This window comes from Pauljensenia sp. C0254C2 (assembly GCF_056583835.1).
In genome coordinates this window covers 1-57,671 of the sequence record NZ_JBWPJO010000001.1, presented here as the reverse complement: position 1 = coordinate 57,671, position 57,671 = coordinate 1, and the positions used below count along the sequence as shown (strand labels likewise).

Annotated in this window: 50 protein-coding genes, 1 rRNA gene and 1 pseudogene (1 of these 52 running past the window's edge); 27 read left to right on the top strand and 25 right to left on the bottom strand. The window is 57.5% G+C overall.

Annotated elements, in window-relative coordinates; genetic code table 11:
• From AC1DA5_RS00260 to AC1DA5_RS00245, 4 genes are all read left to right on the top strand, one after another.
• On the top strand, window positions 1-138 hold the final stretch of the coding sequence (locus tag AC1DA5_RS00260; RefSeq protein ID WP_480289019.1) for a carbohydrate ABC transporter permease. The gene continues 813 nt to the left of window position 1, outside the view; the window shows 138 of its 951 coding nt (coding positions 814-951); the start codon falls outside the window, past its left edge; it ends in the stop codon at window positions 136-138.
• Window positions 139-1,221: 1,083 nt separating this feature from the next.
• Entirely contained in the window at window positions 1,222-1,452 is a 231-nt protein-coding gene (locus AC1DA5_RS00255; protein ID WP_092648350.1) for a hypothetical protein, read from the top strand.
• A gap of 39 nt (window positions 1,453-1,491) precedes the next feature.
• Window positions 1,492-2,025, top strand: a complete 534-nt coding sequence (locus AC1DA5_RS00250; RefSeq protein WP_092648349.1) for a hypothetical protein — start codon at window positions 1,492-1,494, stop codon at window positions 2,023-2,025.
• A 44-nt stretch (window positions 2,026-2,069) separates the two neighbouring features.
• Window positions 2,070-2,276 carry a hypothetical protein gene (locus tag AC1DA5_RS00245; RefSeq protein ID WP_157886325.1) on the top strand — a complete coding sequence of 69 codons (207 nt, stop codon included), beginning with the start codon at window positions 2,070-2,072 and terminating at the stop codon, window positions 2,274-2,276.
• 100 nt (window positions 2,277-2,376) lie between these two features.
• Here the strand turns inward: AC1DA5_RS00245 and AC1DA5_RS00240 are convergent, their stop codons facing one another.
• The 5 genes from AC1DA5_RS00240 to ilvD form a co-directional block, all read right to left on the bottom strand.
• Window positions 2,377-3,720 (bottom strand): alpha-L-fucosidase, encoded by a 1,344-nt coding sequence (locus AC1DA5_RS00240; RefSeq protein WP_257525393.1) that lies wholly within the window; start codon window positions 3,718-3,720, stop codon window positions 2,377-2,379.
• Between the two features lie 14 nt (window positions 3,721-3,734).
• Complete coding sequence (locus AC1DA5_RS00235; protein WP_058236281.1) at window positions 3,735-4,586, bottom strand: carbohydrate ABC transporter permease; 852 nt, start codon at window positions 4,584-4,586, stop codon at window positions 3,735-3,737.
• On the bottom strand, window positions 4,576-5,502 hold the full coding sequence (locus AC1DA5_RS00230) for a carbohydrate ABC transporter permease (RefSeq protein ID WP_227469057.1): 927 nt from the start codon (window positions 5,500-5,502) through the stop codon (window positions 4,576-4,578). The genes AC1DA5_RS00235 and AC1DA5_RS00230 overlap by 11 nt, the downstream gene beginning before the upstream one ends.
• A gap of 11 nt (window positions 5,503-5,513) precedes the next feature.
• On the bottom strand, window positions 5,514-6,734 hold the full coding sequence (locus AC1DA5_RS00225) for an ABC transporter substrate-binding protein (RefSeq protein WP_227469055.1): 1,221 nt from the start codon (window positions 6,732-6,734) through the stop codon (window positions 5,514-5,516).
• A gap of 538 nt (window positions 6,735-7,272) precedes the next feature.
• Window positions 7,273-9,147: a dihydroxy-acid dehydratase gene (gene ilvD, locus AC1DA5_RS00220; protein ID WP_092648347.1), complete on the bottom strand. Its 1,875-nt coding sequence runs from the start codon at window positions 9,145-9,147 to the stop codon at window positions 7,273-7,275.
• A gap of 205 nt (window positions 9,148-9,352) precedes the next feature.
• On the opposite strand from ilvD, the gene AC1DA5_RS00215 reads away from it, so the two are divergent.
• The 7 genes from AC1DA5_RS00215 to AC1DA5_RS00185 all read left to right on the top strand — a co-directional run bounded on the left by AC1DA5_RS00215 (window position 9,353) and on the right by AC1DA5_RS00185 (window position 14,613).
• Window positions 9,353-9,670, top strand: coding sequence for a hypothetical protein (locus tag AC1DA5_RS00215; RefSeq protein WP_070725059.1), 318 nt, complete (start codon window positions 9,353-9,355; stop codon window positions 9,668-9,670).
• Window positions 9,670-9,969, top strand: coding sequence for a hypothetical protein (locus AC1DA5_RS00210; RefSeq protein WP_070725057.1), 300 nt, complete (start codon window positions 9,670-9,672; stop codon window positions 9,967-9,969). Before AC1DA5_RS00215 ends, AC1DA5_RS00210 begins: the two co-directional genes overlap by 1 nt.
• Window positions 9,970-9,980: 11 nt before the next feature.
• Window positions 9,981-10,316 (top strand): hypothetical protein, encoded by a 336-nt coding sequence (locus tag AC1DA5_RS00205; RefSeq protein ID WP_058236276.1) that lies wholly within the window; start codon window positions 9,981-9,983, stop codon window positions 10,314-10,316.
• Between the two features lie 3 nt (window positions 10,317-10,319).
• Window positions 10,320-11,918, top strand: coding sequence for an HNH/ENDO VII family nuclease (locus AC1DA5_RS00200; RefSeq protein WP_070725055.1), 1,599 nt, complete (start codon window positions 10,320-10,322; stop codon window positions 11,916-11,918).
• Between the two features lie 17 nt (window positions 11,919-11,935).
• Entirely contained in the window at window positions 11,936-12,814 is an 879-nt protein-coding gene (locus AC1DA5_RS00195) for a DUF2185 domain-containing protein (protein WP_157886324.1), read from the top strand.
• Window positions 12,814-13,203: a DUF2185 domain-containing protein gene (locus AC1DA5_RS00190; protein ID WP_070725051.1), complete on the top strand. Its 390-nt coding sequence runs from the start codon at window positions 12,814-12,816 to the stop codon at window positions 13,201-13,203. The genes AC1DA5_RS00195 and AC1DA5_RS00190 overlap by 1 nt, the downstream gene beginning before the upstream one ends.
• 105 nt (window positions 13,204-13,308) lie before the next feature.
• Entirely contained in the window at window positions 13,309-14,613 is a 1,305-nt protein-coding gene (locus AC1DA5_RS00185; protein ID WP_070725050.1) for an alpha/beta hydrolase-fold protein, read from the top strand.
• Window positions 14,614-14,797: 184 nt separating this feature from the next.
• Here the strand turns inward: AC1DA5_RS00185 and AC1DA5_RS00180 are convergent, their stop codons facing one another.
• The gene (locus AC1DA5_RS00180) at window positions 14,798-15,982 is read right to left on the bottom strand and encodes a cobalamin-independent methionine synthase II family protein (protein ID WP_070725048.1); all 1,185 of its coding nucleotides are present in this window, start codon (window positions 15,980-15,982) and stop codon (window positions 14,798-14,800) included.
• A gap of 167 nt (window positions 15,983-16,149) precedes the next feature.
• Between AC1DA5_RS00180 and AC1DA5_RS00175 the strand changes: the two genes are divergently transcribed.
• Window positions 16,150-16,980 (top strand): type 1 glutamine amidotransferase, encoded by an 831-nt coding sequence (locus AC1DA5_RS00175; RefSeq protein WP_070725046.1) that lies wholly within the window; start codon window positions 16,150-16,152, stop codon window positions 16,978-16,980.
• 541 nt (window positions 16,981-17,521) lie between these two features.
• Here AC1DA5_RS00175 and AC1DA5_RS00170 read toward each other — a convergent pair.
• From AC1DA5_RS00170 to AC1DA5_RS00160, 3 genes are read right to left on the bottom strand one after another with little or no spacing between them, the layout of a single operon-like run.
• Window positions 17,522-17,992: a GtrA family protein gene (locus AC1DA5_RS00170; RefSeq protein ID WP_227469053.1), complete on the bottom strand. Its 471-nt coding sequence runs from the start codon at window positions 17,990-17,992 to the stop codon at window positions 17,522-17,524.
• A gap of 5 nt (window positions 17,993-17,997) precedes the next feature.
• Entirely contained in the window at window positions 17,998-19,593 is a 1,596-nt protein-coding gene (locus AC1DA5_RS00165; RefSeq protein WP_257525387.1) for a xylulokinase, read from the bottom strand.
• Window positions 19,590-20,249, bottom strand: a complete 660-nt coding sequence (locus AC1DA5_RS00160) for a TetR/AcrR family transcriptional regulator (protein ID WP_058236269.1) — start codon at window positions 20,247-20,249, stop codon at window positions 19,590-19,592. The genes AC1DA5_RS00165 and AC1DA5_RS00160 overlap by 4 nt, the downstream gene beginning before the upstream one ends.
• 136 nt (window positions 20,250-20,385) lie before the next feature.
• On the opposite strand from AC1DA5_RS00160, the gene AC1DA5_RS00155 reads away from it, so the two are divergent.
• From AC1DA5_RS00155 to AC1DA5_RS00125, 7 genes are all read left to right on the top strand, one after another.
• Window positions 20,386-21,837 carry an aspartate aminotransferase family protein gene (locus tag AC1DA5_RS00155; protein WP_070725118.1) on the top strand — a complete coding sequence of 484 codons (1,452 nt, stop codon included), beginning with the start codon at window positions 20,386-20,388 and terminating at the stop codon, window positions 21,835-21,837.
• Complete coding sequence (locus AC1DA5_RS00150) at window positions 21,834-23,000, top strand: class II aldolase/adducin family protein (RefSeq protein ID WP_480289018.1); 1,167 nt, start codon at window positions 21,834-21,836, stop codon at window positions 22,998-23,000. Before AC1DA5_RS00155 ends, AC1DA5_RS00150 begins: the two co-directional genes overlap by 4 nt.
• A 403-nt stretch (window positions 23,001-23,403) precedes the next feature.
• Complete coding sequence (locus AC1DA5_RS00145; RefSeq protein ID WP_070725038.1) at window positions 23,404-24,471, top strand: autoinducer 2 ABC transporter substrate-binding protein; 1,068 nt, start codon at window positions 23,404-23,406, stop codon at window positions 24,469-24,471.
• Window positions 24,472-24,615: 144 nt separating this feature from the next.
• Window positions 24,616-26,127: a sugar ABC transporter ATP-binding protein gene (locus AC1DA5_RS00140; RefSeq protein ID WP_480289017.1), complete on the top strand. Its 1,512-nt coding sequence runs from the start codon at window positions 24,616-24,618 to the stop codon at window positions 26,125-26,127.
• On the top strand, window positions 26,124-27,146 hold the full coding sequence (locus AC1DA5_RS00135) for an ABC transporter permease (protein ID WP_058236265.1): 1,023 nt from the start codon (window positions 26,124-26,126) through the stop codon (window positions 27,144-27,146). The genes AC1DA5_RS00140 and AC1DA5_RS00135 overlap by 4 nt, the downstream gene beginning before the upstream one ends.
• A gap of 1 nt (window position 27,147) precedes the next feature.
• Window positions 27,148-28,197 carry an ABC transporter permease gene (locus tag AC1DA5_RS00130; RefSeq protein WP_371935797.1) on the top strand — a complete coding sequence of 350 codons (1,050 nt, stop codon included), beginning with the start codon at window positions 27,148-27,150 and terminating at the stop codon, window positions 28,195-28,197.
• A gap of 3 nt (window positions 28,198-28,200) precedes the next feature.
• Window positions 28,201-28,758 (top strand): RpiB/LacA/LacB family sugar-phosphate isomerase, encoded by a 558-nt coding sequence (locus AC1DA5_RS00125; protein WP_092648341.1) that lies wholly within the window; start codon window positions 28,201-28,203, stop codon window positions 28,756-28,758.
• A 17-nt stretch (window positions 28,759-28,775) separates the two neighbouring features.
• Here the strand turns inward: AC1DA5_RS00125 and AC1DA5_RS00120 are convergent, their stop codons facing one another.
• From AC1DA5_RS00120 to AC1DA5_RS00065, 12 genes are all read right to left on the bottom strand, one after another.
• Entirely contained in the window at window positions 28,776-29,804 is a 1,029-nt protein-coding gene (locus AC1DA5_RS00120; protein ID WP_480289016.1) for a LacI family DNA-binding transcriptional regulator, read from the bottom strand.
• Window positions 29,805-30,178: 374 nt separating this feature from the next.
• A complete protein-coding gene (gene manA / locus AC1DA5_RS00115; RefSeq protein ID WP_092648339.1) occupies window positions 30,179-31,438 on the bottom strand; it encodes a mannose-6-phosphate isomerase, class I in 1,260 nt (419 codons plus the stop codon).
• A gap of 106 nt (window positions 31,439-31,544) precedes the next feature.
• Window positions 31,545-33,344, bottom strand: a complete 1,800-nt coding sequence (cydC, locus tag AC1DA5_RS00110; protein WP_058236261.1) for a thiol reductant ABC exporter subunit CydC — start codon at window positions 33,342-33,344, stop codon at window positions 31,545-31,547.
• Window positions 33,341-35,071: an ABC transporter ATP-binding protein/permease gene (locus tag AC1DA5_RS00105; protein ID WP_480289015.1), complete on the bottom strand. Its 1,731-nt coding sequence runs from the start codon at window positions 35,069-35,071 to the stop codon at window positions 33,341-33,343. Before AC1DA5_RS00105 ends, cydC begins: the two co-directional genes overlap by 4 nt.
• Before the next feature lie 36 nt (window positions 35,072-35,107).
• Window positions 35,108-35,950 (bottom strand): heme ABC transporter ATP-binding protein, encoded by an 843-nt coding sequence (locus AC1DA5_RS00100; protein ID WP_480289014.1) that lies wholly within the window; start codon window positions 35,948-35,950, stop codon window positions 35,108-35,110.
• The gene (locus AC1DA5_RS00095; protein WP_227469049.1) at window positions 35,947-36,990 is read right to left on the bottom strand and encodes a FecCD family ABC transporter permease; all 1,044 of its coding nucleotides are present in this window, start codon (window positions 36,988-36,990) and stop codon (window positions 35,947-35,949) included. The genes AC1DA5_RS00100 and AC1DA5_RS00095 overlap by 4 nt, the downstream gene beginning before the upstream one ends.
• Complete coding sequence (locus AC1DA5_RS00090; protein WP_480289013.1) at window positions 36,987-38,345, bottom strand: heme/hemin ABC transporter substrate-binding protein; 1,359 nt, start codon at window positions 38,343-38,345, stop codon at window positions 36,987-36,989. The genes AC1DA5_RS00095 and AC1DA5_RS00090 overlap by 4 nt, the downstream gene beginning before the upstream one ends.
• A gap of 64 nt (window positions 38,346-38,409) precedes the next feature.
• The gene (locus tag AC1DA5_RS00085) at window positions 38,410-39,555 is read right to left on the bottom strand and encodes a branched-chain amino acid aminotransferase (protein ID WP_058236258.1); all 1,146 of its coding nucleotides are present in this window, start codon (window positions 39,553-39,555) and stop codon (window positions 38,410-38,412) included.
• A 232-nt stretch (window positions 39,556-39,787) separates the two neighbouring features.
• Window positions 39,788-40,852, bottom strand: a complete 1,065-nt coding sequence (locus AC1DA5_RS00080) for a 3-isopropylmalate dehydrogenase (RefSeq protein ID WP_058236257.1) — start codon at window positions 40,850-40,852, stop codon at window positions 39,788-39,790.
• A gap of 172 nt (window positions 40,853-41,024) precedes the next feature.
• On the bottom strand, window positions 41,025-42,050 hold the full coding sequence (ilvC, locus tag AC1DA5_RS00075; protein WP_058236256.1) for a ketol-acid reductoisomerase: 1,026 nt from the start codon (window positions 42,048-42,050) through the stop codon (window positions 41,025-41,027).
• 4 nt (window positions 42,051-42,054) lie between these two features.
• Complete coding sequence (gene ilvN / locus AC1DA5_RS00070) at window positions 42,055-42,567, bottom strand: acetolactate synthase small subunit (RefSeq protein ID WP_480289012.1); 513 nt, start codon at window positions 42,565-42,567, stop codon at window positions 42,055-42,057.
• Between the two features lie 3 nt (window positions 42,568-42,570).
• Window positions 42,571-44,328 carry an acetolactate synthase large subunit gene (locus tag AC1DA5_RS00065; protein WP_480289011.1) on the bottom strand — a complete coding sequence of 586 codons (1,758 nt, stop codon included), beginning with the start codon at window positions 44,326-44,328 and terminating at the stop codon, window positions 42,571-42,573.
• A 503-nt stretch (window positions 44,329-44,831) separates the two neighbouring features.
• Here AC1DA5_RS00065 and AC1DA5_RS00060 point away from each other — a divergent pair.
• A complete protein-coding gene (locus AC1DA5_RS00060) occupies window positions 44,832-46,424 on the top strand; it encodes an aspartate:alanine exchanger family transporter (RefSeq protein WP_480289010.1) in 1,593 nt (530 codons plus the stop codon).
• A 102-nt stretch (window positions 46,425-46,526) separates the two neighbouring features.
• On the opposite strand, the gene AC1DA5_RS00055 is transcribed toward AC1DA5_RS00060, so the two are convergent.
• The 3 genes and pseudogenes from AC1DA5_RS00055 to AC1DA5_RS00045 all read right to left on the bottom strand — a co-directional run.
• Window positions 46,527-46,742 carry a hypothetical protein gene (locus tag AC1DA5_RS00055; protein WP_480289009.1) on the bottom strand — a complete coding sequence of 72 codons (216 nt, stop codon included), beginning with the start codon at window positions 46,740-46,742 and terminating at the stop codon, window positions 46,527-46,529.
• Entirely contained in the window at window positions 46,732-47,019 is a 288-nt protein-coding gene (locus AC1DA5_RS00050; RefSeq protein WP_480289008.1) for a hypothetical protein, read from the bottom strand. The genes AC1DA5_RS00055 and AC1DA5_RS00050 overlap by 11 nt, the downstream gene beginning before the upstream one ends.
• 590 nt (window positions 47,020-47,609) lie before the next feature.
• Window positions 47,610-48,884: pseudogene (locus AC1DA5_RS00045) on the bottom strand (threonine/serine exporter family protein); the annotation flags it as partial.
• 535 nt (window positions 48,885-49,419) lie between these two features.
• Here AC1DA5_RS00045 and AC1DA5_RS00040 point away from each other — a divergent pair.
• The 7 genes from AC1DA5_RS00040 to AC1DA5_RS00010 all read left to right on the top strand — a co-directional run bounded on the left by AC1DA5_RS00040 (window position 49,420) and on the right by AC1DA5_RS00010 (window position 57,167).
• Complete coding sequence (locus AC1DA5_RS00040) at window positions 49,420-50,940, top strand: ABC transporter substrate-binding protein (protein WP_480289007.1); 1,521 nt, start codon at window positions 49,420-49,422, stop codon at window positions 50,938-50,940.
• Window positions 50,937-51,902, top strand: coding sequence for an ABC transporter permease (locus AC1DA5_RS00035; protein ID WP_480289006.1), 966 nt, complete (start codon window positions 50,937-50,939; stop codon window positions 51,900-51,902). Before AC1DA5_RS00040 ends, AC1DA5_RS00035 begins: the two co-directional genes overlap by 4 nt.
• A complete protein-coding gene (locus AC1DA5_RS00030) occupies window positions 51,903-52,766 on the top strand; it encodes an ABC transporter permease (protein WP_285014334.1) in 864 nt (287 codons plus the stop codon).
• Entirely contained in the window at window positions 52,763-53,602 is an 840-nt protein-coding gene (locus tag AC1DA5_RS00025) for an ABC transporter ATP-binding protein (protein WP_480289005.1), read from the top strand. Before AC1DA5_RS00030 ends, AC1DA5_RS00025 begins: the two co-directional genes overlap by 4 nt.
• Complete coding sequence (locus AC1DA5_RS00020; RefSeq protein WP_480289004.1) at window positions 53,592-54,368, top strand: ABC transporter ATP-binding protein; 777 nt, start codon at window positions 53,592-53,594, stop codon at window positions 54,366-54,368. Before AC1DA5_RS00025 ends, AC1DA5_RS00020 begins: the two co-directional genes overlap by 11 nt.
• 138 nt (window positions 54,369-54,506) lie before the next feature.
• Entirely contained in the window at window positions 54,507-55,154 is a 648-nt protein-coding gene (locus tag AC1DA5_RS00015) for a sulfite exporter TauE/SafE family protein (RefSeq protein ID WP_480289003.1), read from the top strand.
• Window positions 55,155-55,415: 261 nt separating this feature from the next.
• Complete coding sequence (locus AC1DA5_RS00010) at window positions 55,416-57,167, top strand: histidine-type phosphatase (protein WP_480289002.1); 1,752 nt, start codon at window positions 55,416-55,418, stop codon at window positions 57,165-57,167.
• Window positions 57,168-57,400: 233 nt separating this feature from the next.
• Here AC1DA5_RS00010 and rrf read toward each other — a convergent pair.
• Window positions 57,401-57,519, bottom strand: a 5S ribosomal RNA gene (gene rrf / locus AC1DA5_RS00005).
• Window positions 57,520-57,671: the final 152 nt, after the last annotated feature.

Below are 57,671 nucleotides of genomic sequence, written 5' to 3'. Positions count from 1 at the left end.
AAGAACGCCTATGGCGTGCAATACGCTCAGGGGATGGCTAGTGCTGTCATAGGCGCCTTGCCTCTTGTCATCGTATTTATGATTTTCCAACGTCAGATTGTCAAAGGATTCGCAACAACAGGAATGGGCGGGCAATAGGAACGAAGCAAGCAAGATTGTCAAGTGTCGTGGGCCTGGTTCCACTTCTTGTTCTGAAGTCTCCAGCCGAGGGACTTAAGTTGTTCATTGCTGATCTTCCTGCCTAACTGACGATTTTGCGACTAAACGAATCAGTCCCAAACACGGCAAAGAACCACAGCAAGTGCGCGCCTAGGTAGTTGCCGGCTAACAGCCACAGTTCATTGTGCTGTGTCTGACTTAGACCGGCGCTGCACCTAGGTCGAAAGCACGTGTCGGATGTCTGCGCGTGGCCACGTCGTCGCAGGAGAGCAGCCTCTAGGAGCGTCGCAGATTTTCAGTACATCTCATCAGCCTGACAGCTTGGTTTTGGGCAACATTTCAGCCGGCACGCCAGGCAGCAGGCCCTATTTTTCGCACCCATCAGCCCCAGAAGCCTTCGTATAAATACTCCGTAGTTCTTAACAAACAATTTATCACGAACGCATCTCGCGCTAGTAGGGCGCAGCTTGGCATCCCCATCGCCGCAACAGATTGTAGATTGGCCACCAGCATGCCCGCCAAGTCTCCGGTAGCTCGACCGAACTGGAACGATCGCTATTCACATCACTAAGAGTAATGGCGATGAGGGCGGGCGGTCGGGCTGGCGCGAGAATGCTGAAGCAGGTTTCACAATTTCATTAGGTCGTGTGGGCTCGTTACCTTATGATTCCAAGCTCCTGGTGTTCTCATATATCCCTTGGTTCAGTCTTGGGCGTTGTCCTGTATCAACAGGTGTGCATTTCAACCAGCAACCGGTAAGAACACAACCAGAACACTTCAGTTCGAAGCTATCGCTGCCGTTCCGCTTGACATCACCGCGGATGAGTTGGATAGGGCGTCACTTTCCCGTCACGGTCCGATCACCTTACGACCGCGATCAGGTGCCATGGTGATTATTGAAGCCCGCCACGATGGTTGACCGCTGCGCAGCTTCACATTCAGCGCCAGCACTATTGCCCATCAGCACAGTACGCGACCTTATTCACGAATACGTTGCCGCTATCGAGCCGTGCGCAATTTTCCGGCAAGCTTCACGGCTATGTAAGAGGAAGAATCAAGAAGATGCTCCGAAATGCATCACGCGTGGCAACCATGTTGCTTGCGTCGATGTTGGCGATCGCAGGGATCGGGATCGGCTCCCATCCGATTTTCGCTGCGTATGCCGAATCTTCCGCAGATGCTGCGGCATCCGGATACCTTGACCTGACAATGAGCGGTCAAGCCAGCGTGATCCGACAGGAAGAAACACAGGTTGGACCGGGAATCATGCTGACTGAGTTCGAGCGCCTTTAACCACGAGGGTGGCAGCAGGGCGCAGTTCTCGACGTCGACTTGATCAATCCTGAGGTATCACTGGACTACCTCGATTCAGGTATTGCCGCCGACACGGCCACCCTGGTTGAAATGTCTCAAGTAACAGATGACATCAAGGCAGCAGTAAATGGCGATGCCTTTGACATCAACAACTCCGGATCTTCCCGTGGCATGGGTGTGGATCCTTCTGAAGGAATCGTCAAGAGCTCGCTTCCCGGTGCGCCTGCAATGTCCTTGGTGATGGATCACAACAAGCTAGCCTCCATCACCGACGTCACACTGAAGGGCAGTGTCTCTGCCTCGGACTGGACGGCACCGATTTCTTCAGTCAACACGCAGGCTCTTGCTTCCGATGCAATCACTGTCTACACCTCTCGATGGGGTGATTACCAACGCGGTTCAACATCGCTGCAAAACTATCCTGACGCGGTGGAAGTCTGGCTCGATTCTGATCATCGCGTGGTCAAAACTGCGCAGAGCCTCACTACGGAAGAGATTCTAGCTGGTCACACCGTTCTGGCTGCGGGTCAAGGGAAAACAGGGATCGTCTGAACGCATTGGCTTTGGGTGACGGCGTCAAAACGGAGAGCCGTGACGTGCCTGTGACTTTGACTGTCAACACCCCCGGCGCCGGCCAGACGTCAGCGTCTGATCCGACTGGTCGCATCACGTCGTCGCACGGCTCTGCTTCAGGGCTGGCACAAACGGGAGCGCACACTGCTTCCCTGCTGATGCTGAGCAGTCTCTTCGCTCTTCTTGTGATGGGAGTGTCGGCGAATCGCCGTCGCCATGCCGATCGGTAGAGCGTGATGTGAGTTCCTCACGCGTTGAGGGGGAAGGAACAGCTGTTCCTTCCCCCCTCAGTGCGCAGTGCAACTATTCGCTGCAGCGGAGCGGTAGGCGCTACTTGCTCAATTCAATAATCGCCGGCCCTGCCCAGCCCGCCTCGCACGAAATGTGCAGGCATGTGCCGTCCTGATCCACGCGTACTCCCTGGACCGGGACAACCGTTGCGACTGAAGCGTCAGTCAGCTCGACATCGAATTCGGCGCTGTCCACTGTCGGATCTTCCGGAGCAGCGAAGAGGAACTCGGTGGTTCCGTCTGATCCCACTTCTGCCCATGCACCATCAGACGCGGACGCAGTCGCCGATCCACGATGGTCAATTCCAGCCAGTATCGGATGTGCAACCTGCATCCATCGGCCGATCGCCCGCAGTGAATCTGCCTGCCACTCGGGAATGGTTCCGTCCGCCTTGGGGCCAACGCCAAGCAGGATTCGTCCGTCACGCACTGCTGCGTCAACGATCGTGTGCAGCAAGGTACGCGGATGCGGTCCGTTTTCAGGGCCTTCAACCTGGTTGTAACCGAATGACAATCCGAGTCCGCGGCAGTTTTCCCAGATACCCAGGTCCTCATTGTCAAGGTTCATCTGATACTCGCTGGTGACATAGTCGCAGTGCGGCACCTTCCACCTGTCATTGACGACGCCTTCAGGGCAGGCTTCGTAGTAGCGGGCAAAAAGCTGACCAAGTCCGTATGGTTCGGTCGTGTTCTTTGCCGCATCGGGATAGTTGATGTCGTTCCACAGCACGTCCGGATGGTAGCGCTCAACCAGCTCATCAATATGCGCGGCCGCGTACTTGGCGTATTCCTCATCACGAGGACGATCCCCTTCGTTGACTGATTCGTGTGTCGTATGAGGCGGGAATGGTCGCACATGCCAGTCAAGGCCACCGGAATAGTATGTGCCGAATCGCAATCCGGCCTTGCGTGCAGCGTCAGCGTAGGCTCCGACCAGATCCTGGTGCGGTCCGCGCTTAACCGTGTTGCGGTCTCCTGTCCCCACAGCGTCCCATAAGGTGATGCCGTCGTGATGTTTGGTCGTCAGTACGACGTAGTCAGCGCCTGATTCCTTGAACAGCTCCATTAGTTCGGAGGCGTCAAAAGAGTCCATGTGCCACTGATCCAGCAGGTCGTCATAGTCACAGCCGCCCCACTCCTTCCTGTGGTGTTCAGCTGCAGGCGAGCCGGGGATACGGATCGTGTTGTAGTACCACTCCGCGTAGGGATTGTGGGTGAACCACTCCAGTGGATCCTCGACAGTTCCCAGTTCTGCCGTGGGCTCCGCCCATGCGGGAAGTGAATACACCCCCCAGTGAACGAAAATGCCAAGCTTGGCGTTCTTGAACCACTGCGGTGTGGGCCGCTCCAGATCTGACCAGTCCATGTTGTCCTTTCCTGACATTATGAGTATCTCTCCTATCGGCCGCCGAAGCCGCCCAAGTTAATTCCGCGTGCCAGCTGCTTTTGCATCACGATGACGATCACCAGCGATGCGAGCACCGACACACTGGCCGCCGCCATGAGCGCACCCCAGTCCGTTCCGCGTTCGCCGCTGAACATCTGGAGGCCCAGTGGGATCGTGGCCTTGTCCGAACTGTTGATGACGATCAATGGCCACAGGAAGTTGTTCCAGTAGTCAATGAATGCGAAAGCGGCCACAATTGACAGTGGACCCCTCAACAGCGGCACAATCACCGACACGAGGATTCGCAGTTGTCCGGCTCCGTCGATCCTCGCAGCTTCCTCGTAGTCACGAGGAAGGGAGAGGAGAAACTGACGCAGCATGAAGGTTCCGAACGCTCCGAATGCGAACGGCATAATCAGCGCCACGTAAGTATCGACTAATCCCAGCTGATTGGCACCAATATACAGAGGGATAACCAGAACCTCCATAGGCAGTACCAGCGTCGCTAGGTATGCGGCGAACAACTGAAAGCGACCTTTGAATTCGATGCGTGAAAACGCGTAAGCGGACAGCACCGATACTGTGCATGCGATCAGAGCACCAATACCTGCAACAAAGAAGGTGTTCAGAATAATCCGCAGGAATGGCACTGCCGTGAAGACCAGCGAAAAGTTCTCCCATGCGATTCGTGAGCCGAACAGCGATCCTCCAGAGCTGAATATTTCAGCAGTAGGTTTGAGGGCGCTCGCGAACATCCAGATAAACGGGAAAACAAAGATTGCACCGACGATAAACAGACAGATGATCGAAACAATCCTGCTGATGCGTACCCTGCCGATAGTCATGCGCTTCTCACTGATCATAATTCACCCACTTTTTCTGTCCCGCAAACTGCACAGCGGTAATCAACATGACGATGACGAAGAGGACCCAGGCAATAGCTGAGGCGTATCCCAACTTGTCGTAGCTGAATCCCTGGTTGTACAGGTAAAGGACAATCGTTGTGGTTGAGTTTCCAGGCCCGCCCTTAGTCAGCATGTATGGCTGAGCGAAAATCTTGAACGCACCGATGAGCGTCATGACAGTACAGAAAAACAGTGCCGGCGACAGTAGCGGGAAGATCACTTTCGTGAAGCGTTGGACAGGCCCCGTACCGTCCACGCGAGCGGCCTCCAGCACCGAGGGGTTGATGTTGTTCAGCCCCGCACCGAGAACCACGATGTTGTATCCCACGACCTGCCACAACGACATCATGACAAGTGCAACCATTGCCCAGGTTTCGGACGCGAGCCATGCCGGTCCGGAGATTCCGAGAACCCCCAGGAAGGAGTTCACCACCCCATGTTCATCCAGCATCAGGCGCCACACCAGTGCGTTGGCCACCATCGGTGTCACAACGGGAATAAAGAAGATGACGCGGAAGAAACCTGCCAGACGGCCTCCCACACTCTGGAGCCATACGGCCACTAGTGTGGAGACAATCAGGTTAAGAGTCGTGTAGAAAATGGCGAAGATCGCCGTATTCAACAGGACCCGAAAGAATGCAGGATCTGACCCATTGAGCAGATTCACGTAGTTGCTGACACCAACGAAGGTGGGAGAACCGTAAAGCTGCCAGTCAAAAAGCGAGATAATCAGCGAGAACACCAAAGGCAGAACGATGAAGAGGAAGAACCCCGTCATTCCAGGCGCCAGATACGGAAACGCCTTTGGATCCCACCGTGATGTTCCCTTCGGGACCTTGGCAGGGACCCGAGTCTTTGTGAGTTGAGTAGCCATGAATCTACCCGTTACTTAATGGAGTTCTCTAATGAAGTGAGAATTTCCTGTGCAGATTTCTCGCCGGTGTAGCCGTTTGATACGTTTTGTGTGAACTCGACTTCAAGTTGCTGCCAGTTCTCCGTTGTTTCGTAGGTCTTGGCATTTTCGGTCATGTACTTGACGATCTCGACATCGTTCGGATCCTTGCCTTCTGCCCAACCGTCGAATGCTGCGTCAATGGCGGGAACGTTTCCGTGCGACCGAGCAACATAGCGCATCACATCCGGAGTGGTCATCTTCATGATGTTCTGGAAGGCTGTCTCTTTATCAGCGCATTTTTCAGAAATTCCGAACCCTGATCCCTGCACCATGCCAATCGACTCTCCACTGCGCGATGGAACGACTGCCATTCCTACTGACAGTCCCTCGGTGCTGACGAGCGAGTCATAAACCCATGGGCCATCAATAATCATTGCAGCTTTGCCGGCACGGAAGGTCTGTAGTTGGATATCTTCAGCATCTGCAGCCAGCGGCGCTTTCATCACTTTGTGTTTAGCGGCAAGGTCAAAAACGTCCTGAATAGAATCGACTGTGGTCTGCTCAGTAAGCTTGAGCTCTCCGTTTTCCACGACGGCCCCACCATTGGCGTAGACAATCGAAGCTGGCGTCTGGAAGATGGGCGGAATGGACACTCCATAGACATCACCATTCGTCAATGCCTTTGCATCCGCAACGAACTGATCCCACGTGTAGTTCTTTCCTGGATGTTCAAGACCGGCCTGGTCGAACAGGTCCTTGTTGTAGTACAGGATCAGCGGCGCTGCGTCATAAGGAATCGCGCGAAGCTTCCCATCAACGGTAAGTCCCTTGAGCATTGCTTCGTTGTAGGCGCTCATATCAACGTTATTGCTGGCGACCAACTCATCGAGGGGAGCGAGCAGTTCCTTCAGCTCCTGTGCGCGTGCGGCCTGAGTGGTCAAAATGCATGGTGCGTCTGAAGCACTCATTCGGGTTTTGACTTTTGTCCAGTAGTCTTGGAACGACGGGCCTTCCATTTCGAGGTTGAATTCGGGATCTGATTCTTTGACACCGTCGACGAACGCCTGCCACTGTGCACGGTCAGATTCGTTGGAGATCCACGTGTACATTGCATTCGCACTGTTGGAGGATGACCCTCCACCGCACCCGGTCAGGGCGAACACGCCGATCAATGCTGCCACACCGATTGCAGAGCCTATCCGCTTCATCATTACTCCTTTGTTAACACTGTCATCTTCGACCAATCCGAAAAGCAAAAGAAACTTTCCGTTAACGGTAACGGTATCAGCAATGAGCTAACAAACACAAGCCGAAAACGATTGTCCCTGTTAAACCCAAATTCTAAAGAAAGATCACCATCTCTAAAACTCGCATTGATGCAGGTCACAGTCACTTCATAAGCCCCCAACCCTCAGATGCTTCCACACATCCAAACACACCACCTCTTGCTGTGCAGTACCTCTAGCAAGAGACAAATGGAAACCATTCTCGAAAAACTGCGCGATTTGTCGCAACTTTTGGGAGGCTCAGACGATATTTTTTCCTCTCAAATGAAGCGTCAGGATTGGTGCCGGCAGACACTTGTGACGACGTTTCGAAAAAAAACGAATCTCAAAGTAAACAAAAAAACATAAAAACCATAACGAAAAAGCCACGGCTCTCCTTTCATTTGAGAGAAGAAACGTGACATTAACGTTCTCGACGGGGCAGAACACAGCACAGCACTCCCCCGCTTCGCAGGTACGTGAATTACTTGCGTCTGATCAGGGAAATATCGCGTGCCGCACCCGTCGATGCGGAGGTCGCAGTAGCGGCATACAGCTTCAGTGCGCCTGAGACCTGACGGTCACGATTGACAGGCGTCCACGGATTCTCGCGGCGTTCCTGCGTGGCGCGGCGACGCTCAATTTCCTCGTCGGGCACATCCAGTGACAGGACTCCCTCGTTGACGTCGATGATGATCCGGTCACCATCCTCAACCAAGCCGATCAAGCCGCCAGCAGCAGCCTCGGGGGAGATATGTCCCACCGAGATGCCGGACGTGCCACCGGAGAAACGGCCATCGGTTATCAGCGCACATTCCTTGCCCAGACCGCGCCCCTTGATAAACGAGGTGGGATAAAGCATCTCCTGCATTCCCGGCCCACCTGAGGGCCCCTCATAACGGATCACCACGACGTCACCGGCTCGCACCGTCTTGTCCAGGATCTTCTCGATCGCCTCTTCCTGCGACTCCATGACCCGCGCCGTTCCTTCAAAGTGGAACAGGGACGGATCGATACCTGCGGCCTTAATGATGGCACCCTCAGGAGCAAGGTTGCCCGTCAGCACCGTCAGTCCACCCGAGGCCGTGTAGGCATGCTCGACATCGCGAATGCAGCCTTCCACAGTATCTAGATCCAGTTCAGTCCACTGATTGGACGTTGAGAACGGTTCGGTGGTGCGCACGTTGCCGGGAGCTGCGTGCCACAGGGCGATTGCTTCATCAGTAGCGTGCCCGCCTCGAACATCCCAATCTGCCAGCCATTGCTCCAGGGACGGGGAGTGAATGGCGTGCACCGTGTGACGCAGGAAGCCCCCACGATCCAGCTCGCCTAGGATGGCCGGGATGCCGCCGGCGCGGTGGACATCTTCCATGTGGTAGTCGTTGTGGTTCGGCGCAACTTTTGACAGACACGGTACGGTGCGCCCCAGCTCAGCAATATCCGACAATGTGAAATTGACCTTTGCTTCAGCGGCAGTTGCCAGCAAGTGCAGCACAGTATTGGAAGATCCGCCCATCGCCATGTCCAGGCTCATGGCGTTCCAGAATGCATCCCTCGTCGCAATAGATCGCGGGAGAACAGAGTCGTCCTCGTCGTTGTAGTAGCGCTGGCACAAGTCAACGACGAGACGACCGGCACGCTCGAACAATCCGCGTCGCGCGACCTGAGTAGCCAGCGTGGAGCCGTTGCCGGGAAGGGACAGTCCGAGTGCCTCAGTCAGCGAGTTCATCGAGTTAGCAGTGAACATACCCGAGCATGAACCGCACGTCGGGCACGCGAGACGTTCGATCTGGCCAAGCTCATCGTCAGAGACTGCATCGTTGGCAGTTGCGTTCATGACGGTGATGAGGTTGCCGTGACCGCTGTGCGACGGTCCGACAATGGCGTCTTCAGGAATGTTCTTGCCTGCTTCCATCGGACCGCCGGATACAAAGACCGTCGGAATGTTGAGGCGCATCGCTGCGATCAGCATGCCGGGCGTGATCTTGTCACAGTTGGAAATGCACACCATTGCATCGGCACAGTGTGCGTTCACCATATACTCGACCGAATCCGCGATCACTTCGCGTGACGGCAGGGAGTACAGCATGCCGCCGTGTCCCATAGCGATGCCATCATCAACGGCGATCGTGTTGAATTCCTTGGCGACGCCACCGGATTTTTCAATCTCAGAAGCGACCAGCTGGCCGATGTCCTTGAGGTGGACGTGGCCGGGAACGAACTGGGTGAAGGAGTTGACGACGGCAATGATCGGCTTGCCAAAGTCAGAATCTCCCATTCCGGTTGCGCGCCACAGCGCGCGAGCGCCCGCCATGTTGCGTCCCTGAGTCGACGTTGCTGAACGAAGCTGTCGAGCCATCAGTACCCCTCCTCCTGGTGTTGTTCTTAGCCTAGAGAGTTCTTGGTGACAGTGCGTCAGGAGGGCCACAGCGTGGACAGTGAGGTGACCACCACGTTGCCGTCAGGTAAACAAGGTCGGTTTTTCCAGTGACGTGAGTCACAGAAAAGAGGAGGGTCTTGTCTCACATAGATTCACCCTTTACGTTCGTCAGGGGGTGAGACTTATGTCCCAGGGAATGGGAATGACTTTTGGCCAGCAAACGGCCGCTGCCGGGATCGTCAGCGAGTGTTTCGATACTACGCGCACAGCTTTCGCTGACTGCGCGAACACGATCCAGTGCAATTCGTCGCGCGTCACAGGCTCAGGAATGAAAGATTTTATGGCGGCAGTCAATTCCATCGGGGAATCGGCTGCCAGTCTTTCTGAAGCGCTCAGCAAGCACGCGCAGGCGCTGACCACCGTTGACCAGACGACTGCGGCGACTGAATCGCACACCACTGGAACCTTCAATCCGCGCATCTCCACACGTCTAGGATCGTAATGAGCACCACATCTTTAATTTTCCACGATGATGCCGCCCAGGCTATGCAGCAGGCGTGCAAAGCAGCTTCGCTCACTTTTGCGCAAGACTCCCGCGCAATGGCGGCAGATGTGCTCTCAACTGTCCACGATTGGGTTGAAGGCTCCGAATCCCGCGTCTCCCATGACCAACACCTCGACAAACTGACAGACCACGCCCGCACCATCAGTGACGTTCTGAAGGCCGCATCGTCATCGGTTGATCGCGTCCGCACCCTCGCCCATGAAACTGAAACGAAGAATGTCGCAATTTTGGATTAGGAGCATCCCCCATGCCCAGTCATGATTTTGAGGTCGATATCGAAGCCCTCATTACGGCCGCCCAGAAAACGAGCGAAGCAGTTCAGCTCAAAAAAGACAACGATATTTCCGACTACGTTCCTACCCAAGCTGATCTGGCCAATGACATCATGTGGTCGGCAGTTGATGAGTTTCAGTCACGGTGGGAACGCGGCATCAACAACATGACGGACGACATCACGGAAGTAGCAGGGCGTTTGGGCAAGGTCGCCTCGAACTACATTGATTACGACACGAAAGCGGCGCAGGAGATGTCACAACTCGCATCTGCAGCCGCCCAGCTGCCAGGGCTTGCAGGGAAGCAGTAAGCCATGGGAGTCGAGAATCAGGGTGCACCGGTTTTCACCATCGAAGGGAACGCGGGAGCCATCTCATCACGCGCCTCAACTGTACGTACGCGCAGCAGCGATTACTCAGAGATCGCCCGCGCGCTGGATTCGATTTCCACCGAGGGGTGGATAGGGCGTGCAGCTGATCGATTCCGGGAGCGTTTCAGCGTGGAGCCACAACGCTGGCAGGAAGCAAGTGGAGGATTCTCCTCAGCTGCTGGCGCGTTGGATTCGTACGCGGACAACCTGACTCATGCGCAGGACAGTGCTGCGGCATGCCGCGCGCTCTACGAAGAAGGCAACCGGGTCACCGAGCAGGCACGCGCAGCTTATGAAGCTGAGGTCGCCAGGGGAATGCAGGAGAAAGCTGCCTGGGAGGCAGTCAACGGGTTCGGCACCTTCGCAGTGACAATCGCGCCCTTTGTTGACCCTGGTGAACCCATGCGCCAAGATGCGATTAATACATTTAATCAGACTGTCGCCAGCCTGGACGAATGTGCGCAGGCATGCGCACAGACGATCCGTTCTGCCTGCGAGTTTGCACCCGCAAAACGCAACTGGCTGGAAAGTGGACTGGCGTTCGTCGGTGGCATCCTCGTCGGCGCCGGTGAGGCAGTCGGTGACCTCCTCAACCTCATCACAGGCCCTCAAGGTTTCATGCTGGACAGCCTCACGAAACTGGCGACCGGCGACCTCACACCCGACGAAGCGGTTGCCAAGCTCCAGCTTCCTCTGGATGACGTCTCCGCGATGCTAAGCGCGCTGAAGAAGGATCCGCTGGAGTTTGGCAAGCAAATCGGCAAGGGAGTCCTGGACTGGGACACGTGGGCCGACGATCCTGCCCGTGCAGTTGGACACCTCGTGCCTGACGTCGCGATCGCGCTCCTCACCGCCGGCAGCGGTACGGCTCTGACCAAAGGCACGTCAACTGCGGGACATGCACTGAACAGCCTGGACGATATCGAGGACGGGGCACGAGCTCTGCGCGGCCTGGATAGTGCGGGTGACGGTGCACGGGCGCTGGGCAAGCTGGACGATATTGGCGACGGTACTCGAGCGCTCAACGCGGCCGATGATATTTCCGACGCATCACGCACTGCTCGTCTGCTTGATCATGCAGATGACCTGTCGGATTCCTCAAGGGGAATCCGAGGTGCCGATGATCTGGCTGACGGCGCCCGGGCAGCTGATTCAACCCACGATGCCCTCAATGTGGCTGACGACGTCGTATCAACCGACCACATCGAGCCGGTATCCGTCGTCGAAGATCTCCCCTACCAGGATTCTCGCCCCTCCCTCCGTAAAGGCGTCCCAGAGCAAGTCTGGCAAAATGCGGTGGAGGATTCAGTGGACGGAAAGGTGCGTGACCCCCTGACGGACACGGTCATGGAGTGGGAGCCGGGACAACCCCGAAAGGGCGTCTGGGACATGGGACACCGGCCTGGACACAAGTACTCCGATATGCATGAGCTGTACTTGAAAGGTGAGATGACACCACAAGAATTCCGCGACTGGTATAACGATCCTGCAAACTATCGCCCTGAGTTACCATCATCAAACAGGAGCCATCGAGCTGAGTAGATTGCATGGGAGCGGGTATGAAAATCTCTCTAACAGCGCGCTTGAAAACCGCCGACGAGTTCTTCGGGCAATTCACTGACGGCGACGAACGCGAGGCGTTCGACGGTCAGGCACTGATCTTTTCGGCTCTGGCCAACACTAAAAGTCCCGATCGCTACGACATAGCTGATTTCCTCCTGGAGCGTGACTGCGCATTGACCCCGGCAGGCTCGGAAGCGAACTCGCCCCTGCATGTCCTGCTCTCATCCAGAAAACATGATCTGCACCGTGACCTCAAATTGGCGCGCATTTTTCTTGATCGCGGCGTCGACATCAATCACCGCAACGCAAACAACGAGGTCGCTTTCGCATGGCTCGTCGATCTGCCTTTCACGGACGACGAACTTGCCGACCTTTATGACCTGTGGTTTTCTTCGCCGCATCTGCTCGACTTCACCGCCAGCTCATCGCATTATCGCGCGTGCCCCCTCGACGCTCTGGCCCGCATTGAGTACCGCGCCACCCTCGCCCGACGTGTCCAGTCCTACATCCGCGAACGCTACTGCCCTGCGGCCGACTCCCTCGGCACGTGCCGGGTGGGAGCTGATGGTCAGGGACGCCCTGTTTCCCGCTGTATTCGCGAACAACCGTCGGCCGACGACGATTCGGGCTGGCTGTTTATTCATGAGGGCGACGACGCGCGACAACCGAAAAACGTCGCAACGGAGATCGTCCCACTGAGTACGATTGTTGCCAGCACCCCCGTGGTGATGTCAGTGCTGGGAATGCCGAGCGGCACGGACGTTCGCATCGTGAAAGGATCAGTAGGCACCACCATTGTGGAGACGACAACTGATCGGCTCGTTCCGGGCACGTGGCCTTTTGTTCACGAGACATCTGAAGGAGCATCAAGCTGATGGCTGATACGCAATCCCCCGAGATCCCCGAATTTATCCCCAAGTCCGGCGCCTGCCTGGTGACGAACACGATCCTGTCGGGTGAAGGTCGTCTGAAGTGGTGCGTGCGAGAGGAATCGGCCCGCCCCGAAGACAACGGGTGGCGTTTCTTCTCCCATATCGACACTGATGAGTACCTGGCTGATCCCTCGAACTTCACTGTTATCTCGTTCAATCACGCAATCAGAATTGAGCCTGCGGTGATGGGCCTGTACGACCTGCCTGTTGGCACGGACGTGCAGCTGGTGGTTGATGAGAAGGGGCGGCGTTTTATGGACAACGAAACAGGCGACGTCGTCATAGGGCCAAGCTCTGACGGTGATTCACCAGAAGATACCCACGAGGACTAAAGCCCCTGCACGTATTGACGCATCGACTCACCCTCGTTACTGTGGCACGTACATAGGAGCACGGCTGCCGAATGGCCTGCAGAACCGCCGACTCGAGGAGACATCGTGGACTCGACACGACACATCGCACGACACCGACTATTTGCTTCCGGAATTTTGGCACTCTCGCTCATCGCAGCGGGCAGCTCATCATTTGCCGCTGAACAAGACGAGCAGCTTCCCCTCGGCCCCACTGTCACCCGTACCGATACGGGACCAACCGGGTACGAGGTAACGTTCCGCTACGAGGCGCCCGCATATGTCGATTCCGTGCAGATCTATGGTGAATGGTTCTTTTCTCAACCTGATCGCATCACCACTCTGGGAGGCGGAGAACACCGCATTCCCGCATTGTGGCAGCCAGGGGACGTTCCCAACGCCCCATGGAAACTTCTGGAGATGAATCAGGGCGATGATGGTATCTGGGAACTGAAGGTGCCCCTTCCCTCAGGTACTTTCAGCTATTCATTCACCCATGAGTGCCCGCCGATCGCCGTCGATTCGTGCCAACGTCACGCAGATCCTGCGAACCCGGGGATGGCGGCAGAGCTGCCGGCGTATTCATCTCAGAGCCTGTCGCAGGTCTTCGTGCCGGAGAATCCCAATTATCCGACCTACGACAACGCCTATCAGGCGCCTCGCCCAGCCGATGAGATGGGGACGTTCGTCCATGAAACATACGACACGCATTATTCGCTGGCGCCTAAAGGCGCGCACCCGCTGTCCATCTATCTACCCCGCGGATATGATCCGGATCGTGCAGAACCTTACCCCGTGATGTACCTCAGCCACGGTTTCGGCGGAAATGACACCGACTGGTTCACTCAGGGGGCAGCACCCTACATCCTTGAAAACGCCATTGACGAGGGGGCAGCGGAGCCTTCCGTCATCGTGGCAACAAACTTTAACGGCCTGGGCGTTGACAGCCTGGTGCTGTCAACTTCCTATGGGCACGACATGGTGGAAAACGTCATCCCATTTGTGGAGGATCACTTCAATGTGTCGACTGAAGCCAAGGACCGGGCCTTTGCCGGCCTGTCACTGGGCGGTGCACGCGCCATTGAGCTGCTGACGAAGTATCCGGGCACATTCGAGTATTACGGTCTGTGGAGCGCAGGCAAACTCAGCTCGACATTTACCTGCGCTGAACGTGAGAACATTGCAGCGTTGCGTGGCACCATCCACGTGGGAACGGGCCTGCAGGACCACCTGTTCTTCATCTCCGAATCATCCCCTGCACGGGCCGAATCCTTGCGAAATATCGGTGTTGACGTCGCTGAGTTCAACCTGCCCGGCATCCATTCGTGGGATATCTGGCGCGCAGAGCTCAACGACTTCATCCGCAACGTCGCATTCAAGAAAGACCTGTAGGAAACGATCTCACGCTCACAGCACATGAAGTGACTGCACAAAGGGCGGGGAGCCTGTTTTTTCAGACTCCCCGCCCTCAGTGATAAGGCCACCCTCGTCCATTACCGTCGGTGGCAGCGCCGGTATTCAGCGCGGCACCACCTCGCCTATCGCGGTGAATAGCGGTGGAGGTGACCAGTCAGCGTTACTTCACCAGGCGGGCCCCTTCGACCAGTGCGGCAAGCTTGGCCCATGCGATCGACGGGTAGATGCGTCCACCCAGACCACAGTCCGTCGAGGCAATCACGCGATCAGAGCCCACGATGTCCACAAAACGCTGGATGCGTTGGGCCACCAGCTCGGGATGCTCGACCACGTTTGTGGAGTGGCCGACCACACCAGGCACAAGTACCTTGTCATCTGCCAGCTTCACGTCCTGCCACACGGTCCACTCATGTTCGTGGCGCGCGTTGGCAGCCTCGAATGAGAAGTAGCGTGCCTTCGCCGTCAGCACGTTATCAACGATCTCGCGCAGTGGGATGTCCGTAGTGTGAGGTCCGTGCCATGAGCCCCAGCACAGGTGCAGGCGCACCTGCTCTTCCGGGATACCTTCAAGCGCAAGGTTGAGCGCATCGACTCGAGTCTGAACGAACTCACGGTAATCCTCGTAGGTGGGAGCAGGGTTGACCTGGTCCCAGCCTTCGGCCAGTGAGGGGTCGTCGATCTGCACGATAAAGCCGGCATCAGTGATCGCCTTGTATTCCTCGTGCAGGGCGTGCGCGCAGGCTTCCAGTACTTCTTCTTCAGTGCTGTAGTACTCGTTGCCGATGCGGGCAGCCGACCCGGGTGCGACCGATGCAATGAAGCCGTTGCCGCGGTCGATCCCGTTCTTGTCCAGTGCGTGCGTCAGGCCTTCGACGTCATGACGGACGGCATCTGCACCGATGTAGGTCAGAGGACCGGTGATGACGGGGAACGCCTCGGGGCCCTGATCGGTGGCGATGTGAATGCCGGAAGCCGGATCTGAGTAGGCGTCGGAAAATGCCTGCCAGTCGCGACGTTCACCGAATGATGCCAGCTTGACTTTGCCACTGGAGGGCGCAGGCTCAACGCTGAATTGGGGATCTGTCCGCAGGTCAAGTCCACCCAGGCGGGTAAAGGAGTAAAACCACCATGCACCGTAATCGACTGTCTGGGTCATCATGTGGCCGTACTCGCCGTCGTTGACCACATCCAATCCAGTCTGGTATTGGCGGGTCACGACTTCGTCCACGCTTTCCTGCAGAAGCGCTATGAACGCTTCCTCGCCCATTCGCTCACGCTCTGCATTCGCCCGGAGCAGTTCCGGGGTCCGCGGAAGCGAGCCAACGTGCGTTGTACGAATAGTCATGTTTATCTCCTCGTTAACGAGTTCAGTGCGCCTCCCGATTGACGCGCACCCCCCTAAAGTACAGAACTTCAGATGAATAATCGACGAGCATCCCACCAGATGGGCGCCACTTCCTCATTTCGTCTAGACCACTTATCCTGTGGTGTTGCCGTTAAAGTCGCGCTAACGTGTCATCCGTGCCTGTGATCACGATTATTGAACATGAAGAAGACGTCGATGCGCGCCGTCTCGTCTCCGCGCTCGATGACCTTGGAGCCTCGATACAACTGGTGCGCCCGTGGAACGGTGAGGACGTTTCCAGCGCCCTGCCGCCCGACGGTTCCGACCTCCCCGCGCCTGATGCCATCGTCGTCCTCGGCGGGCGAATGAGCGCCTATGATGACGAGCGCGCCCCGTGGCTGCCTGATGTCCGCACTCTGCTGGTGCGTTGCATGAACGAGGGAGTGCGCACGCTCGGTATCTGTTTGGGACACCAACTGATCGCGCGAGCGGCCGGCGGCTCGGTCGCCTGCTCAGATCCACAGTTCCACGAGATGGGAATCGTGCCTGTCGAGTGGGAGGCGCCCTTCGAGTCTGACGCCGCCGTTCCGATGACCCCGGTCGCTTCGGCTACAGGTGCAGCCATCATGGTGCCAGCGGTAGCTGACCAACTCAGTAACGCGATGGACGAGGGTGGCCCGTGGATCCGTCTGGTCGATGATCTTTCACGTATACCCGTTGTCTTTGCTGACCATAATGATGCGATTGACGAGCTGCCTGCGCAGGCTCGCGTCCTTGCACGCTCTGAGCGGTGTATCCATGCGATCGCGGTAGGGTCGCACGCCCTCGGCGTGCAATTCCACCCGGAAGTGGATCGCGCGTGGGTGGAGCAGTCCCTGTCAACCAGTGGCCTCAGTCAAGACGATGCGAACCAGATATTGGATGATTTTGACAGGCATGAGCGCGATATCGTCGCGGGCTGTCGGCGCCTCGCACAGTGGTTGGTCAGCGGCCTGTAAGCGCGTGTCTTTCAGCGGCCGACAGCTCTCAATTCCCGTCGGCCCTCAATTCCCGAATGGCGAGGCGCCTGCTTGCGACCCGTCACCCCTGCGCCCCCGCGGAATGCTGCGGCGGGTTGGTTCTTGCCTGGCTGGTTGTGTCGTGGTCTTGTCGCGGGGTGGAGCAGTGATCGGATCATGGTCTGTGTGCTGCACGATGCCCTGGATTTTAGGCTCCATCGTGCACAAGCCCCTAGATCTGAGGGCTGTGTGTGCACGAACCCCTAGATCAACAGCGGGCGGGGCCACCCTCGAAAATGAGAATGCCCGGTGACCTGCATGTTCACAACCGCGGTGAAATGGGCGGGTGTGAGATCTAGGGGATTGTGCAAAAAGGAGCGAAAATCTAGGGGAATGTGCACCCGTGGAGGCTAGATCTAGGGGAATGTGCACTCGCGAGGGGGTAAACCCAGGGCATCGTGCGCGCAGGCACGCAGATATCAGGACGCGCCGCCTGCCCGGCTCACTCAACACAGATACCAGGACGCAATGCCTACCCTGCTCACTCAGTTTCGGCGTGACCTGCAGGTTCTGCGCTTCCCATGTTGTTGGCGGAGTCTGCGTGCTGGGCGAGGGAATTCGTATCCTCACTGCCACGGAAGACCACGAACTTCCACCACACAAATTCTCCTACCCCGTTGAGGACCATCGTCGCCGCTTTGATCAGGACTTCGCTCACCCCAGCATTGGCGACCACTTGGCCTAGCCACGCAGTGATCGGGATGAAAAAGACGTAGAACAGGGCCACCTTCGCCATGGCGATCGGAACATTGTTGGCTGATCGGAAGGTGTAGCGCCTGTTGAGCGTGAAGTTCCAGATCACTGACAAGATAATTGAGATGACGTGTTTCCAGTCATAAGGCAGCGGAGTCAACCAATCCAACAGCAGGTAAGACACTGCCTCGATCACGCCTGCGCTCAACGAGAGCAGCACGAACATAACGGCCTGGACTTTCGTCGATCGTTGTGCCATCATCATCACCCACGATTCAGAAGCGAAAAGATTTTTTTATTGGCTGGGTAGATCTTGCGGTACGCGTCGTACTGGCGTGCATAGGTCTGAGCCAGTTCGCGGCGCGGCTCGAAGCGAGCGTGCACTGTCACCAAGCGCCGCGCACTTTCCACGGTCGGAGTGATTCCCGCACCGACCGCGACAAGCAGCGCAGCCCCGACAGCGCCGGCATCCTGCGGATTCTCCGTCACTTCAACCGGACGGCCCACAATGTCAGCAAGAATCTGCGCAGTCACATCAGACAACGCTCCGCCACCGACAAAGCGCACAACCGATGAAGTCATGACCTTTTTTTCCTGAGTTTCGATGAACCAGCGCATGTGGTAACACACGCCTTCGACGACGGCACGCATCAGCTCCGTCTTGCCGGTATTCAATGAAATATTCATGAACATTGCGCGGGCGTTCGGATCCTCAAACGGACACCGGTTGCCATGCAGCCACGGAGTGAACAGCACTCCCCCCGCACCGGGTTCACTGCGGGAAATGACTTCCGACATGTAGTCATACAGGCTGCGGAAACGGGCCTCCATCCCCTCGCATACACTGTGCTTATCCAGGTAGACGTTAATTTCGTCGAGGGCCAGATGGTCCTTCACCCACTCCAGGCACTTACCTGCCGTCTCCAGCTCAGCAAAGTAGTGGTAGCGCGAGGGGTCCGCACCGACAACGGTTGCAATCATGGCACTCAAATCCACCGCGCGTTTATCCGTGACGGTACCGACCCACCCTGACGTGCCCATATACACGTGAGTATCGTGCAGCTCGGTCGCACCGGCTCCTACACCGATGAGCGAAGCATCGCCGCCACCGGCATACACCGGTGTCTCTTCAGGCAAACCGAGTTCGTCGGCAGCCTCGGCAAGGAGCGGACCGACCACATCGGTGCTGGCCACAATCTCGGGCATATGGGCGGGATTGACGTGAAGAGCCCGCATCACTTCGGGACTGAACCGTCCCTTCCGAGCGCGCACGTCATATAGAAGCGTGGCGAAAGCCGAATCGTGACTCATGACGAACTTGCCGGTCATCCGTGCAATGATCGCTTCCTTAGCGTCCAGCCACTTATAGGCACGCGCGAACGCTTCGGGCTTGTTGCGGCGCACCCAGTGGTATTTCCACACAGGATCTTTCACGGAAGCCGGTGCCGCACCCGTATGGTACAAGGCTTTGGCCAATATCCCCGCGTTCACACCTGAAATGCGCGGCGCCTTCCCACCGATCAGTCGCATCTCAACGCTGGCACGCTGATCCATGTAACTCATCGCCGGGCAGACCGGGCGCCCTCGTCGGTCAACCATGACGAGGCACTGCATCTGCGCGCAAAAACTGATGCCGGTCAGTGTTGCGCACTGCTCAGGATGGTCGCGGGCAATCTGTCGGGTGGTCTGAACGATTGCCTGCCACCATTCGTCAGGATCCTGCTCAGCTCCCCCATCAGGCAGAACATGCAGTGAGTACGATGCCGAAACTGAGTCGATGATACGAATTCGGTCATCAATCTCGAACAGGCATGTCTTGACTCCCGACGTCCCAACATCGTATGCCAGCACGGTTATCACTTGTGGTTTCCTCCTTCAGGCACTTGCAAGGCGGAAATGAGGAATTCACGTGCGCCCGAGGCAAGCTCGGCATCACTCATCCCGGGGACATACAGCAACGCGCGCTGAATGTGATAGTCACTGGCTCGGGCATACTGCAACGACATCATGATGTTGTCAATGAAGAACGCCAGCGTGCTCGAATCGATATCGGTGCGAATCTCACCTGTTTCCTGCCCTTCGGCAATGAGTTCGCGGTACATCCTGAACGTTTCGCCTTCAAGCTGATCCACGCTTTCTGCCACGATCTCAGCGCTTCCGGTGGCTGTCAGTTCGCAGTACAGGCGTACCAGGTCACGATGCGTCGACGCCGAGGTTACCGCCAGTTCTGCGAGGGCACCGATGCGAGTCAGTGCGGAGTCTCCCTCGTCTGTGATTGCGAGCAGGGCGGTGCGCAATTCGTCCTGGGCGCGTCCGACGACATACATGAAAATGTCGCGTTTGGTGTCAAAGTAGCGGAACAGCGCTCCCACGGAGATGCCTGCACGCTCGGCAATAGTGTTCGTGTTGGCCGTGGCGTAGCCGTGTGCGGCGAATTCGGCAATGGCTGCTCGCTCAATCCGTTCGCGTTTTTCCGGTGCAAGCGCCTGGAACCGCTTCATTGCGGCGTTAACCATGACTCCTCCATGAGTGCTGTAACAGCTCACCTTTGCCAAGAGATTACCACGCGGAAAGCTGCGTGATATGATTTTGGACGAAAACATGAGTGCGTACTCACTGCACGTAGAAACCGGCGAGGAGGCCGCTGTGGATATGAATCGACCTGGAATTGACCAGGTGATACATGAGCTCGACTCATTGATCGCACAACCTATCTATTCCATTAAACCGTCGGCACTGGCCGCTTACGAGCGCGATTACTTTGATGCGAAGTGCCAGAAATCCAAGGAGATGATCGGGGAAGCCCAGCAGTACATCCCCGGCGGCGTTCAGCACAATCTGGCGTTCAACTATCCGTTCCCGCTGGTGTTCACGAGCGCAAAGGACGCAACACTGACTGACCTGGACGGCAACACGTATTACGACTTCCTGCAGGCAGGCGGACCAACGGTGCTGGGGTCGAATCCAGAGTCCGTGCGTGAAAAAGTCATTGACCTGCTCAACACGTGCGGCCCATCCACCGGCCTGTTCCATGAATACGAATACCGGCTGGCTAAACTGATTTCCGAGTTGTTCGACAGCGTCGATATGTTCCGCATGTTCAACTCCGGATCCGAGGCATGTGCGGCTGCGTCACGTATCGCACGCCTGGCTACGAAGAACAAATTCATCATGAAGATGGGTGGCGGCTACCACGGTTGGAGCGATCAACTGGCATACGGTATTCGCGTGCCTGGCTCGAAGTGGACACAGGCCAAAGGCATCCCGCTGGCTTCGATGAAGTACACGCAGGAATATTTTCCCGGTGATCTCAAGGATGTCGAGCGCACCCTGATGGCCAACAAGCTGCGCGGCGGAACCGCTGCCATTTTCGTTGAGCCGGTCGGCCCTGAAAGCGGTACGCGCCCCGTGTCGATGGACTTCCTGCACGGCCTGCGCCGCCTGGCAACCAAGTTCGGCGCACTGTTGATTTTTGACGAGGTTGTCACCGCCTTCCGCCTGTCCGAACACGGCGCGCAAGGTCTGATGGGGATCCGCCCGGATCTGACTGTGTTTGGCAAGGTCGTCGCAGGCGGCTACCCCGGAGCCGGCGGTGTCGGTGGTCCCACCAAGTACATGCGCTACCTGTCGGCTGGTATCCAAAGTGGCGACAAGGTCAAGAAGGCGCTCGTTGGCGGTACTCTCGCGGCCACACCGCTGAGCGCCCTGGCCGGCTACTACACCGTCAAGGAGATCGCTGAAACTGGTGCCTGCGAGAAGGCGACGCGGGCTGGCAACCGCTTGACCGATGGTCTGCGTGCCCTCATCAAAAAACATCGTCTGCCGTTCGTCGCCTTCAACCAGGGGTCGATCTGTCACCTGGAGACAGTGGGGACGATGCACTTCTCGATCAACTGGACGAAACCGTGGACGATCCCTCACGTCCTGAAGGAGACATCGGCTCGGAAGAAGGAGATGGAGCATATGGGCGCCGCCTACATGGCTGAAGGCATCGTCACGTTAGCCGGCTCGCGCCTGTACACCTCGGCTGCGTACTCCGATGAGATGATCGACGACGCGCTCACCCGTTTCGACCGTGTCTTTGACCAGGTCACGAAGCTATGAGCGCGCCGGATTTCGGACCGGGCCACGTGGTGCCCGAGCAGGTTCCCCTGACCGCGAGTCCACGCGAGGACGTCATTGCTTTGTCTCACGACCTGCTCGATCATGGCCTGGTAGTGCGCACCTGGGGCAATGTCAGTGCTCGCGTTCGCGGTAATGCGTTCGTCATCACGCCCTCGGGCCGTTCATATTCCACCATGCAGCCCGAGGACCTGAGCGAAGTGGATGACGACGGTCAGGCTAGCGGCCCGTTCAAGCCGTCCTCGGAATACCCGATGCACGCCTTGTGCTACCGACTGCGAGCGGATGCTGCGATGGTGATTCACACGCATCAGCCCTACGCGTCGTCCTTGTCCGTCAGCCCCGAGAGCTTCAAGTTGTCCGATGAGCATGCTCGTCTGCTGGGTCAGGGTATCCTGCCGATCGCCAGCTACGGCCTGCCGGGTACGCACACACTCCACCACGGTGTTGAACAGGTTCTGTTTGATCACCCCGATGTGAATGTCGTGTTGATGCGTGCTCACGGCGCGCTGGTGTGCGGCACCAGTAAGTCCGACGCTCTGGCCCGCGCGACCCGCCTGGAGCAGGTGTGTCGTGAGATTTACGAGGGCCTCGTGCCCCAATCTCTGACCGAAGCGGAGCTCGCGCCCGATGCTGACGGCGTGGTCATGTCGCGCCGTACCTGCACCCCACCGGATTCGGCAGGGCAGATCGAGTATTTCACGCGCGATCTTGAGGGCCAGTTCGTGCCCTGCTCCCCGTCAACTCTGACTGTCAGGCTGCATGAACAGTGCTATGCGAAACGTGAGGATGTGACCGCGATCCGCGTGTGCACGGATTCGCAGGTCAGCACGTTCTTCGGACGTACGTTGACACCGCAGCTGGACGATTTTGCCCAGATCGTCGGCCTGCGCGCTGACAACAGGCTCGGCTCGAATGTCGTCCTCTTGTCGCGTGCCGCATTGTGTCTGGGAATTGACGAGGGCGACGCTGCCGCCATCGAATACGTGTTGGAAAAGAATGCGCGTGCTGCTCGAATCGCTGAGATCACTGGCGAGGCGGGGTTGTCAACGTTTGATTCCCTCTTGATGAACGTGGTGTACCGGCTGAAGTACTCCAAGCGGGCCAGTCTCCCAAGTACTGCTCATCGCTCTCATACTCAGTAAAATTCATTACCCACTCACCCAACTCCATGTTGGCTACTAACAGCCAGACGCTAAATCGTCTTCGACATTTGCGGCCGCTTATTTCAGATCACTGTTGGGAATCAGTGAAAAACAGAGATAGCCAGCAAACAAACCGAAATTCCACGCTAACATCCTCTTGCACATCTTGAGCTAAACGCGCGATCCGCAAGCGGCTTTAATTGTCCATCCGAATAATTGCGAGACTATTACGATCACCCCATCTTTAGTGGAACAGATCTCACTCTCGCCGCAAGCGAGTACAATCAGTCATGCTTGCGCAAGAAGTCATTACACGAGGCCATAAGGGAGTGGCCGCCGAGATTTTCAACGCAAGCCTCACCCTTTCAAATATTCATTACGACGAAGTAGATTGAGGTTGATCATGAGAAGGTCTACGCGGTGGATTAATGCAATCGTTGCCATTGCGAGTATGAGTTTCCTCGTAACCGCATGCAGCGGCGGAGGAACAGCCAACCAGGCTGAGTCCTCAGCTTCGAGCGGTTCAGACAATGCAACAAAGTCCGACAAGGACTACTCCATTGCAATCGTCCCCAAGGACGCAACGAATCCGTGGTTTGTGCGAATGGAACAAGGCGTCAAGAAGTATGCCGAAGATACAGGACTCAATGTCTATCAGAAAGGCCCTGCAGAAACTGATGCGACCATGCAGGCTCAGGTTATTCAAGACCTTATCGCTCAAGGTGTAGACGCAATTGGTGTGGTTCCCGTCGACCCAGGCGCAATCGAGCCGGTTCTCAAGGAAGCAATGGATGCAGGAATTGTCGTTGTGACCCACGAGGGCGCATCACAAGAAAACACAATGTACGACATCGAGGCATTCGACAACGACGCATATGGCGCATTCATTATGGATAACTTGGCCAAGGCAATGGGCGAAGAAGGATTGTACACCACCATGGTTGGCCATGTGACAAACGCATCTCACAACGAATGGGCGGATGGCGGAGTCAAGCATGCCCAAGAAGCCTACCCAAAGATGAAATTGCTTGAAGCCGAGCCACGAGTCGAATCAACCGACAATGCAGAAGGAGCATATCAGGCGGCAAAAGAGCTACTGAAGAAATACCCAGACCTCAAAGGCATTATGGGAACATCCTCTTTCGACGCACCCGGAGTTGCGCGCGCGATTGATGAGCTTGGACTAAAAGGCAAGGTATTTACCTCTGGTACTGGAATGCCCGCCACAAACAAAGACATCCTTGACAGAGATCTTGTCTCAGCTTTGACACTTTGGGATCCCGCAGATGCTGGATACGCAATGGCCTCCCTTGCCACCAAGATTCTGAACGGAGAAGAAATCAAGGACGGCGTCGATCTTGGGGTACCCGGCTACGAAGAAATGCACTTCGCAGCGGGGTCAGACAAAGTTCTCCAAGGAAAGTCTTGGGTGACCATCACGAAAGATAACGTCGACGACTTCGGCTTCTAATCCGCGAACTCAACGAGCAAATCGTGGCAGGCGGAATCGACTGCTTCTTATTCAGCCGATTCCGCCCTGTCCGGAACCCAATCTGACTAGCAGTCCTATAAGACGCGAAAAAGTGTTGTTCACACTACATCTAGGGGGCAAGTAATGGATGAATATCCAATAGTTGCACTACACAAATTATGCAAATCCTTTGAGGGCGTACAGGCCCTTAAAAATATCGACTTTTCTATATACCCTGGTGAAATACACTGCCTTGCCGGAGAAAATGGTTCAGGAAAGTCAACTCTGATCAAAGTCATTTCAGGCGTTCACTCCCCCGACAGTGGTACTATCGAATTTGGCACCGAAAAAGTCCGTAAGATTTCTCCGCGCGAAGCAATCGCGCACGGAATACAAGTCATTTACCAAGACTTCTCGATATTTCCAAACTTAACAGTTGCTGAAAATTTAGCCCTAAACGCTCAAATTGCATCTGGTAAGAAAATCGTGAAACCTCGTGAGATCCGCCAGGTTGCAAGAGAAGCTCTCGAGAGAATTGGAATTACACTCGACATAGACGCTCGAGTATCAGAACTATCAGTAGCAGACAAACAACTGATAGCGATCGCCAGAGCTCTTGTGTCTGACGCCAAGCTCATCATCATGGATGAGGCTACTACTGCGCTCACACGAAACGAAGTCAAGACACTATTCAAGCTTATTCTCGATTTGAAGCACCGGGGAATAGCGATTCTGTTTGTCTCCCACAAGCTAGAAGAGGTTTTCGAAATCGCAGAGAAGTTCACGATTCTTCGAAGCGGTGAGAAAATAATCACCTGCCAAAGCAAAGAACTTGACAGACGGTCTTTTTCAAAGTACATGACTGGCCGTGACTTTGATGAACAGAAGTTTCACTCGGACAACGTCAGCGAAAAGATTTCACTCAAAGTATCCAATTTATCTAGTCAAGGCAGCTTTCGCGACATATCTTTTGACCTACACCAGGGAGAGATTCTCGGCGTAGCGGGCTTACTTGGATCAGGTCGAACCGAGCTTGCAAGAGCATTGTTTGGTCTCGACCCAGTAACAGGTGGATCTCTTGAAGTATCAGGGAAGAACCTGAAAATCAAGTCGGTAAGCGACGCAGTCGAAGCCGGAATTGCATACGTTCCAGAAGACCGACTTTCTGAAGGGCTCTTTCTCACACGTTCAATTGGAGAGAACATCGTTGTCAGCGTCCTTGAGAAGTTCTCGACTCACTTCGGTTTCCTTAACAAGACAAAAATGGCACGAGAAGAAAAAGAGTGGGTTAAGGAACTTTCTATTGCGACCCCTGACCCGAGCTTCGCAGTTAATACTCTTTCAGGCGGAAACCAACAAAAAGTAGTGCTAGCCAAGTGGCTCGCTATCCACCCTGAGATTCTAATTTTAAACGGACCCACCGTGGGCGTCGACATTGGATCGAAGTACACCATCCACGCCTTCATCAAGCGTTTAGCAGATTCTGGAATTTCAATTCTGATGATTTCTGACGATTTGCCAGAGCTCTTGGAAACATGTAACAGAATTCTTGTCATGAAAAAGGGGCGTATCGTCGCGTCCTGTGACACACATTCCACAACTCAGATCGAATTAAATTCTATGATTTCTGACGAGATTTCGGAGATCGAATCATGACAACGAAACTATTCAACAAACTTAAACGCTCTAACGAGTTTTATGTTTTTCTAGTATTATGCGTGATTGCGGTGATTATTCAGGCTCGAAGTGGTCAGTTCTTCACGCTAAATAACATCGTAGACCTCATTAATGCCGCAATCGTTCCTTGCCTTTTTGGAGTCGGTGCACACCTAGTGCTCATCTCAGGTGGCATTGACGTTTCTTTTCCGGCTTTAGCGTCTCTTGCAGTATACGCAAGCACTCGCCTTCTGGTGGATCACTCATTCAATGGCGGCATTGCAATTCCTTTTCTACTTGCCATTGTCTTTGGGGCTCTACTCGGAGCTTTCAACGGAGTGTTTTGCTCACGATTGACTGTTCCAGTGCTTATTGTCACCTTAGGAACGGCAAACGTCTTTTCGGGCTTCATGCAGGGCGCTCTCAATTCTGTGCAAATTCCTAATATTCCGTCATCAATGAAGGAATTTGGAAGTGAACCACTATTTATTGTGGAAAATAAGAGTAGCGGTCTTACTTCCGCAATGCCTAAGAGCATCTTGATTTTAATTGCTGTGCTTTTTGTAGCATTTGTGATTACCCGATACACAACATTTGGCCGCTCTCTCTACGCTATCGGAGGAGATGAGGCCGCTGCCGTGCGAGCAGGTGTCACTGTCCGGCGCGTCAAGTTTGTCTTATACATATTGGTCGGCGTGATTGCGGCATTGGCTGGTATGGCTCGTACGTGCGGTATGGGCCAGATGCATCCAACGAACTTGCTTGGAATGGAAATGATGGTTATTGCTGCGGTCGTGTTGGGCGGCACGTCAATTACCGGCGGCACGGGTTCACTGACGGGGGTTGTTCTGGGAACGTCTCTCATCGTTGTCGTACAAAACTCAATGATTCTTACCGGTATTCCTACCTTCTGGCAGCGCTTTGCTCTTGGACTGCTCATCGTAATTGGTACCGGTGTTTCCGCTGTCCAGGTGATGAGAGAACATCGTCGGAAAGCAAGCATAGTGGAGGGAGAGTGAGATGTTGAAGCAGGTTGAAATGAAGTCTCCAAGCATACTCACCAAGGTTCAGGACTTCTTCAAGAAGGATCCGTACATCGCCCGGCTTTTTGTAGTCTTCCTCGCCGTGAGTCTTTTCTTCGCGATTATTAGAACCGACTCGTTTCTGAGCCTTCGCACGTGGACATCCATGGCAGTCCAATTTCCTGAATATGGTCTAATGGCTCTGGGCGTACTAGCTACAATGTTGACAGCAGGAATCGATTTGTCTGTTGTTGGAATCGCCAACGTGACAGCGATCAGCACCGCTTTGATCCTGCGTTCGGTCATGCCAACTTCGGATTCTGGCGGCAGCGCCACACTATCGATTCTCCTAGCATTTGGTTGTGCACTTGTAATTGGAACGCTGTGTGGACTTCTAAACGGCATTCTCGTCGCTTACGTAAGAATTCCTGCAATTCTTGCAACTCTTGGGACCTTGGAACTGTTCAGCGGCATCGGGATCATCCTCACCGCAGGAAAGCCAATCTCCGGGCTGCCTAAGGCGTTTGGCCAAGTCTTTTCTTTCAAGTTATTCGGTGTTATTCCTGTTTCCTTGTTGATATTCGTGGTATGTGCACTCATTATGGGCTTTTTGTTGGGATTAACCGGATTCGGCAAGAAAATACTAATGATCGGGACAAATGAGACTGCTGCCGTATTCTCGGCGCTAGAGGTGAAGAGTCTGCTTCTGAGAACCTATGTCATATCGGGACTGATGGCAGCAGTCGCCGGCATCGTGATGCTGGCCAATTACAACTCAGCCAAGGCTGACTATGGAGCCACCTACACACTATTGACCGTGCTCATAGTCGTGCTGGGGGGTGTCGATCCGAATGGCGGGAAAGGCCGTTTACTAGGCGTAATTGTTGCGATCGGCATCCTGCAGATGCTCTCATCAGGTCTGAACATGTTCTCAGGTATTTCCAACTTCTACAGACCGCTCATCTGGGGAGCTGTTTTGCTTGCCGTCATTTCTCTGAACAGTACAAAGCTTCGCAAGATACGTAAACCAATGAAGAAAGAAGAATAGACCATGTCCGCTGAAAAACAAGTCGTAGTCGGAGCCGATTTCGCAGGATTCCCGCTCAAAAGCGCTGTTGCAGATCACTTGCGCGAGCGCGGCTGGGAAGTCGTCGACATCACTCCTAGTGACGAAAATCTTCCTATGTATCACAGAGTAGGGTTCCGCCTTGGTGCAGAACTGGCCGAAGGAAACTTTGCCAAAGCCCTAGCCTTTTGCGGAACGGGGATGGGCATCCATATCGCAGCATCAAAAGTACCGCATGTCCACGCCGCGGTTGCCGAAAGCGTTCCAGCTGCCTTGAGAGCGGCTGCAGCTAACAATGCAAACTTGCTTGCAATGGGCGCTTTTTACATCGGTGCCCCACTGGGTATGGCGATGGCCGACGCCTTCCTTGAAGCTGAGCTGGGATCCGGCTACGAAAACTGGCCTGGATTTTACGAATATCACCACATAGGGTATCTCGAGTGCGAGAACTTCGACTATGAAGCCTATAAAGCGAACAACTTCGAAGTTGTCGATCCGATGGAAGCTACGTTGGGAGACCAGCCGATAGGTCTAGCCTACTAGCTCACATTTTCTTGGCATCAATCCTGATACGAAGCTTCTAGCAGCGTTGATTCACGTCTTATCAGCCGTCCAGGCAATCGATAGTGACTCACACTGCTAGAAGCTTCCAGGAGCATCGATACGACCGTGCGCGCCATCTGCTCAACAGGCTGGCGAACCGTTGTTAAGGACGGTCTAAATAACTCAGCAAAAGGCGTATCATCAAAACCAGTGACAAGGACGTCCTCGGGAACGCCAATTCCCTGATCCTTCAATTGTTTTATCGCGCCTACTGACAGCAGATCGCTGAAACAAACCAACGCATCTGGAAACAAATTCGATGCAAGCAAAGTCTCAACAGCTTCCGCTCCGCCACTAATTGAATGTTCTCCCTCAACAATAAGTTTCCTAGGCAGACAAACGTCATAAAAGCGACAGGCTTCTTCAGTCTCTTTCAGCCTCAGCATTGATGTAAGCTCAGTTTCCTTGCTGGTGACAACGCCGATCGTCTTAGCACCTGAGTCTTTGAGGTGCTTGATGACAGAGAACATAGATTGGCGTTCATCAATACCAACACCCGAAAACTTCGTGCATGTCGTGGGACGATCTAGCTGAATCAGAGGGATACCGGATGTGAAATCAGCAATTGATGGAGCAGACTTTACTTCATGACAAGGAACGATCAGTACACCGTCAACTGATCCAGACTCAAAAGCTCTTAATAGGCGCGCCTCTGTATCCAAGTTTCGACGGGAATCCGACAGATATAGGTAGTAGTTATTCTCGTATAAGACGTGTTCAACTTCCTCAACTAACCTTGTGAAAAATGGATTTGAGATGGATGGAACAATCATTCCAATCACCGAAGTCTTTGATAGGCGTAACGATCTAGCAATCGGATTCGTCTGGTATCCAAGCTCTTTCGCAGCTTTTTTCACTCGCTGCTGCGTGGCTGTCGAGATTAATGAAGCCTTAGCGCTCAGCGCGCGTGACGCAGTGGACTGCGAAACACCAGCTCGGCGCGCGACATCTGCCAAAACGGGGCGGCGCCGACCTTTCTGATCCATGTCACCAGTATAACGAGGAGGTCGTTGCTCATTCTGTTCTTCACTACATCTAATAGCTAATAAACACCACGAAAGTAAGTAAACGACAATTATTCGAATTCCTGTGCTACAGCTACCCCTAGCGCAACAACAAAACCTCCCGCTCTTGATTTTCCGATTTACTGGCGACCAAAATCTACGACTTATACACCACACTTTGGCTTTGTTCGCTTCGCTTCCAATTAAGAGCCTTCAGAAACCCGTTTACTTGGAGCGCAGAAAATTGTAGATATGGCTGTGCCCGGCAGCTGAAATACTCACCAAAATGCGAAATTGACAACTAACGTTGCCTACATCGAGCGGCCGTCTCCCCCTCTACTTTCTTCGGAAGATGTTTACGGCGTGGCGCACTGGATGAGCTGGCCGTGTCCGCTGGCGTAAATGTCCTTCTCGCATGCACCGACGAAGACGCTTTGACCACACGTCATGGTCACGTGAGCAGCTGAGTGGGCGCGCGGAGCAGTGGTCATGACATCAACGCTGCCGTCCAAGCACATCAAGATGCGCGGTCCCTCCCCTGGGATCAGAACTGGACCTGGCGCAGTGGCCTGTACGGGCTCGCCTGCAACGTCGCGCGTGCCGGGCGTTGTGCCGGGAAGAGTGGTGACAGAAAGGGAGAATTCCTGGGCCGGTGCCAGGAATGTGTCGGTCGTTTCACTGGGGTGCTCGGCGGCAACGCGAATGGGCGGCAACGCAGAAAACTCGGCAATTTCCACCAGTTGAGCGCTATCGACATACTTGCGGGTCAGGCCCGCGCGCACCACATTGTCAGAGGACGCCATGACCTCTATCCCCAATCCCGACTGGTAGGAGTGGATCTGGCGAGGTGGAATATAGACGGCCTCACCGGGACGCAACGACACTGGATTCATCAGGAATGCGACGATGATACCGGGGTCACCCACGTACTTGGCGGCCAACCGCGTGACCATCTCATCGGTGCGTCGGGACGGAGACGTGCCGCGCTCCAGGCGCTGCGCGCATGATGCGGCAAATTCTGACACTCCCTCGGCCGTCGCCGGAGAGTCCTCATCAAAAAGCCAGCCGATCAGCATCTTGAGCCCAGATCGCACGGTAGCGAGTCTGAGACGCTTGCGCAGAGAATCGGCAACCATGCCTTCCAGACCATCCAGCAACCGGCGCGCCTTACGTGGGACTCGAAAGCCCACAAGCGCCTCAAAGTCGGTGAGAGCATAAATCATTTCCGGCTTGTGGTTCATGTCGCGGTAGGTGCGATCTGCGGCTGTGCGCTCAATGCCTAGAACATCTTCGCGAATATACCCTTCGCGTGCGAGTTCCTTCGTTGGGTGCACCTGCAGTGACAGGGCTTCTGCCGGCGCGATGAGTTTCATCAGGAAAGGCAGACGCGGTCCGAATGAGTACAGCAACCCGTCGCCCAGCATGGCAGTGGGATCCTGATCGATGAGGTCGCGAAGGATTATGTCGCTCTCATTCAGCGACGTCGGACCGTCGATATGATCACCGAACCACACTTCTGACACAGGCGACTCAGAGCGTTCCGAGCCCAGGAAATTCGGGATCGCGTCGGTTGACCCCCACGCGTCGTTTTTCTTCCAGCCTGTAAGACGCTCCATAAAACGTGGCTCCTCGCATGTGCGCATCGCTGTGCGCACCACAATCCTGGTCGCGCATGCCGCACGACCCGCTCTCGACGATTCAGTCGTGTACTTCTAACCGATCTTAATCACTTTCCCGCACTGTGGCCGACTCGCCCTCGCGTTCGCGTTGCAGAAGGCGGGCAAATGGCCCGTCCTGAACTGCAAGCTCATCGTATGTGCCGATCTGCGCCACATGCCCATCGTCGACCACGATGATTCGGTCGGCGCCGCGAATTGTGGAGATCCGGTGAGCAATGATGATCAGTGTGCGCCCAGCTGTTGCTTCGCGAATGCCATCGAGCACCACGGCTTCGGTAGCGCTGTCGAGTTGTGAGGTCGCCTCGTCAAGGATAGTAATCGGTGCGCCAGCCAGAAGTGCGCGGGCGAGGGCGACGCGTTGACGCTGACCACCAGAAATGCGCTGGCCCATCTCTCCGATCCGGGTGTTCATACCATCCGGTTCGCTGGCCAGCCACTGATCCAAGCCCACCTGGCGGCACACACGCTGCAGATCCTCATCACTGGCATCGGGACAGGCGAGCAGCAGGTTCTCACGCACACTCATATTGAACACATACGGGGTCTGCGGGGCGAACACGACAATGGAACGTAGATGGTGGCGCGTCACGGTGCGCACATCCGCCCCACCAATGCTGACTACGCCCTGATCGGGGTCCCACATGCGGTCAATGAGCCGTGCGATCGTTGACTTCCCAGATCCGCTCGACCCGACGATTGCGGTGACTCTTCCGGCCGGAATCGACACCGTGACATTGTGGAGAACCTGCGGGGATGGTCCTGCTGCGCTCGGGCGCGGCGGGTAGGCAAATGAGACACCATCCAGTGCGATCATGTCTTTTCCGCTCACGTCACCGTCTCGCACCTGGCTGCTGTCAGGTTCTCGCACCAACGGGGCACGCTCGGTGATAGCGAAGATGCGGCGCGCCGATGCGAAGGCCTGGTCCAGATCAGCCATGAAGTCTTCGACTGCCAGTGCCGGAGCAAAGGATGCCAAGGTGACGCCCAGCGCCATGCACATCTGAGCCATGCTCACTGCGCCCGCCCTCGCCAATGACGCGAGGACAGCCAGTTGGACGATCAAGGCGAGCGCGACGAGAGTCTGATTCAACCCGCGTCGCAGCGCCACCACCGACGTTGTGCGCCGCTGAGCCTCATCGATCGTATCTTCGAGCTGTCGCATCGTGCGGTGCCGCTCGGCCTCGTTCGCGAAGGTCAGGATCTCGCGCACGCCCTGGACGGTGTCCGTGACGTGCTGGGACAGGTCGCCTCGGGTCGCTCGAATGGTGCGTGCAGCGTCACTGGTGGTACGCACCCCCAGCTGCGGGACGACTATGCTGACGGCCACCAGGAACGGAGCGAGCGCCAAGACTGCCCACCATGAAACCGCACATCCCAGATAGGCCAGGACGATCACGGGGCAGATAATGGCGCTCAAGCCGGGAGCGAGGGTGTGCGCAAAGAACACTTCGATCCGGTCAATGTCCTTGGTGACTCGTGAAAGAAGGTCGCCTGAGTCTTCGCTTTCGGTGCGCGCAGGAGCTTGCGGTTCGAGGCGATCGTAAAAGTAGCCTCGAAGCAATGCGAGGGAGCGGAATGCGACCCAGTGCCCGCTGAATTGCTCGAGGTAGCGCATCAGCGCTTTGCTCAGCGACAGGACAACGAGCACCACTGCCACGGTCAGCAGCGGCATCGTGGAGATATCGGAGGCAATCTTGCCAATCACCCACCCTGCTGTTGCGTACTGCGCCACGTGCAGCACCATTCCGATCACGCGCGCCGTGATCGAGATGCCCAACGGTGCCATGACAGGGCGTGCCACGTTGATCAGTCTGGCAGAGGTCTTCCAGCGTGATTCGTTCATCGGGATGCCGCCTTCCCGTCGGTCAGCTGTCCGTCGCACATCGTGATGCGTCGTCCTGACTGGTCGATCGTGTTGCGTCTGTGCGAAATGGTCAGCGTTGTGCGCCCCTGGGTGAGGTGGGCGAGCGCCTGCAGGATCTCGTGCTCACTGTTCAGGTCCACGTGAGCGGTCGGCTCATCCAAGATCAGGATCGGAGCATCCTTGAGCAGTGCGCGCGCAATCGCGACGCGTTGCGCTTCCCCACCCGATAGGGCCAGGCCACGCTCTCCCACTTCCGTGTCCAGGCCGTAGGGCAGGCGCTCCAGTGTCTGCGTGAGGCGGGCCGCGTCGAGTGCGCGGCGGAGGTCCTGGTCGGTGGCGTGTGGGTTTGCGATCAGCAGGTTGTCGCGCAGCGTGCCGGTAAACAGGTAGGTTTCCTGCTCGACGGTGGTGATGTGGCGTCGAATCCACTGCAGTGTCACGTCGGTCAGGTCGTGTCCGTTGATGCGAATCGATCCGCTGTCGGGCCGACGGTTGGCGCATATGAGGGTGGCGAGTGTGGTTTTTCCTGCTCCTGATGGCCCGGTCAGTACGACATGCTGACCGGCTCCGATGTGCAGTGAAGCATCCGTGAGGACGTTGACACCTTTCTGGTAGGCGAAGTTTACGCGGTCGATGTCGATGGTGGCGCCGCTCGTGCCGCCCGTGCTTCCGGAAATTTCTTCGCTATCCGAACCGCGAGTCACGTCACCCGCACCTCGCCGCACCGCATCACCCGCACCTCGCTGCGCCACGCCGTGCGCATCCGGGTCGATCGCATCTGCCGCGTCGCTGACCGCCACAGGCTCACTGGTCAGGCGCTTGATCTCGCGTTGTGAGGCCATTCCGCCCATGCCGACATAGAAGAACTGACCGACCCGATCCAACGGATCTAACATGATGGTGGACAGCAGGACCAGCGCTATAGCCTGGCCCACGCTGATTGCTCCGCTGCCAGCCCGCCACGTTCCCAGCAAGGCTGCTCCCGTGATGATCCCCAACGAAAAGACGGCGTCCATTACGAACAGGACCAGCTGATTTGCTGCCAGGTATCGCATGACCCTGCGGCGCACTTTCTCTGATTGGTCAGCCAGGTGGCGGCCCATTGCCGCGCCGGCATTCATCAGTGTCAGCGCTGACAGGCCTTGAATAGCATCGAGTTCAGCTGCTGCGAGCGAACGCGCTGCCGAACGGTAACGAGACGAGACGGGTTTGAATGCGGCTCGAAATGCGCCGATGGCAAGCGGCACGATCGGGATGGCCAGTGCCAAAATCAGCGCCGCCACCCAGTCGATGGCAATCGCGATGACGACGACGATCAGAATCGGCGTCGCAAGAGAAGCAATCATCGGACCGATAAACGTGCCGCGATAGTTAGCCACGCGTTCCACGCCGTCGGTTGCTGAGTTGACGATTCGGCCTGTGCGCTCGCGTGAGCGTTCAGCCGGACCGCGCGCGAAGACATGATCCACGATGCGGTGACGGTATTCCTTTTCAATAGCGCCGACGCTGTGCCCCGCAAGACGCGATGCCGCCCACGCGCTCACGCCGGTGACGACAGCGCAAATAGCCGCAACGGCCCACAGCCCCCAGCTCAGCGGCCTTGACTCGATGACAGCATCGATGACGTACCCGCTGCAGATGTACACGCCCGCGAGCGCAAGCGCCGACATCCACGACACCGCAATAACTACGTGTTTTCTGTTCATCTCTTCTACTACCTCTCCTCACAACTGAGGTATGCCTTATTCAGCATAGTGTCGTCGTGGCGTGATCACCGGAGTGTGCGTGTGAGGGTGGTCAAATACGTCGATGGGGTGCTGGTACACGCGTGTCAGACGCTCAGACGTGAGTACGTCAGCGGGCGGCCCTGAGCAGTCCACTGTGCCGTCGTGCAGCAGGATCACTCGGTCCGCATATGCGGCTGCAGCATCCAATGCATGCAGCACAATGACAACACCGCAGCCCGTCTGCGCATAGTCGCGTGCCAGCCTGAGGACGAGTTCCTGATGTCGGATGTCCATCGCCGCCGTTGGCTCGTCGAGCAGCATGAGAGGACTGGCCTGCGCCATAATGCGGGCAAATGCTGCTCTGGCTCGTTCACCACCTGACAGTGAAGGGTAGGTGCGCTCGCGCAGCGCCTCGATATCAACTTTCCTCAGAACCGCGCTAACTGTTGCCTCGTCCTCGTTTTCCTTGGAGGTGCCGGCCCACGATGCCCGCCCCATGCGCACAACGTCCACGACAGTAAAGGGGAACGCGATGTCGATACGTTGCAGGAGCACTGAGCGTCGCTGTGCCAGTTCCACCGCGTTCCATTCCCTGATGGGGCGTTGCGCGACGCGAATTGTCCCTGACTGTGGAGCGCGATCTCCGCTCAGCACAGACAGCAGGGTTGATTTTCCCGCTCCGTTGGGACCGACGAGGGCGACCACCTCGCCGGGGAATACGCGCACACTGACGTGATCGAGGATGGTGTGCTCATCGATTGTCACCGTGACGTCCTGCGCGTCGATGAGCGGTGTGTGGGGATCTGGCTGATCGGGCAGGTCAGAGTCGCGTGAAAGCAGGGATCGCCAGGTTCTCATGCCCAGCCTCCTGATCGCGAACGTGAGCGCCTGAGCAGGTAGAAAAAGAAGGGCCCTCCGACCAGTGACGTGAGCATGCCGATCGGCAGGTCGGCGTAGGCGATGAGTGTGCGGGCACAAAAGTCCGCGCTGACCATCAGGAGTGCGCCGCCCAGCGCGCTTGCGGGCAGCAGGAGCCCATGAGAGGGGCCGATAAGCATGCGGATGAAGTGCGGCACGACCAGCCCGACGAAGGCGATGATGCCGTTGAATGCGACGGCGCACGAAACCAGCAGTGCTACCAGTGTCATCGCGATCATGCGCAGACGCTCGACGTTGACACCGACATGCCGGGCCGCCCGCTCCCCCAGTGAAAGAATGTCGAGCTGACGAGACAAAGCGAATGCGATGAGCGTGCCGATCACGCACAGGGGTGCGACGAGGGTGACTTGCTGCCAGCACGCACCGGCGATGGACCCCATCTGCCAGAACACGATCTGTTCACGGGCGGATGTGGGCGCGCGAAAAACGATGAATGAGATGATCGCTCCGGCGACCGCGTTGACGGCGACGCCCATCAAAATCAACGTCACGACTTCGGTGCGTCCTTCGTGTCGAGACATGACATAGACGATGAATGTGGTGATCAGCCCGCCGACGAATGCCAGCGTCGGTGTGGTGAGAGGCCCCAGGAATGTCCATCCGGCGATGACCGACAGTGCGGCACCAACCGCTGCTCCAGAGGAGACACCCACTGTTCCAGGCTCGGCCAACGGGTTGCCAAATATGCCCTGCATCAACGCGCCAGCGACCGCCAGCGAGATTCCCACCAGGATGCTCATCGCGATGCGAGGAAAGCGCACGTTCCACAGGGCTTCATCACCGAATGGGTGGGTGGGTGCAGGAAACCACGGCAAGCCGATTTTATGAGTAACGGATCCGAGGACTTGGTCGAAGGGAATGACGAGTTGGCCGAGCGCCGCAGACACGAGCACCGTGATGACCAGTAGAGCGGTCATCACGGTGAAGACGATGAGGGTGCGGGGTCGGGCAGTTGTCACTGACGCGCACCGCTTTGTCCGCCGTGACCGCGCCCTGTTCCAGCGCCGCCGTGTTGCCCTGTGCGCGCCGCCATCTCATCGAGGCGTTTTTGAACAATGGCTGGCTTATGGTCAGGAAGGTACGCGCGCTCCGGATCATACAGTGCCTGCCCTAACGCCACGATCACATCAGCCGTTCGCGGCCCCCACGTCATGACCTCGTAGTCAGACATGTCGATGATGCGGCGATTCTGCCCGGCAGGTGTCTGTGCAATGCCGGGCAATTCCAACATCGCATCTAGCCCGCCAACCGACGCAATGGACAGTGTCATCGTCACGATCACGTCTGGAGCCGCCTGCACCAGCGCTTCAGCATTGGTAGGTTGGGATCCTTCGAACCCCACTTCCGTTGCCACGTCGGTCGCTCCCAATGCTTCAATCAGCGCGTCGGCTCCTGAATTCTGGCCGAACCAGTCGTAGATTTTGGGACCGCGCATATACAGGAATGCGGCGCGTGGCCGTGCCGACGAATCAGTAGGAGCAATGGAAGCAACTGCTTGGCGTGCGTTCGCAATTTCCTGGTCGGTGCGCGTAGCCAGCTGAGCACCCAGCTCGTGGACACCCAGAGCATCGGCCACCGCTTTGATTTGAGTACCGACAGCGTCAAGGCCGCCCTCGTGCACGTCAGGTATGAACACGACGGGGATGCCCGTGTCGCGTAGCTGCTCGTGGACCTGTCGCGGTCCGATATTGTCGTCGGTAATGATGACCGAGGGGTGCAGCGCCAGGATGGATTCGGCGTTGAGTTCGTGCCCGTTTCGCGTGACTTGTGGCAGATTGTCGAGGCCGGGGATCGCCGTGGCCGTGTCCCTGCCGACCAGCTGGCATCCAAATCCGAGCGCGTACACGATGGACGCGAGTCCGCCGTTATTGTTCAGGGCAAGAATGCGCGTGGTGTCCGTAACCGTCTGGCGCGCACCGTCATCACTGGTCACGGTGGCAGGCAATGTCTGTGAGCTGGTTGGATCGTCGGAAATTGGGATGATCTGGTCGCTTCGCGTGTACGCGGTTGTTGGCCCCTTGAGCTGTAGCGGGTCGGGCAGATTGGCCTGAACTGATTCCGACAAGTCAAAGTCGCGGGCTTGGGTGGAGGCTGGCGGCATGTCGCATGCGCTGGCATCGGATTCGGGTACTGTCGCAATGTTGGCGCACCCGGTGACCGTCATGACGAGGGCACACGTGAGTGTGCTCAGGCATGCAGCTGGTGTCCACGAAGCCGCTTTCACTGTTGAAACTCCATCTGTCGCAGTCGGTTTGGCCAGTTGGTAAACCTCGTGCTTATATGACGCTGTTTCACATAAAAACGGCTTACCCACGTAAGAGTACGATGTTCCTACGTGGTCGGCAAATTAACACCGCCGATGGACTATCACACCTGTTTCAGCAGATCCTGTACGTCCAGTTGAACGGGTCGTCTGCACGTCCCATCTGAATGTCGGTGAGCTGGTGGTAGATCTTTTCCGTCACCGGGCCAACAGGGATCGTCACGTCGAAATCATCATTGGCCAGGCGGCCGATGGGTGTGACGACAGCGGCAGTTCCACATGCGAAGACCTCGCTGACGGCGCCCGACTGAATGCCGCTGACCAGGTCGTCCAGGGCGATCGGCTTTTCTTCAACATCCACGCCCTGTGAGCGCAGGAGCTGGCAGATCGCGGAGCGCGTGCCGCCTTCCAGAATGACGCCAGTCAGTTCAGGTGTGCACACTCGTCCGTCGCTCATCACGACGAACATGTTCATGCCGCCGAGTTCTTCCAGGTAGCGTTCCTCGTAGCTGTCGAGGAAGCAGACTTGTGAAAAGCCCTTTTCTCCTGCGAGTTGCTGCGGGAGCAGTGAAGCAGCGTAGTTGCCGCCCGCCTTGGCGCTTCCTGTTCCGCCCGGGCCTGCGCGGTGGAAACCTCGGGAGACCCAAATCGACACTGGTTGGAATCCGCCCACGAAATACGGGCCCGAGGGGGATCCAATCACGTAGTAGTCAATGCGCGAAGCCGAGTGGACGCCTAAGAACGCCTCAGATGCGAACATGAAGGGTCTCAAATACAGGCTGGACCCTTCCACGTCAGGCACCCATTTTTCGTCGGCGCGAACATAGTCTACGAGCGAGCCCACGAAGTCTTCGCGGTCCATCTGTGGAAGTGCAAGACGGTGAGCGGAATGGTTGATGCGCGCAGCGTTGTATCCGGGGCGGAATGTCCACACGGAGCCGTCCTCATGGCGGTACGCCTTGAGTCCTTCGAAGACGGACTGGCTGTAGTGGAACACGGCAGCAGCCGGCGACACGGTCAGATCCCGGAATGGAATGATTTCGCGGTCATGCCATCCCTGCTGCGGTGTCCACGCCATGTGTGCCATGTGGTCAGTGAAGCGGTGACCGAAGGTGAGGTCCTTCATGATGCCGTCGTAAGTTGCCTGATCAGCGGGCGACGTGTTCTTTTCGAGCGGGAAGCGCCCAGCAATACGGTCGGCGTCCGGAAGCGGCTGGCTACCTGCTTGTTCCAATTGCGTGGGCTGATGCTCAATAGTCATCGTTACTCCTCATCGTCACTGACTTTCGCATTCGCTACCTGCAGCCTATCCCTCTGCACCGCAGAACAATATGACAGTCCATATGTCGACCTGTTTCGCACGAGCGGACGTCTCGGGCGCGCAATGCGCAGCTGCGCATGGTCGAGCCACTGCACGTGGTCGGCGTGAACGCGCGCACTCTGGCTGCGCGAGGGCTACGCTCACCTCAGTCCCACGGCAACTGGCACACCTCCTAGTCGCGTGCCAGTTGCGCTGCGATATCGCTGCCAATCTGTTCTGTTGAACGCACCAGCTGCTCACCGCTTGCCTGCGCGTCAGCGCGACGCTGCATGTCGCGTTCGATGGCATCGTGGACTGCGCCTGCTTCCTCGCGATATCCCAAGTGTTCCAACAGCATTCCGACCGATGCGATCGCAGCTGTCGGGTCTGCCTTTCCTGTCCCGGCGATGTCGGGGCCAGATCCGTGGACCGGTTCGAACATGGAGGGGTGAGTACCCTCGGGATTGATATTGCCCGACGCTGCCAAGCCGATTCCACCGGTTACCGCGCCGGCAAGGTCGGTCAGGATATCTCCGAAGAGATTGTCGGTGACGATGACATCGAATCGGCCCGGGTCGTTCACCATGTAGATCGTGGCGGCATCGATGTGGGCATAGTCGACAGTGACGTTCGGGTAGTGTGCGCCGATTTCTTCCACCGTGCGCTGCCACAGTCCCCCGGCATTGACGAGGACGTTGTGCTTGTGCACCAGCGTCAGGTGGTGCGCTGGACGGACGGCCGCCTGTTCGAAGGCGTATTTCACTACGCGTTGCACGCCAAAGGCGGTGTTCACGGACACCTCGGTGGCAATTTCCTGGTCGGTGCCGGTACGTATGGCGCCACCATTTCCGCAGTACAGGCCTTCTGTCCCCTCGCGCACGACAGTGAAATCAACGGTGCCGGGATCGGCCAGGGGGGTTGCAACTCCTGGGTAGTACAGCGAGGGACGCAAGTTGACGTAGTGATCCAGGCTGAAGCGCAGCTTCAACAGTAAACCGCGTTCCAGCACGCCTGAGGGCACTGACGGGTCGCCCACTGCGCCCAAAACGATCGCATCGGAATCATCGATCCGGGCAAGGTCCTCGTCGGTGAGAATCTCACCAGTGGAGTGGTAGCGATGGGCACCCAGATCAAAGTCGGTGGTGTCAATGTGTGTACCTGAGCCAGCAAGTGCGGCCTCCAGTGCGCGCAGTGCTTCCGGCACAACTTCGCGCCCGATGCCATCTCCGGGAATTACAGCTAATTTCAACCGTGTCATGGCTTCATTGTGTCGCTTCCATCTGCGCTCACGGTTCCTCGTCCACCATGCGAATGAGCGGCCCACATGGCGGACACTGCGCGCCGTACATGGTGCTCATGAAGGCCTGCGCATAGACCGGGGGTGGCACCTGTTCGGCGCCACCCCCGGCTCACGGTCATCAACTGAAAGATCAGCGAGCTGCTGAGCCGTCCGTGTAGTCCTCGTCAACGGACGCCCATCCGAACTTGCGGCGCAGTTCCTGACCGGTCTTTTCAATCGGGTGGCTTTCTTCCTCGGCACGCAGTGCTTTGAACTCCTGGCCGCCCGCTTCCTGGTCAGCAATGAATCGGTGCGCGAAGGAGTCGTTTTGAATGTCCGCCAGCACCTCTTTCATCGCTTCTTTGACCTGCGGGCCGATCACACGCGGACCGGACACGTAGTCACCGTACTCAGCTGTGTCAGAGCACGACCAACGCTGCTTTGTGATGCCGCCCTCGTTAATGAGGTCAACGATCAGCTTCATCTCATGGCACACCTCGAAGTAGGCGATTTCAGGCTGGTAGCCAGCCTCAACGAGGGTCTCGAAGCCGGCCTGGATCAGGTGCGAGACGCCACCGCACAGCACGCTCTGCTCACCGAACAGGTCGGTTTCGGTTTCTTCGGTGAAGGTCGTCTTGATGACGCCGGCGCGGGTGGCACCCAGGCCCTTGGCGTAGGCCAGAGTCAGATCCCATGCGTTGCCCGACGCGTCGTTTTCCACGGCGACAACAGCTGGAACGCCCTTGCCGTCAACGAACTGGCGGCGAACAGTGTGGCCAGGGCCCTTGGGCGCAACCATACACACGTCATGGTTCTTGCCCGGGTCGATGTAGCCGAAGCGGATGTTGAAGCCGTGTGCGAAGAACAGTGCCGCATCTTCCTTCAGGTTCGGCTCGATCTGTTCTGCGTAGACGGTGCGCTGGACCTGGTCAGGGACCAGAATCATGACGACGTCCGCCTCCTTGACAGCTTCGGGAACGTCCTCTACTTTCAGGCCTGCCTTTTCGGCCTTGTCCCACGAGGATGAGCCAGGGCGAAGTCCCACCACCACGTCAACGCCGGAATCTTTCAGGTTCAGGGCGTGAGCATGTCCTTGAGAGCCGTATCCGATGATGGCGACCTTCCTGGACTGGATCAGCGACAAATCTGCTCCGTCGTCATAGATGATTTCAGCCATTGTTCTAAATCTCCTTGAGTTGATCTGTGATTGAGCGTTGACCGCGGCCAATGGCGACAGCGCCTGATTGAACGATTTCTGTGATGCCAAATGGCTCAAGTGCGCGCACGAGGGCGTCGAGCTTCTGACCAGATCCAATGGATTCGATCACCACCGATTCCGGCTGGACGCCAACAACGTGAGCACGGAACAAATCGACCACTTCGAGCACAGGGGTGCGGTGTGCACCATGCGTGCGCACCTTAATCAGCATGAGTCGGCGCTCCACGCTGGAATCTGGCTCAAGTTCAACGACTTTGATGACGTTGATCAGCTTGTTGAGCTGCTTGGTGATCTGTTCAAACGGCAGACCATCGGCTTCAACGATGATCGTCATGCGGGAAATCTTCGGGTGTTCGGTTTCCCCCACTGCCAGGGATTGAATGTTGAATGCGCGGCGAGCAAAAAGTGCCGCCACTCGGGTGAGGACGCCCGGCTTGTTTTCCACCAGCACTGACAAGGTTCGCAAGTGTCCCATCGGTCAGTCCTCCGTTTCCCAGTTCGGGGCCATGTCCTTGGCGTACATGATGTCGTCGTTTGAAACTCCGGCTGCGACCATCGGCCACACCATCGAATCTCGCGACACCCTGAAGTCCAGTAAGACAGGTCGATCATTGAATGACATTGCCCAGTCGATCGCTTCGTCCACCTCGTCCTCAGTTCGCACGGTCCGTGCTTCGAGGCCGTAGGCTTTCGCCAGTGCCACGAAGTTCGGAACCTGGTCACCCTCGTCGGGGTTGAGGTCGGTATTCGAATAGCGTTTCGAATAGAACAGTGACTGCCACTGCCGCACCATGCCCAGCACCGAGTTGTTGATCAGGGCAATCTTGATCGGGATCCGGTTCACCACGCAGGTGGCGAGCTCCTGGTTGGTCATCTGGAATGATCCGTCGCCGTCAATTGCCCACACCACCGTGTCGGGTTGTCCGACCTGCGCTCCCATCGCGGCTGGAATGCAGTAGCCCATTGTTCCCAGTCCGCTGGAGGAAATGAAGTGGTGAGGCTTGTCGAGTGTGAGGAACTGCGCCGCCCACATCTGGTGTTGCCCCACGCCGGTAGTGAAGATGGCATCAGGTGCGTGAGCTGACAGGCGCGAGATCACGCCCTGCGGGGCAAGGCGCCCGTCTTCCGGTTCAGTCCACCCCATCGGGTAAGTGTCGCGCAGCCTGTTGAGGTAGCGCCACCACCCGCCCAGGTCGGCAGGTTTACTGGCGTCCTGTACAGCCTTGACGGCAGCCGTCAGGCGAGGCAGGGTCGCTGCCAGATCGCCCACGATGGGAATGTCTGCCACTCGGTTCTTGGAGATCTCCGCAGCATCGATGTCTACGTGGATCACACGTGCGCGACGCGCGAAGGAGTCGAGGTTTCCTGTCACGCGGTCATCGAACCGTGCACCCAGAGAAACAACGAGGTCGGCACGCTGCAAGGCTCCCACCGCTGCGACCGTTCCGTGCATTCCCGGCATTCCCAGGCAGTGCTGATCCGAGTCGGGGAATGCGCCGCGCGCGGTCAGTGTGGTCACCACTGGCGCGTTGGTCGCTTCCACCAGTTCTGCCAGCGCCTCGGAACTGCGGGAGCGGATCACGCCACCGCCGACGTACAGAACTGGAGCTTGAGCTGTCGCAATGGCAGCCGCTGCTGCGCGCACCTGCTTCTTGTGCGGCTTAGCGGCAGGCCTGTAGCCCGGCAGGTCGAATGCCGGTGGCCACGAAAATTTCATCTGTGCGTTTTGGGCAGATTTTGTCACGTCGACGAGGACGGGGCCTGGCCGCCCGGTCGATGCGATGTGGAATGCTTCAGCGATCAGCGAGGGGATTTCCTGCGCGTCCGTCACCAGGAATGAGTGCTTGGTGAGCGGCATGGATGCGCCCACGATGTCTGCTTCCTGGAATGCGTCAGTGCCGATCATGGAGGCACCGACCTGGCCTGTAATGACGACGATCGGAACAGAGTCCATATTGGCATCAGCCAGTGCAGTCAATGTGTTGGTTGCTGCCGGCCCGGACGTCACGATCGCAACGCCCACTTTTCCAGTCGCCAGGGCGTACCCCTCGGCGGCGTGTCCTGCTCCTTGTTCGTGTCGAACCAGAATGTGACGCATGGATGAATCCATGAGCGGGTCGTAGGTCGGCAAGATCGCGCCACCTGGCATACCGAAAATGTCGGTCACGCCCAGTGCTTCCAGGCTCGCGACGATGGCCTGCGCCCCGGTCATTGTCTGTGTTGGAGTATCGCCCATGTTCATGGTGTCCTCTCAATGGTTTGTGTGGTGGTACAAAAAAATCCCCTTCGCTCCAAGCGTGGGGATTAGGCGTGCGTTCCACCTGACATTTACGCAGCAGGATACGCACGCCAACCTACGAGGAGGAGGACGTCCGTCACTGCGATAATGTTCTGCACGTCTCATACGTTACGGCTCCGTCGGGCCGCGAGTCCCGGAATCTCATATTGTGAGAACCCGGCGTCATTAGCCAGATTGTCTGCGCTTCACAGGCAGCCCTCCGCACCCTTTCTTCGCGCCTTTTCGGCACGCATCCGGCATCGGTGCAGTATCAAACCTGCAGCACGCCCTCGTCATCCCCACACCACGCCAGCAGGCCCCATGCGAGCCGGGCCAGAAAGCCAGTCGCGTCGCATTCGCCAAATGTGACGACAATTGGGACGATAGACTGTCGCACCCTGAGAAATACCTGAGATAATGCCAGAGCATGTAGACCTTTGGAACTTAATGGGAGTGTGCCTGTGGCCTCTGTATTCTCATTTTTGGCTGAACAGCCCGTGCTGTTCCTGTTCATCCTGATCGGCATCGGGATGGCGTTTGGCCGCGTCAAAGTTCGTGGAATCGGACTGGGTGCCGCCGCGGTGTTGTTCTTCGCGATCATCCTGGCTGCGTGGGCGGAAACATACGGTGTTGAGCTGCGCGTCACCCGTGAACTCGGCACGCTTGGCCTGGCCCTGTTCGCCTTTGCTATCGGTATTACTTCCGGCGCATCCTTCTTCCACAATCTGCGCAAGGCCATCGGACCAATCCTTATCATGGTCGTGCTGTACATCGTGGCCGCTTCGGTCGGCCTGCTGGTCGGACGCGGATTCGGCATGAGCACCGCGATGATCACGGGCACATTTGCCGGTGCTACGACGAACACGCCCGCTCTGGCTGCCGCCGGAGAAGCGTCCGGCGACCCAGGTGCTGCCACTGTTGGCTACTCCATTTCCTACATTTTTGGTGTCATCGGCATGCTCGGTGCTGCGGCTGCTGCCCTGTCATACGGCAAGCACGACAAAGATGCGCCCAGCCCGCTGGCTAACCGCACCATCCGCGTCGAGCGCGAAGACCATCCCTTCATTGGTGACATCTACGAAAAGCTCGGCAGCCGCGTGACGTTCTCGCGTCTGCGCCGCGGTGAGGCTGGCCCGATCACGCGCCCATCCATGTCGGACACACTCGATCCTGGTGACCTGCTGACAGTTGTTGGCCCACGTGAACTTGTGGCGCGTGTTGCCACCGAGCTTGGGCACTCCTCCTCGCACTCACTGTTGCAGGACCGCTCCTACCTGGACTTCCGCCGCATGACAGTGTCTGACCCGAAGGTCGCTGGGCGAACAGTGGGAGACCTTGATTTCGCCACTCGTTTTTCCGCCACGATTTCTCGTGTACGTCGCGGTGACGTGGATATGGTCGCAGAACCAGGATTGGTGCTCCAGCAAGGTGACCGCGTGCGTGTGGTTGCTCCGACCTCCAAGATGAAGAAGATTACCGAGTTCTTCGGTGACTCGGCACGCGGCCTGTCTGACGTGAACCCGGTCGCTCTGGGCATCGGCATGGCGCTGGGCATTTTGCTGGGCGAGCTGAAGTTCTTCACCCCCACCGGTGAGTATTTCTCGATCGGTTCCGCTGCCGGCACGCTGATCATAGGCCTGATCTTTGGCAAGATCGGCCGCGTCGGCCCGATCGTCACCGCGATCCCCTACACCGCATGCCAGGTGCTCTCGGAGTTCGGTTTGCTGGTCTTCCTCGCTCAGGCCGGAGCCGTCGCAGGCGGTCAGATCATCGAAGCGTTCACATCAGGCGCATGGTGGAAGATCTTCCTGCTCGGCGTCATTATCACGTTGATCATGGCGATCGGCATGTACTGTACGATGCGCTGGATCTTCAAGATGGGCGGCACGCGCCTGGCCGGTGTACTTGCAGGTTCGCAGACCCAGCCTGCGGTATTGGCATTTGCGAATGGCCGCACGAACATGGATCCTCGTGTGGCGCTCGGCTACGCACTGGTCTACCCGGTCGCCATGATCGGCAAGATCATGGTGGCGCAGGTCTTCGGCGCCATGTAGCTGCTCGGTTTCACGCCTGCTCTACGCAGCTAATCAGCAATTGGCGGGTCGTCCTCGTTCCTCCTTTATGGACGAGGGCGACCCGCTTTTTGTGCGAGCTGGCTACTGATCTTTGTCGATACCCCTGCGGGTCTTGTCCGAATGGAGCGACTGACGTTTGCGCCGCTCATCAATCAGATTCAATGCGGCAGCAATAAACAGGACCAGCATCCCGATCCCCAAAGCAGGCCCAGGAACTGCGCCGCGGGTCACAAGCGCATAAATCACCCCGCCACCCAACAGCACAGTGGCAATAACATACAAAGCATCACTGGTCACCTTCACAGTCATTGTGAATTACCGACCCATTCTTGCAATAGTCATGTTTCATGCATTCCTGCGTAAAGCCGTTCTTCCACCCTTCATAGGCCACCACGCCAACCGGGCCGAGCGCAACTGCACCTGCGTAAATCCCCCAGCCAATAGAGCCTTTCCATTGGCTCCAGGTAATCTGCCCCGAAGCTGCTCGAGATACACCATCATCGCGAGCAACCGTATAGCCAAGAGTAAGTGCCGCAACAACAGCACCCACAACCGCAGGCACATTATTCCACACCTGCTAATAATGAGGGTATTAGAGTGCTGCCGGCTCAACAAGGTTCGGCGACAAACTGCCGCGCACAGCAGCTGTCTGACGGAAAAGGTATGCGGCGCGAACTATGGGCTTGAGTGAAGGGCGTGCCAAGGCCAGCACGTCAGATGCAATCACGTCAGATGCAGTCAACCGGTCAAGGTAAGAGAGCTGAAAAACTGGCCGGCACGCTTCGGCAACAGCGACTTTTCCGCACTATTCCGCGGTTCTCACATGGTGAGATCGCGCGGTGACGGCGTGCTACCTTGACCGGTTGATCTTCGCAACGTCGGCTACCTTGACCGGCTGATTAATACCTTGAACAGTTGACCGTCACTGTGGCGAGGTGCCCAGCAGCGCACTGACAGACCTTGACCCCTTGACAGTACCCGCATGACGTTGATGCGCAGCGATTCCTGCGCGCCCTCTCGCGGGGTGCCGCACGCCGTGCCGGCGCTGCAGCGGTATACCACCGGCTACCGCCCGTCGGCTCCTTCAGGGAAAGGATCGACCTCATCGCCCAGGCTGTCACCCAGCTCATCAACGTCACCCTCGTCGATTGCCCCAGCCAGGCCGAGCGAAGGCACAGACACTGGACGCTCCATCAGCCAGTTGCGGTCAGTGAGCATGCGCGCAACCGCCAGACCCACGCCGATTGAAATAACCGTGAAGAACACGGAGAAAAGTGCGGCAGACGCGTCATTGATGTTCCCGTTGTTCAGGTAGGCCAGCGAACGGTACAACGGCACACCCGGGATCATGATGACAACGGCGGGCACCGACAGACTCACGCGTGAGTAACGATGGCTCGAACGCGCCACCAGCGACGCCAGCAGACCCGCGCACAGTGCCGCAATCCCCACAGCAGCCTGAACGGGCACATGCAACTCATCCACCATCGCCAGACGACCCGTGTTGATCATTGCACCGATCAGCGCAGCGTAGGCACTGACCTTGGGCGGCGTATTAAACAACATAGCGAACCCGTAAGACGCGATATACGAGGTCAGGAACCGCAGCAGGTACAGCACCCACGGCATTAGGTGATAGTCATACTGAGGGGTGACCGACCAGTGGAAAATCAACGACACGCTCCACACGGCCACACCCGCCGACACCATCAGCATCGTGACATAGACCAGACGCGGAATCCCCGCCTGGAAATCGTGACGCACCAGGTCAATGATGCCGGTGACCAACGGGAATCCTGGCACCAGGAAGAGCACTGCTGAAATGAAGCCGGCCTGGTGGGTTGGTTCGACGTTCATGAAGTGCTGCGCGGCTGCCACCAGTGAAATGTAGATCGTGGAGGCCAATGCACCGCACGCCATCCACACGCCGAAGTGATTCATGCGACGGTGAAGCATCTGGCGGCGCAGATACTGACCGAAGAAGGCCGCGATGGCAACAACGGAGCACTCCACCCAGCCGCCGTGATTGAGAAATGAGAACGCCGCGCATGCGATACCCGATGCCAACGCGTTCGGCAGCGTCGAATACAACGGCGGCACGTGCTCGATCTCATCAAGTGTGGAGTCGACTTCCTCGATGCTGATCGATCCGGGCCCGCCCAGGCCATTGACGAAACTCGCAAGCCGGTCGATGCGGTCAGCGTTGACACCCATCGCGCGCTGCTCGGCAAGCTCGGTGCGGAAGGTGCCCGACGCGTACGCCGTGGAGATAATCTCGGTGTATGTCACCTGCGCGTGGTGCTGCTCAATGCCGACTGCCTGCGCCAGACGAGCCATGCCGTGTTTGACGCGAAATGCACTCGCACCGCTGGACAACAGCATCTGTCCCAGACGCAACACGATACGCGACGCGTGAGCAAGGCGATCGTGAGCCACCATACGGTGCAGCGTCAGTGAGGTGCGTTCACGCTCGGTGTGAGCGTACCGGTTGTGGTCTGTGCCCGTGACTGCATCCTCACGCGCCGCAGCAGTGCGTTCAGGAGCGCCTCGCCCGGCATCGCCCCGCCTGGTATCGCCGCCACCAGGCTCATTGTGGCCTGGCCTGCCGTGACGGGAACCGTCGCGACCGGGTTCGTCGTGCCTGGGATCGTCGTACGCGGCTGTGCTCGACGAGGGCAACTCGTTGGACGCAGGTGCCGAAAAGTTCGACGCAGAGCTAGCAGTCGAATCATCTGAGGCAGAGTTTTTCACAGTAATAAATGGTGCCACCATCGACACCTCCTTGCCTAGGACAGGTGACCCGCTTCCCATCTCACACGGTGAATATCACAACGCACAGGTCTTCATCTCGCATTAACGTGTGACTAGTGTGGGCTGCGTATATAGTGACCGCCCGCCCACACACCGATTAAACAGTCGCGATGCGTCCGCAGTGACACACAGCGCACTGACCGCATCTGGGATAGGAGCTTTTGTGAAACGTTCACGAGTCATCGCCGCGTTGGCCACCCTCGTCATGGGAATGACTGCGTGTGCGGGCCCGGATGCTTTCAACTCGAGCCAGTCCGGTCAAAGCGCCGGCGGCCAGGCGAACACAGCGGCCACCATCGACATTGGCTCCCTGTACGAGCCGACGAACCTATCAAACTCAGGTAGCGGTGGGCAGGGCGCGACCGAAGCGCTGACAGGCAACGTGTATGAAACACTGTTCCGCCTGACTGATTCGGGTGACGTGGAACCATGGCTGGCCACTGAAGACGTCGTCTCCGAAGATGGACTGACCCATACGCTCACCATTCGTGAGGGCGTGACGTTCTCCTCGGGAAAGGAGATGACCGTCAACGACGTTGTCGCCTCCATCAAGCACCTGCTGTCTGACGAATCGCAGTCCGCGCGCAAGAAGGAAGTATCCGTTATCTCTGACGTGCAGGCACCTGACAGCACGACCGTCGTCCTGACGCTGTCAGAGCCTTCCGTTTCACTGGACTATGACCTGTCCGGCATGTGGGTTGTTCCCGAAGGGCTCGACACCACGACGCAAACTGACGGCACCGGACCCTACACGGTGGAGGGGTGGACGAAAGGTTCGACCCTCACGCTGAAGGTTCGCGAGGACTACTGGGGTGACAAGCCTGCCAATGCCGGTGCCATCTTCCACTACTTCACCGATGCGACGTCCATGACGAACGCTCTGCAGGCCGGTGACATCGACATTGTGACGAATGTGCAGTCACCGGATGCGATCCCCACTTTCGATTCGAACGCGAACTTCACCGTCTCTGACGGCATGTCCACGACGAAGGAACTGCTCGCTTTCAATGACCGAGTCAAGCCGTTCGATGATGCGCGCGTGCGCAAAGCTGTCTACTCAGCCATTGACCGCGACAAGCTCCTGGAGTCCGTGTGGGCGGACAAGGGACAGGTCATCGGCTCAATGGTGCCGCCCTCGGACCCGTGGTATGAGGACCTGACTGACCTGAACCATTACGATCCGGAGTTGTCGCGCTCACTGCTGGCCGAAGCCGGACTGGCTGACGGCTTCTCCTTCACGCTGGACACTCCGACCTACGATCCGCATCCACTGGTCGCTGAGTTCGTCAAGAGCGAGCTGGCCAAGATCGGTGTAACCGTGACGATCAATCCGATCACCGCTGACGAATGGTATTCCAAGGTCTTCACAAACAAGGATTTCGAAGCCACGTTGCAGGAGCACGTCAACACTCGCGACGTCGTGTGGTACGCCAACCCGGATTTCTACTGGGGCTACGACAATCCTGAAGTGTCCGACCTTGTCGAGCGTTCTCAGCACGCGCATTCCACCGATGAACAAGCCGACCTGCTGCGCCAGGCCAACAGGATCATTGCCGAGGAAGCCGCAAGCGCCTGGCTCTACCTGTACCCTCAAGTTGTGATCGCACGGTCTCATCTGAGCGGATACGGGGTCAACGGGCTGAACTCACAGTTCTTCGTGGCGGGGATTAGCGAGTCCGAGTGATCCGGTACCTGGTTCGTCGCAGCGCATTGCTGGTTGCCACTGGGGTGGCGGGCCTCATTGCAATATTTGTGCTGCTCAGGCTCCTGCCCGGCGACCCAGCCAATGCGCTTTTGACATCGACCGCAACGCCGGAACAGATTGAGGCGGCGCGCCGTCAGGTCGGATCTGACCAGCCGGTTGTGACCCAGTTCGTCCGCTGGATTTCTGACCTGGCGCATGGCGACCTGGGCACGTCGTTCACATCAGGAACGTCGGTGGGCGCTGAGATTGCCTCACGCCTGTCGGTGACCATTCCTCTGACTCTGATCGCCTTCACATTCGCCCTGATCATTGCCATTCCTCTGGGATACGTGGCGGCTCGATGGCGCAACGGGCCTGCCGGCCTGATCGTGTCGATCTTTTCGCAGATCGGCATCGCTGTTCCAGTTTTCTGGATCGCCATGATGGCGGTGATCGTCTTTGCCGTCAGGTTGCGTCTGGTGCCCGCGAGCGGTTTCCCACCCCAGGGATGGGGTACCCCGTTCCTCGCGTGGACGGCACTCGTCCTGCCGGTCAGCACCATCGCTTTCGTCTCCAGCGCGTCGATGACGCGCTACACCCGCTCAGCCGCCCTCGATGTCATTGACTCAGGCTACGTGGCGTGCGCGCAGGCGCTGGGCCAGTCGCGCACGCGCGCAATGATCCGTCACGGTTTGCGCAACGCATCGATCCCGGTGATCTCGGTAGCCAGCATCGAGCTTGCGACCACCTTCATCGGTGCAGTCGTTGTTGAGCAGGTTTTCGCTCTGCCCGGCCTGGGCTCCATGCTGACCCGAGCGATCGCTCAGCACGATTTCCCCTCTATTCAAGGGGTCCTGCTTGTCTCCACCGCCCTCGTGCTGGTCATCGGGTTCCTTGCTGACGTGCTTCAACGTATCGTTGATCCGCGTCTGCGCACTTCCCTGACAGGAGGTCGCGCGTAAATGACTCCCGCACCCTCCCCTTCGCCATCCGCTCCGCGCCGCCGGACCAGTCGAACCGGCAGAGCCGGCCTGATCATCGGCGTCGTTCTTCTCTCCGCGGTCGCCCTGGCCGCCCTCATCTCACTGTTCTGGCTGCCCTACCCTGTCGATGACACGTCGGGCGGCCGACTGGAAGGCGCATCGTGGCAGCACTGGCTCGGCACCGACCGCCTGGGCCATGACATCGCTACACGCGTACTGATCGGTGCGCGTATCGCGCTGACGGTCGGCGCCGGCGCAGCGCTCATCGCATCCATCATCGGCATCAGCTTCGGACTCCTTGCAGCACTTTCGCGCGGCTGGTTCGACGATGTGGCCTCCTCGATCCTAGACGTCCTCATCGCCTTTCCGACACTACTGCTCGCCATGCTGATGGTCGCAGTTGGAGGCGCATCACTGCTGACCGTCACGGTGGCGATTGGCCTGTCGGCATCTGCCGTGATAGCGCGGCTGACGCGCATCCTCACATCACGTGTGCTGCGCGAGCAGTACGTGGTTGCCGCACGCACGTCCGGAGTGGGGACCCTAGGCATTGTCTGGCGCCATGTTCTACCCAATATCTGGCCCTTCCTGATCGTCAACGTGGCCGTCCTGTTCGGTTCGGCGGTTCTGGCTGAAGCAGGATTGTCCTACCTGGGGCTGGGCACTCCCCCGCCGAACGCGTCATGGGGACGTCTGCTGCTGGATGCTCAGGCCACGTTCACCACACAGCCTCTGGGCGCAATCGCACCAGGCGTCGCCATCGTCGTCCTCGTGATCGGCGCAAATCTACTGTCGGACGGCCTGCGCGCCGTGGTCGATCCTACCCAGCAGGAGGCCTCATGACCGCGCCACTGCTCCAGGCCAACGATCTGACCGTGCGCATCGGCGGCAGCACGATTCTGGACTCGCTCAATCTGACCATGAATCGCGGCGAGCACGTGGGCATGATCGGTGCGTCCGGGTCGGGTAAATCAATGTTCGCCAAGACTGTGATGGGGCTTCTGCCCTCGCCAGTTCAGGTGAGCGGATCTTTACGGGTGAGCGACCTCGATGTGACCAGCGCCTCTGAAAAAGACTTGCGCAGTTTCCGCGGAGCCACTGCCGCAATGGTTTTCCAGGATCCCCTGTCTGCCCTCGATCCGCTCATGCGTATCGGTAAGCAGTTGGAATGGCCGCTGGCCCACCATCAGCATGTACGAGGGCGACGCGCCATGCGCGCTGCAATCAATGAAGCGCTGAGCGGAGTGCAGCTACCTGATCCTGAACGCGTTGCCCACGCATTTGCGCATGAACTGTCCGGAGGCCAGCGCCAACGCGTGGCGATTGCGCTGGCGCTGGCCTGTCAGCCAGACCTCCTGATCGCAGATGAGTCCACCACGGCGCTGGACGTGACAGTCCAGGCGCATATTCTGGATGTCCTCACCCAGGCCACGCGCCAGCACGACACTGCGTTACTGTTCATCTCTCATGACCTTCCGGTGGTCGCACAGATGGCTGATCGAATCGTCGTCATCGAGGAGGGGCGGATCAGCGACGACGTGTCAACCTCGAACCTCGTGGCCGCAGACGCAACGGATCTGAGCGACGGCACACGCCGCATTGTGGAGGCGGCGCGCCACCTCGACACGATGATGGACACTATCCAGTCCCGCGACGGGCGGAGGGACAATGGTGAGTGATTCTGCTCTGATTTTTGACGACGTCACCTTCCACTACCCGTCAACAGATGCCGGCATTGACCACTTCAGCGTGCACCTCGAGCCGGGTGCACGCGTCGCCCTCGTCGGTGAATCCGGAAGCGGGAAAACCACAGCTGCGCGGCTGGGCCTGGGATTGTTGCCCGCGCAGTCGGGGTCTGTCACCTTTGCCGGGATGCCGGTGCGCTCGCGTTCGCGCAGTATCATGCGCAATTTCCGTTCACACGTTCAGGCGGTGTTCCAGGATCCGTATTCTTCACTCAACCCGCGTATGCGTGTCGGGGCGATCGTTGCCGAGCCGCTGCACGCGCTGAAGGTGGCGTCGGGCGCGCGGGCGCGGGAGATGGTGCACGAGGCATTGCGCCTGGTCGGTGTCGATCCGCAGCGTGCTGACGAGTATCCTCGAACTTTTTCAGGTGGGCAGCGTCAACGCATCGCCATTGCCCGGGCGCTGGTGTCTGAGCCGAGCGTCATCATCGCTGATGAGCCTGTTTCGGCACTGGATATGGCGACGCGCGCCTCCGTCATGGAGATTATCGATTCGATCACCCGTGAGCGCGGCATGTCGCTTCTGCTGGTTTCTCACGATCTGGCGACCGTGGCCTCAGCGTGCGACACTATCGTCGTTCTCAAGGATGGGCACGTCGAAGATCGCGGCCCGACTCGTCGTGTATTGTCAGCTCCCGAGGGTGACTATGCGCGCGCACTGATTGCTGCAATTCCTCGACTGCCAAGCGGCACCGACTGACTCACCGGAAATACCGTCCGGCTCGAAGGACGCGCCGGCTGAATAGTAGGTAGCACCGCCAAGGGCCGACACTCCTCTCATTGAGGTGGAGGCATCGCCTAGGTGGATGTGATAGCCACCAGCAAGGAGGTGCGGCACATGCTAGTAGCGTGTTGTATTGCCTGCTCAGTCCTGCTGGGAGCGTCTTTGCAACGCATTTCCGGCATGGGGCTGGGCCTGGTTGCTGGCCCGGTGTTGTCGCTGCTGATGGGCGGTGTGGACGGCATCGTCATGATGAATATTCTGGCTGTCATCAATGCGAGCATCATCGCGCTGACCGTGTGGCGCGACATCGACTGGAAACGGTGGGTGCTGCTCGGGCCAATCATGGTGGTCGGCTCAATTCCTGGGGCTTTGCTGGTGCGTAGTGTTTCACCTGCCTGGGTGCAGGTTATTGTTGGCGCACTCATCACCGTGTCACTGATCGCATCTGTGGTTCGAGGGGCGAAGCTACGGCGGGTTGATTTCGCTGACAACCAAGTGGTTGAGTGGTTCTGTGCAGCTTCATACCTCGTGGTGGCTCATCGCAGTAGCTATTGGCGCGATGCTCGTGGGGATCGCTGCGGGAGTGCTTATTGCTCCTCGAGTCAGCAAGTCTCATTCCCGTGCGCTGGCACTGGTCCTGGCAGTTGTGGGCGCTACAACTGTCCTGATCAAAGGTATTATCTCGGTGTCAACCGGCGCATAATCAGCTCTTTCACGAACATGACAACTGGGCGCTCACTACCGCCCGTCACAGGGTTGTAGTGCAACCCCGTAAGTAGATGTCAGTGCGGCACCACGGTCGGTCTTGTGACGCTCGACAGCAAGGCCATCGACCTTCCGGCAGATGTTCACGCGCCTGTAACGTGCGCGTTAGCTTTCATGGCCCTTCCTGCCATTTTGACCACTTAGCGTGAGGGCTGTATGTGTTTCGCTTTCATAGTGCTTAGGAGTCTGAACACGACTACACAGCGCGCCCGGATTGTTGGGCTGACTGCGCTTTGTTCAATTGCGGCATTGTCCGTGGTGTCAACTCAGCAACTGGCTTTTGCTGACGCCACCGAGGAAGGTCCTTTCTATTCCTCGAAGCAGCCGTACATCGCACCCAGCGAAAGTGACATCGCAGGATATTCACAGCCTCCAGCAGGTTTCGACATTGAACATACTCAGCTCGTCGCTCGCCATGGTTCGCGAGGATTGTCCTCCTATAAGTACGATGCTCTGTTAATGCTGATGGCTCAGACGGCTCAGAAAGAAAATGGTTTCGTGTCACCGGAGGTGGGCGAGACCTTCATGAAGAACCTCGAGTCGATCACAGCGGCCAACGTGGCCAACGGCTACGGAATGCTCACCGGTCAGGGCGCTACGCAGCACCGCGGAATTGGTGAACGCACCTACAAACGCAACTCTGCTCTCTTCGAGCGCGCCATTGCCGAGGGTGACGCGATCCGCTTTGAGTCCTCAGGTGAGGCTCGCGCCACCGAATCCGGCGAAAGCTTCCTCACAGGGTTTGAAGCCGCCTCGCACGACAGTGTGACGCCGATCGTGGAATCCCTCGAAGCGCATCCTGAAGCACTTTACTTCCACAAGCTGGAGAACCCTGATGGCTCAGTGAAGCAGGAGGGAACGCCGGCTTACGAAGTAGCCTCTCGTTACGAAGCATTCATTGGGGAGCAGACCAGTGACGGTGGAGTGATCGCCGGAGCGATGGACTACATCGAGTCGCTGCCTCAGTCGCAGGAATCAGCACGCCGGGTTCTCTCGCAGATCTTCACGCCCGAGTTTATTGACTCGATCGGAGATGATGCGCATACATGGTTCAACACTGCTGATGGCTCGAAGGATGGCGACAAGAACTGCGCACCGAACGCTGATGAAAGCACTGACGCTGATGCGTGCGGCTCCGCCAGGAAGAAGATCACCAGCGCTGTTGATGCGGCGATGGATCTGTACAACCTGTACATCATCGGTGCTGATATGCAGGAGGAAAACACCGGGGAGCACGCATTCGATTTCGAGCAGTATTTCGCAAACTACCAGGACGACACCAAGTGGTTCTCCTATCTGCTCGACGCTGAGGACTTTTACGAAAAAGGTCCGGGCGTGACGGGAACTGACGGGTCATACGCGCCTGCGCAACCGTTGCTCGATGATTTCTTCGCCCAGATCGATGAGCGCACCGCCGGTGGATCCCACGTTGCAACGTTCCGCTTTGCTCACGCAGAAACGATTGCTCCTTTCTCCGCCCTGCTTCGTTTGCCTGGTTCAACCCAGCAGGCACCTGCTGTCTCACAGCCTGTCAGCATCGACGACGTCTTTAACTACGCCACCAACGAATGGCGCGGATCCACCGTCATGCCGATGGCGGCAAACGTCCAGTGGGACACGGCCTGTCAGGCCGGCACCGATCCTGCAACGGGTAGGTCGTGGACCCCGATTGTCCGCATGCTTGTCAACGAGGTGGAAACACCGTTTAATTCCTCGTGTACTGCGGTTGCCGAAGGATCATCCTGGTACAAGGTCTCCGAGCTGCGCCATTGTCTTCTTGGACAAGCTCAAACGGAATCTCCACTGCTGACGAAGTCCTCGTCTGTCGGACCATCTGACAAGCCAGAGGTTGATCCAGCTCAGACTACTGGTGATGAGGAGGGGCAGGGTCAAGGTGCGGCCTCTGAGCGCCCCTCACACCTCGCGACAACTGGCTTGAACTCTGCTCTTGCGATTGCGAGCCTGGCAGCAATCGCAATGGGAACAGTTCTCGTGACGCGCCGCAAGTAGGTCATCACCTGGCAATCGAAGACGTCTGCCCGTCTATGGGAGCCTCCCCCCGTGCGTGGGGGGAGACTTCTTCGGTGCTGAAAGCCAATCCGACAGATGCATCTCGCTCGTGAGGCTCGGGCAGTGCCTGCTATGCGCGCAGACGTGCGTCCGGGTAGTGTGTGCGCGTAAAAAGGGGGGGTGGGGTACGTGCCTGTCTCCAGGCCTGTACCCCACCCCCAACTCACGGTTGATTGCGGCAGTGTCTTACTCTCCCACGACCCCCCGGTCGCAGTACCATCAGCGCAAAGGCGGCTTAGCTTCCGGGTTCGGAAAGGAGCCGGGCGTTTCCCGCCTGCCATGAGCCACCGCAAAAAATGTCACCCACCCACAACGTGTGGGTTGAGTGTGTACCGCACAGTGATTGCAAGCACCACACCCCAAACATAGGGTGCACGTGTTTTCTCGCTTCGCCCCACACACTAGTGTGGAGTGTTGGTTTAGAATCGGCCCATTAGTACCAGT

What these genes read in the sequence shown, in the direction of transcription:
- AC1DA5_RS00210 (WP_070725057.1), top strand. Translation starts at nt 9,670, where the DNA reads ATGAGCACCACATCTTTAATTTTCCACGATGATGCCGCCCAGGCTATG.
- AC1DA5_RS00225 (WP_227469055.1), bottom strand. Translation starts at nt 6,734, where the DNA reads ATGATGAAGCGGATAGGCTCTGCAATCGGTGTGGCAGCATTGATCGGC.
- AC1DA5_RS00215 (WP_070725059.1), top strand. Translation starts at nt 9,353, where the DNA reads ATGTCCCAGGGAATGGGAATGACTTTTGGCCAGCAAACGGCCGCTGCC.
- AC1DA5_RS00240 (WP_257525393.1), bottom strand. Translation starts at nt 3,720, where the DNA reads ATGTCAGGAAAGGACAACATGGACTGGTCAGATCTGGAGCGGCCCACA.
- AC1DA5_RS00170 (WP_227469053.1), bottom strand. Translation starts at nt 17,992, where the DNA reads ATGGCACAACGATCGACGAAAGTCCAGGCCGTTATGTTCGTGCTGCTC.
- ilvD (WP_092648347.1), bottom strand. Translation starts at nt 9,147, where the DNA reads ATGGCTCGACAGCTTCGTTCAGCAACGTCGACTCAGGGACGCAACATG.
- AC1DA5_RS00065 (WP_480289011.1), bottom strand. Translation starts at nt 44,328, where the DNA reads ATGGGCGATACTCCAACACAGACAATGACCGGGGCGCAGGCCATCGTC.
- AC1DA5_RS00145 (WP_070725038.1), top strand. Translation starts at nt 23,404, where the DNA reads ATGAGAAGGTCTACGCGGTGGATTAATGCAATCGTTGCCATTGCGAGT.
- AC1DA5_RS00155 (WP_070725118.1), top strand. Translation starts at nt 20,386, where the DNA reads ATGAATCGACCTGGAATTGACCAGGTGATACATGAGCTCGACTCATTG.
- ilvN (WP_480289012.1), bottom strand. Translation starts at nt 42,567, where the DNA reads ATGGGACACTTGCGAACCTTGTCAGTGCTGGTGGAAAACAAGCCGGGC.
- AC1DA5_RS00030 (WP_285014334.1), top strand. Translation starts at nt 51,903, where the DNA reads ATGACTCCCGCACCCTCCCCTTCGCCATCCGCTCCGCGCCGCCGGACC.
- AC1DA5_RS00120 (WP_480289016.1), bottom strand. Translation starts at nt 29,804, where the DNA reads ATGGATCAGAAAGGTCGGCGCCGCCCCGTTTTGGCAGATGTCGCGCGC.
- AC1DA5_RS00190 (WP_070725051.1), top strand. Translation starts at nt 12,814, where the DNA reads ATGGCTGATACGCAATCCCCCGAGATCCCCGAATTTATCCCCAAGTCC.
- AC1DA5_RS00200 (WP_070725055.1), top strand. Translation starts at nt 10,320, where the DNA reads ATGGGAGTCGAGAATCAGGGTGCACCGGTTTTCACCATCGAAGGGAAC.
- AC1DA5_RS00235 (WP_058236281.1), bottom strand. Translation starts at nt 4,586, where the DNA reads ATGATCAGTGAGAAGCGCATGACTATCGGCAGGGTACGCATCAGCAGG.
- AC1DA5_RS00015 (WP_480289003.1), top strand. Translation starts at nt 54,507, where the DNA reads ATGCTAGTAGCGTGTTGTATTGCCTGCTCAGTCCTGCTGGGAGCGTCT.
- AC1DA5_RS00080 (WP_058236257.1), bottom strand. Translation starts at nt 40,852, where the DNA reads ATGACACGGTTGAAATTAGCTGTAATTCCCGGAGATGGCATCGGGCGC.
- AC1DA5_RS00150 (WP_480289018.1), top strand. Translation starts at nt 21,834, where the DNA reads ATGAGCGCGCCGGATTTCGGACCGGGCCACGTGGTGCCCGAGCAGGTT.
- AC1DA5_RS00020 (WP_480289004.1), top strand. Translation starts at nt 53,592, where the DNA reads ATGGTGAGTGATTCTGCTCTGATTTTTGACGACGTCACCTTCCACTAC.
- AC1DA5_RS00125 (WP_092648341.1), top strand. Translation starts at nt 28,201, where the DNA reads ATGTCCGCTGAAAAACAAGTCGTAGTCGGAGCCGATTTCGCAGGATTC.
- AC1DA5_RS00085 (WP_058236258.1), bottom strand. Translation starts at nt 39,555, where the DNA reads ATGACTATTGAGCATCAGCCCACGCAATTGGAACAAGCAGGTAGCCAG.
- AC1DA5_RS00130 (WP_371935797.1), top strand. Translation starts at nt 27,148, where the DNA reads ATGTTGAAGCAGGTTGAAATGAAGTCTCCAAGCATACTCACCAAGGTT.
- AC1DA5_RS00230 (WP_227469057.1), bottom strand. Translation starts at nt 5,502, where the DNA reads ATGGCTACTCAACTCACAAAGACTCGGGTCCCTGCCAAGGTCCCGAAG.
- AC1DA5_RS00195 (WP_157886324.1), top strand. Translation starts at nt 11,936, where the DNA reads ATGAAAATCTCTCTAACAGCGCGCTTGAAAACCGCCGACGAGTTCTTC.
- AC1DA5_RS00140 (WP_480289017.1), top strand. Translation starts at nt 24,616, where the DNA reads ATGGATGAATATCCAATAGTTGCACTACACAAATTATGCAAATCCTTT.
- AC1DA5_RS00135 (WP_058236265.1), top strand. Translation starts at nt 26,124, where the DNA reads ATGACAACGAAACTATTCAACAAACTTAAACGCTCTAACGAGTTTTAT.
- AC1DA5_RS00160 (WP_058236269.1), bottom strand. Translation starts at nt 20,249, where the DNA reads ATGGTTAACGCCGCAATGAAGCGGTTCCAGGCGCTTGCACCGGAAAAA.
- AC1DA5_RS00025 (WP_480289005.1), top strand. Translation starts at nt 52,763, where the DNA reads ATGACCGCGCCACTGCTCCAGGCCAACGATCTGACCGTGCGCATCGGC.
- ilvC (WP_058236256.1), bottom strand. Translation starts at nt 42,050, where the DNA reads ATGGCTGAAATCATCTATGACGACGGAGCAGATTTGTCGCTGATCCAG.
- AC1DA5_RS00205 (WP_058236276.1), top strand. Translation starts at nt 9,981, where the DNA reads ATGCCCAGTCATGATTTTGAGGTCGATATCGAAGCCCTCATTACGGCC.
- manA (WP_092648339.1), bottom strand. Translation starts at nt 31,438, where the DNA reads ATGGAGCGTCTTACAGGCTGGAAGAAAAACGACGCGTGGGGGTCAACC.
- AC1DA5_RS00180 (WP_070725048.1), bottom strand. Translation starts at nt 15,982, where the DNA reads ATGACTATTCGTACAACGCACGTTGGCTCGCTTCCGCGGACCCCGGAA.
- cydC (WP_058236261.1), bottom strand. Translation starts at nt 33,344, where the DNA reads ATGAACGAATCACGCTGGAAGACCTCTGCCAGACTGATCAACGTGGCA.
- AC1DA5_RS00105 (WP_480289015.1), bottom strand. Translation starts at nt 35,071, where the DNA reads ATGAACAGAAAACACGTAGTTATTGCGGTGTCGTGGATGTCGGCGCTT.
- AC1DA5_RS00255 (WP_092648350.1), top strand. Translation starts at nt 1,222, where the DNA reads ATGCTCCGAAATGCATCACGCGTGGCAACCATGTTGCTTGCGTCGATG.
- AC1DA5_RS00100 (WP_480289014.1), bottom strand. Translation starts at nt 35,950, where the DNA reads ATGAGAACCTGGCGATCCCTGCTTTCACGCGACTCTGACCTGCCCGAT.